Source organism: Sphingobium estronivorans, from assembly GCF_008692605.1.
In the GTDB taxonomy this organism is placed as follows: Bacteria; Pseudomonadota; Alphaproteobacteria; order Sphingomonadales; family Sphingomonadaceae; genus Sphingobium; species Sphingobium estronivorans.
Genome location: NZ_LFCT01000029.1, coordinates 1 through 57140 on the forward strand (window position 1 = coordinate 1; position 57140 = coordinate 57140).

Genomic DNA, 57140 nt, shown 5'->3' on the forward strand with positions numbered 1-57140 from the left:
TCTGCGGCCTCCAGCCCACGCTTACCGCATTTATGCCATCATGCTATGCATCGGCATTGCATGGTGGAGAGTCGGGTGAACGCTTTTGTTGGCGACAGATGGAAAGGCTTCGTGGAAGCCGTTGTTAAATCCGGCCGCTGTGGATCGGCAGGTGAAGTCGTGCATGAGGGCCTCCGTCTTGTCGAGGAACCGGAGGTTAATCTAATAGCGCTGCGCGAAACGCTGAATGCTTCGATCGCCGCAGGTGGCGAATATGATGCTGTCGATGTGCGGAGTTATCTGGCCGGTGTGTCGGAAGAATTGAGCCGCAGCGGACACTGAGTGCGTCGCCTCGTCTATCTGACGTCAGCCAGAAACGATCTGGCGGGTATTTCTGCGTCACATTGCTGCTGAAAGCGGGGATCTCGCAACCCCCAAAGCTTTGTCGAAAAGCAAATCGCCCGATGTGAGCATCTTGCCGATCTGCCCGGAACGCTCGCGACCTATCGACCCGAATTGCGGCCTGGTATCTGGTCTCTTCCTCATCAAGATTAGGTGATCTTCTTCCGGTGCGGTGAGGTCAGTTTGGAAAAATCGTGGATATTCTGAATGGCCGCCTGGACATCGAGCGTCACTTTGAGGGTCATTAGAGATCGCGGTGAATGCGTTCGTACGCGCCCGAACTTTTGATCATCGGACAATGGGGATGAGGGACCATGCCTCTAATTCCGGCCGTAGGACCAGGGATCGATGAGCGGGACGCCGGTTGCCTTGAAGTCGATCTCATTGCGCGTCACTACGGTCATCCCGTGGACGAGAGCTGTAGCGGCAATAAGCGCGTCGCGCTCCGATTTGCGATCAGGAACATGCAGACGGGCGCAGCGCCGGGCGACGGCGAGATCAACAGGCAATATGCGATCCTCGAAACGCACCAGGATGTCGTTGTTAAGCCAGTCCCGATAAAGCTCCGCCTGCATCTTGTCGTGCCGCTCCTTCATCAATATACCCTGTTCAATCTCGAGGATGGTGATGACGGACAGATAGAATTCCTCGGCGTCCACTGACGCAGCCCAATCAAGAATCTGTTGTGGCGCCTTGTCGATCCTGCGGAAGATCGAAACAACGTTCGTATCAAGCAGGTGCATCAGTCCAGTTCCACCGGCTTCGTGATCCCGCCGAGCTTGCGAAACTCGAAGCCATCGTCCAGCGGTGCAGGATTGCTGGGAGTGAGAGATTCAAGCAAACTCATCTTCTTCCCGCCGCGCAGCTTGCGATACTCGTCGATCGACATGAGCACATGGGCCGGTTTCCCCCGATCGGTAATGATGACGGGGCCGTTGATCGTCGCCTTTTTGGCGCGTCCAATATCCTGATTGAAATCGCGCGCAGAAATGGTGGTGATCGTCATTTGAGCAGTCTCCATTGTTCCTACTTTGCTACATTGGCAAACGCTTCGCAAGGAGAATGTTTCTACGTTGCTACAAATCAGGGGCGCCACATCCGAAACCTGATGCTTATGGACCTCTTCGGGGCCACCAAAAATAGCTGAAGAACGGTCGGTGTGATCCATCAATGCCGTTTGTCGAACGACCGAAATTTTTGTACCTCCACAACCAATTGACTGCTGATGCAAAAACAGCCCCGACGATGCGGGGCTGCCTTTAACATTGCAGGTCTTTATGGCGCCCGGCGATCAGCCTTTGGCTGGGGTCGCGTCCGCCTTGGGCTTGGCATCCCCGTTCACCGCCGGGGCCGCGGCCTTGGCGGGCTTCTTTGCGGCCGCCGCAGGCTTTGCAGCCTTCGGGGCAGCAGCCGGCTTGGCCTTGGGCGCGGCCTTCGCCTTGGGAGCAGCGGCCTTCACTTCCGGCTTGGCGGCAGCTTCCGCCTTTGCAGCAGGCTTTTCGTCCTTGGGGCCGGCGATCGACAGGCGCTTGCGTGCATCACTCTTTGCCGGAGCGGCCTTGGCCTCTGCGGAAGGCGCCACCTTCGCAGCGGCGGGCGCCTTGGGCGCGGTCGTAGCGGCGGCTGCAGGAGCAGCGGCCTTGGCCGGCTTCGCCTTGGCGTCACCATTTACCGCCTTCTTGGCGGGAGCGGGCTTGGGCGCTGCCTTGGCCGGGGCTTTCGCCTTTGCCGGAGCGGGCGCGCTCGGCGCGGCAGCGGCCGGCTTCACTTCGACAGCGGGGGCGGCCGGGGCAGCCGGAGCGACGGGCTTGCGGCCAAGGCCGATCTTCGAGGCAACCGCGCGGCGCGCGTCCGAATAGCTGGCCGCGACCAGCGGATAGCTCTTGGGCAGATTGTAGCGGGCGCGATATTCCTCGGGGCTGAGGCCATGTGCGGCGAGGTGCCGCTTCAAGGTCTTGTAGGGCTTGCCGTCGATCAGGCTCAGAATGTGATCGGGCGAAGACAGGCTCTTACGCACCGAGACGGCCGGCGTGTAAGTTGGGGCTTCGGGTTCGGCCGGCGCCGGATTGAGTTCATTGGTGAGCGCGGCGCGCGTCGACTGGATCAGGCCGGCCAGATCATCGCTCGCCACACTATTGTTGGAAACGAAGGCGCTCACCAACTGAACAGTGAGGGCGGTGATGTCGGTAGGATTGTTGTCGGCCATGATCGCGGACCCGTCTTGGAGGGATGTTCTGCGCCTCATGCGCGCAATCTTGGCAAATGTAAATCACCAATCGCGTCGTCCAAGACGAGACGAGTGAATGACTTCACCTCCCTCATGGTTCCATGGGTGCCTATCCTTTAAACTTTGATGAATCAGATCAAAGTCATGCGAGGATCATGTCCATCAACATTGAGCCTATTCGTCGGTTGTCCGCGTCGCGAGGGGTGACCGGCAAGACTGGCGCGATTTGCCGCATGCGGGGCAGGGTGACGGCCTTTGCCGCGCGGTACACATCGTCGTCAAAACCCATCGCCTCGACGATCAGTTGCCGTATTTCACCGGTTTCTCGCGAGCGCGCCTCGATCATGAAATCGGGCCTGCATGCTCCGAAGTCCGTCAGTCGATCGAAGACCGGCTTTTCGATGGCGAGGTCTATATTCATGCCGTGGAGACGATGCTGGGCTTCCAATATCTGCCGCAAGACCAGTCGTTCGAACTCGCTATCCACCGGAACAAAGCGCTGCCCCGAATAGATGGGCTGCGCATAAGCGCGCAGCGGCGCAAAGCCTCGGGACTCTGGATATTCGCCGACAACGACCAGGACGAGATAGGGACCCTTGATGACATTGGTCCGCACCGATGGCGACTGTACCCGGTTGGCGACCAGCACCGGATCGCAGCCTGGCACTTCGATGCTGCTGCCCTGGTACCCAGGCGCGAACAGGGTGAGGAAAGCCTGGGGTGCATGACCGCGCGGCCATTTCTCGGACAATCTTCGCAGCGAGGCATAGACCTGTTTGCTGTGAAGCGGCTGAGCGTGAGACCAGAGCGCTCTCGCCAATTCCATGCCGGGCGCGATCTCGATCTTGGCGGCGGCCTGTCCCAAGGCTTTGAACTCGTCCTTGATCGACAAGGGACCGCTTCTGTGACTGATGGGCGGGCAGTTGTTCAATCCAGCAGCGTCGATCAACCGCCAGAGCAGGCGCGCGAGACGGGGGATCGATGCGTTGCGGGTGCGGTCATCGGTCAGATCCTCGCCCGGCTTTTGCGCGAGATTTTCGGGGGCGGGGCGCAAGACCTCGAAAAAGCCCGCCGGCGGCTCTGTCGGATTGAGAGGGCTGCGCACCTCGGTGATGCGGTTGGTCGCCTGATCGCGGAAGAAGGGACAGTCGGTCCGATGATCGGGACGCTTTGCGGCGGTGAGACGGCGCAGATAATAGGTTTCCGCTTCGCTGAGGTAAGCCGGCGTCAATATTGGCGGCGCCTCTCCCTCCTCCAGGCAATCACAGGCAATCCACTTCTCGCCAATACGTGCCTGCTGGACGAGGAGAATGCCCGCTTCCTCATCATGAAGATCGCCCTCGCCTTCATACCAGCGGACCAACGCCTCACGCACTGGTGGTGGAAGGGGAATGCGCCGGGTCTGAAGGCCATCGCTATGGCGATCGATCAACCACATGAGGACCTCGCGCGTGGCATCGAGGGGAGGGGTGTTCTCCAATGCCCCGGATTGACAGCCGCCATGGCGCTGATCTCCACTGGGGCTTCAACAGTCAGGAGAATATCATGCGCAAGGCGTTTCTGCTCGCTGGGATGATGTGCGTGGGGACGGATGCAGCAGATGCCGCGCCTCCCAGGACCGCGCGGATCGTGCAGATGATCATAATGGGGGGCGGTCCATCCGCCGATCGGAGCAATAGACCGGCTCCGACAGTCGGCTCCGTAGTTCAACAGTTCGGGGACCAGCCCGTCGCTTTCGGCGATAGCCCCAACCGCCCTTCGGTCGAAAGCGAGATGGCGAACAGTTTCGCCGAGCAGGGGCCAACATCGGAGGATAGCTGGACCGACCTCGGTTCCGGTGATCCCGGCAGTGCCGCGCTGCCCACGGACGCTATCACCATTCCGTCCTGGATGACCGGCGTTCCTCTCGATCCATCGTCGGTTCCCCGCTGGGCACCGGCTTGCCTGCCCATCGCTTACCGCCCAACGGGCTTTTTGAAGGCGGACGCGGAAAGCCGGCGCCAGGGCTATTACGGCTTGATGAGCCAGATCGCCTGCGAGTTCGGCATCCCGGTCGGCCTGTTCGACGCCATGATCATCCAGGAGAGCCATTATCGCCATCATGTCTTCTCCTCCAAAAATGCCTATGGATTGACCCAGCTCATGCCCGACACTGCCGCGGAACTGGGGGTCGATCGCTTTGCGGTCGACCAGAATTTGCGCGGCGGTGCGCGCTATCTGCGCCAGCAGCTCGACCGTTTCGGCCAGGTCCATCTGGCGCTCGCCGCCTATAATGCGGGACCTGGTCGGATACAGAAGGCGACGATCCCGCGCATCCGCGAGACCCGCCTCTATGTCGACGACATATTGCGCAACTGGTCACGGCTGAGCGGTGTTGCGGTACCGAACCGGCGGCTGGGAACGGCGCCGATACCAGGCGATGGGTGGGACAAAAGCCCATACCGCATCGTGCGGCTCTCGACATTTCAGGAACGGGTCAGAACCGCAGATCGGTAAGCGCATTGCGCCGTTCAACGACCCGGTTGATCTCATGCGCCATGCGTTTGGCGACCGCGTTGGAGAAGGGCTCCGACCATCCACGGCGCAGCTCCGTGCCGTCGGCGCCTTCGATCTGCGTCATGGCGTCGAGCAGTTTGCGGGGGAGATCGAGGTAGAATTCCGCGAGCAGGGGCAAGAGCCGTTTCAGCCGGCTGTCGCCATATAATCCGATGTGGATCAAAGCCTCGCCCTTGAGCCAGGCCTGCAGGATATGGATGTCGAGGGCCTCGAGCAGCATCGCAAGCTCGGGCACGGTGATCGGCGGCCGCTTGGCCACATTGCGGTGCAAAACGGCGCCGAGGCGACTTTTGCCGATGCCGGTCGCGTCGGCGAGATCGCGGACGCTCAGGCGCTTGTGCGCCATATCTTCGAGAATGACGGCAAGAAAGCCCGCCTGCACATCCGCGCGCCTGTCGCTGGACCTGGAACCGGATTTGCTGGGGTCATCACCATCAGATTGCCACACCATTTCTATCTCCCTGTTGGTTGCTCGTTCCTTTCCCCCCGGATTTGCACATAGTTGGGCCGAGAAATGGGCTGCCCGACCCATTGCCTCTCGTCCCCAACGGAAAGCTGTTCGCCGCGAAATCAGCGAACCAACAGGCTTTCCGCAGTGCAAGATGCGATCTTGAGGATTCCATATTCAATCAATTTTCATCCGATTGCTGGAACCAGGTCGAAGGAGCGAACTGGAGTATCCTGTTCTGCCGATCGAGCGACACAGTTTCGGATCGGTTTACCTAAAGTGAGATGGCGTTCTGACATCCTGATGCCGCCAGATAGGTGCTATTTCGAAATCAGCGGATCAACGAAGACTGTCACGAATCGGTTTCAATCCAATATTCACCTGTCCGCAATCACGGACAGCAATCCGCCAGATCGGACAGTTGCCCGCGAGCGCGGACAGATTTGCGCAATTTTCTGTCGGCACTAACCGCATTTCTCCTTTAATTTATGGTTTGAGGACATTTTCGCCGCTTGCCGCTTGGTGAAGAGGCCTGAACCCACCCAGCCTTTCTCTGGAGCACGGATGATCCGCGCTCGGAATATAAGGAACCTCTCATGCAGTCTGTTCTGAAACAGGCAGGGCGCGTGGAACTGGTGGCGCTTGGGTTCGCCATCCTGGCCTTCGCTCTGCTGCTCATGGTTGGACCCGCTTTAGCTGGCGCCGACAACACCTTTAATACGGCCGAAAGCACCTTCACCGGATTCCTCGAAGGCTCGGGCGGCCGGATCATCACCATCCTCTCGCTGGTCGGCGGCGTGGTGGGCCTCGCCTCGGGCCGCTTCTCGCTGGGACAAATCGCCATCCCCGTGGGCGTTGGCGTGGGCGCGGGCACCGGCGTTCCCATCGTCACCTCCACCGTCACCGCGACGATCTGAAGCTTTCTGTGGCCCAAGGGCTTTGAGCCACCGGGCCGACAAGAGGGTGGTGTATGGCACAGGACAAATATGTGGTCCCGGCTCATCTGGATGATCCTGAATTGATAGGGCTCTGGACGCTGGACGAGTTCCTGGCGATGGTCATTCCCTTCGCCTGGGGTATCCTGTCTCAGCATATTCTCATTGGCATAGCGCTTGCGGGCGCGGGCTGGTGGGGAATGCGGAAAGCAAAGGCAGGACGCGCGGGCTCATGGCTTTTGCACCTGGCCTATTGGCATCTTCCGGCCGGCTTCACCGGCCTGAAAGCCACGCCACCTTCCTATCTCCGACTCATGGCAGGCTGATATGGACCTCTCCTACCAACATTCGCATCACCAGCGGGTCATAAAGCAGCGCAACCTGCTGTTCGCCGCGACCGGCGCGCTGGGCGCGCTCAGCGCCTTGCTGCTGCTCTTCACCCTCTCGCGCGACCGCGAAGTGGTGTTGCAGCCGGTGCTGCGCTCGCCGCTCACCGTGTCGAGTGCGGGCGTCAGCCGGGATTATCTCGAAATGATCACCCGCGATGTCGCGCTGCTGACCCTCGATCGCAACCCGCAAAATCTCGAATATTGGATGGAGAGCGTTCTCGCCATCAGTTCGCCGCGCGCGCAGGGACGGCTCAAGGCCGATCTCCTGAAGATCGTCGAGGAACAGCGCGGCTCGTCCATCGCCCAATTTTTCACCATCCAGTCGATGACCATCGATCCTGATCGGCTGACCTCGGAGGTGACGGGTGAACTCCACACCCTGGTCGGCAGCAAGCTCGTCTCCAAGCAGCTGCGCACCTTCCGCTACCGTTGGGAATATGCGGGCCTCACCCTGAGGCTGATCGGCTTTGGCATGGTCGAGGAAGAGAAGGGGAAGAAGCCATGATGTTCGTCCCTGTCGCCCCAGTCATCGCCCCAATCATCGCTCCAGCCACCGCTATAGCCATCTCCAGCGCTGTTGGCGGCACCGCATTTATCGCCCGTCCGCTCTGCCTCACCAGCCGCTTGATCGGCGTGGGTCTGCTCGGGGTCGCGCTGCTGCTGAGCGCACCGGCCTTTGCGGACCAGAATATCGTCGCGGCGGACAGCGCGCAGGTCGATTGCCAAGCGTCCGCCAAGGATCTGACCCGCATCAGTCTCGTCGAGGATGAATTTGCCAGCGTGTCCAAAATCGCGTCCGGCAATGCTGCCGAGGATTTCGCGGTCGTCAACGAGCCGGTGCGCGGCGACATCTATCTCTCGGTGCCTGACGGCTTTGCAAGACCAACGCTCTCCTTCTTCGGCACCAGCAAGCGCGGCTATGTCTATAAATTCGTCTGCCGCATCGGCGGCGACCAGGCGGCTCAAATCTTTGTCTCCAATCCCGCGATCGCAGCTGAGAACGGGGCGGGGCAAAAGGCAAGTCCCCAGGAAGCGGCCGTCGAACTTATGCAGGCCATGTACGCCAATGGTACGCCACCTGGCTATGAAATGCGCCAGCGCTCGCTGCGCGCCGTGCAGGTGGGCGATCTCAAGGTCCAGATGATCGCGGAATATCGCGGATCGGACCTGACGGGCAAGGTGCTGCGCATCGAGAATAAGGGCGCGAAACCCGTCGACCTCAACGAGGCGACCGTCGCGCCCGGCAACACGCTCGCCGTCTCGATCGCTCAGGCCAGGCTCGCGCCCGGCAAGGTCACGACGGCCTATCTCATCTCGCAAAATGGGAGGCCCTGATGGCTTTGGCGGATCTCTTCGCGCGCAGGCGCACGGTGCAGGACATCATAGAGGCGCAAGAGGGGGAGGTATCTCCCGTCAGCCCGGACCTCGCGGGCAATGAGGTGGTGCGCCGCAAGCAGCGGTTGCTCCTCGCCGGCGCCGCGGCCATTGGCCTTGTCGCCTCCTCCTTCTGGATCTTCAGCGGGGACAGGAAAAAGCCCGATGTCGAGACCGGCAGCGGCGAGGAAGTCGATGTGTCGACCAAGGATCTCGTCAATCGCAACCTCTCCCAGCAGGAGTGGATGGCGATGTCGGAAAACCAGTTCCAGGCCCAGGAAAATCAGCTGAAGGCCGTCGGCGGCCAGCAGCAGCGCATGGATCAGCTCGCCGCACAGGTCGAAGCATTGAAAGCCCAGAACCAGGAAATGCAGGCCGACGGCCAGCGGGTGCTCACCGCCTATCAGGCGGAGAATGACCAGTTGAAGCGCCAGATCGCCGAGCGGCGCCCGGTCCAGGCGCCCACCCCTGGCCCATCCGCGCTCTACGGACCCAATGGCCCGCAAAGCTATCAGCGCCCCGACGCGGCGAACGCGTCGGCGGCGCAGCGCGCGATGGAGGTGGCCGGGCGCGGCAATGAGGTCAAGATGGTGAGCTTCACCAGCGCCGACACCGGCACGGCGTCCAAGGTCGCCAGGGGCAGCACCGTCTATGCCGACAGCCCCAATTATCTACCCCCCAACAGCTTCGCGCGCGCGCGGGTGGTCGTGGGGGTCGATGCAAGCGCGGGTGTGAACAGCCAGACCGATCCGCTCCCGGTGGTGCTGCGCATCACCGGACCCGCCCGCTCGGTCTTCGCCAATGGCAAGCTCCTCACCACCCGGATCGAGGGCTGTCTCGTCAATGGCGCGGCGCGCGGTGATCTCTCCAGCGAAAAGGTCTATGTGAAACTCCAGAAGATGACCTGCCCGCAGCCGGGCGGCCGCTATGCGGTCTCGGAGGTAAAGGGGTTCATCGCCTTTGGCGGCAAGACCGGCGTGCGCGGGCGTGTGGTGTCGCGCGAAGGATCGCTGGTGACCCAGGCCTTCATGGCGGGGCTGGTCGGCGGCTTTGGCCGGGGCTTTTCGGCGAACGCCAACAGCATGTTCCAGGGCACCAATATCTCGACCAACGGCAAGCGCGACAAGCTTTCGACCGGGGATATCCTCGAAGGGGGGCTTGGCGAAGGCGTCGCCCAGACCGGCGACATGGTCTCCAAATATCTGATCGAGCGCGCCGAGCAATATCAGCCGGTAATCGAGATGCCGACCGGCATCGATGTGGAAATCGTCTTTTTGGAGGGTGTCTATGTCCGCAATTGAACCCCTGCGTCGCCTGGGAGCGGCCGTCCGCTCCTATCGTTTCATTCCTCTGGGGCTGGCCAGCCTTGGCCTTGCGAGCCTCAGCCTCGCGGCCGATGTGCCCGCGGTGGACCAGGCGGTGCGCGACGCGCTGAAAGCCAGGCTGCCCAAGACGGCCGTCAACGCGATCGATTGTACGAAGGTGCGGGGCCTGTGCGAAATCACCGCCGGCACCAATCTCTTCTATGTCGATCCCGGGGCGCGCTATCTCATCATCGGCCGTATCTACGACATGCAGACCCGCCAGGATCTGACCGCGGCGCGCCTGCTGGAAATGAACCCGGACATGTTGGTCGGTGCAGCGGCGTCCGCCAATGCGGCGGCCAATGTCACGGGACAGGACGCGCAGCGGGCGGTCGCGGCGGCTACGACCGGCAACGCCCAGGCCGACCAGCTGCCCGCCGCGCCAGGCCCACGCACACTCTCGCTGGATGGGCTCGGCAAGGAGGGCGCGATCGTCTGGGGCAACCCGCAGGGGCCGAGCGTCACCGTTTTCACGGATTTTCGCTGCGGCTATTGCCGCGCGCTGTCCAATGTCCTGCGCCAGATGAACGTCAGGGTGATCGAGCGGCCGATCTCGGTGCTCGGCAGCCGCGATCTTGCCGATCGCGTCTATTGCGCGAAGGATCGCGAGCAGGCGCTCCACGCCGCCTATGCCGGAGAGCCGATGCGCGGCGGCGCGACTTGCGACACGACGGGTCTCGACGCCAACGAGGCCTTTGCCCGGAGCCATGGCCTCAACGGCACGCCGGTCATTGTCCGCAGCGATGGCGCGGTGCTCGAAGGCTATCGCCCCCGCGACTTTCTCGAACGCTGGCTCAAGGAGGTTCGGTCGTGAGCCGGGCGGCCATGGCGTGGCGGAGTGGTCGCCCGATCACCGCACTCCTCAGCCTCGGCTTGCTCAGCGGATGCGCGGGCCTCGGTGGCAACATCAAGGGCAGTTTTGCCTGCGCGGCGCCCGATGGGATCTGCGCCCCCAGCGCGGTGATCGACGATCGGGCGCTGGCGATGATCACGGCTGATCCCTCGGCCGATGCGATGCCGGCCGGACCGTACCTTGAGCAGCGCGGCAAGCCATCGTCGGCCCATAGCGCCGCGGTCCAGTCCCCCGGCACGCTGGTCACCGCGGGCGCCACGCGGACGGGCGAGCGGGTGATGCGGGTCGTCTTCCCTGCCTACATCGATGAGCGTGGGCGGCTGCATGAGGCGAGCGCGGTGCATGCCGTCGTCGCGCAGGGGGAATGGCAGAGCGCGCGAGCGTCAAGCGAACCAGCACCGACCCGCAACGCGCTGGCCGCCGCGCCCAATATGCCGAACCTTTCCGAGGCGGTCGACCGTGCGGACACGCCGTTGGCCGTCGATCCCACGCTGCTCACGCCGGCTGCGGTTGAAGCCGCGCGCGCGCGCAAGGCCGATCCGGTCGGCGCCATCAAGTCGGATGTGGCGCGCCGCCTCGCCGCTTCGCGGCGCGACGGGACCATGCCGCCCTCCGTGCCGACCGCTGGCGCCGAGGTGCCCGGTTCGCCACCGCCCGTGCCACCGGCGGCGAGGGGCTCCGCGCCGCCAGCAAAGCCGGTTCAGCCCACGGTGCGCGCAGCCGCCTTTCCCGCTGCTGTCGCGGAGGAGGAATGATGGCAAAGCCCAATTTCATGAACCGGCTGATGGCGGGCCTGCTGGGGGACAGTAGGGGGCCTGACGCCGATCGGCCCGATCTTGGCGTCCCGATGCTCGCCCACTGGCTTCCCTATCGCAGCTATGACGCAAAAAGCGGCATCTTCTATAACAGCGCCTCGCGCGGCTTCGTGCTGGAGGTCGCGCCGATGGTGGGCGCCGACGAACGCAGCGGCGAGATTCTGGCCCAGTTCCTGTCCGAGGCAATCCCGACGCCGGGCTGTCTGCAATTTCACCAATGGATGAGCCCGCGCGTCGGCGAGCTCCTCTCCAAATGGTATGTGCCCCGCTATCAGGCGCACGGCATTTACGAGCGCATGGCGAGGCACCGGGTCGAGCATATGACCCAGGGTGTTTGGACGTCGCTTTCGGCCGACGCGCCCTTTTGCCTGCGCCATCACCGCGTCGCCATCTCCTATTCCACCCCGGAATCCTCCCGCGTCTCCAATGACGAGATTACAGGCGTCATGGACGGCCTCATCTCCGCGCTAGCCTCGATCAATGTGTCGGCCCGCAAGATGGACCCGCCCGCGCTCATCGCCTGGATCGACGATATCACCTCGCCCACGACCGCACCCGGGGACGATGCCGTCAGCTATAATGCCTTCGACAGCATTGCCGACCAGGCGATCCGGCGCGATATCGAGATGCGCGTCGAGGCCGATCGCATCTTGTTGCGGACCGAACGCTTCCGTCCGACCGGGCGGGAGATCGACGGCACGCCCGAGATTGGCGAGATTTACCCCGACGTCTTCGATATACGCTCCTTCTCGGTGCGCAACCTGCCGCAGCGCTGGGCGCCCTGGGATGTCGGGCGGCTGATCGGCGACATGTTCACCGACAAGCTGCGCATGCCCTGTCCGGTGGCCACCAATCTCTGCATCGATTTTCCCGATGTGGAGGCGGCGACCAGCAAGGCGGGCTTTAAATATATGCGCACCACCAGCCTTGCCGACAGCAAGTCGGCCCGCTTCCTGCCGCAATTGAAGGAGCAGAGCCAGGAATGGGCGCATGTCAATGAGGCGATGAAGCAGGGGAGGAAGCTTGTCCGCCTCTTCTACTCGGTGACCACCTTCTCGCCCAAGGGCAAGGGCGACAGCAATGAGCGAGTGCTGAAATCCGTCTACCGCGCGGCGGGCTGGGATCTGCTCGACGACCGCTACCTCCAGGTCATGGGGCTGCTCTGCGCCATGCCCATGACGATGGCGAACGGCCTTTCGAGGGACCTGGAGCGCATGAAGCGGATGCGCACCATGCTCACCACGACTGCCGCCAACCTCGCGCCGATCCAGGGCGAATATCTGGGCGGACCGATCCCGCACATGCTGCTGGTCGGCCGGCGGGGACAGCCTTTCTTCTGGAGCCCGTTCGAAAATGGCGCGGGCAATCATAATGTCGCGGTGTTCGGCAAATCGGGATCGGGCAAGTCGGTCGCGCTCCAGGAATTGTGCGCCTCGCTCTGCGGCGCCGGCGCGCGGGTGGTGGTGATCGATGACGGGCGCTCGTTCGAACATTCGGCCAAGCTCCAGGGCGGCGCCTTTGTCGAATTCACCATGGCGTCAGGCTTCTGCCTCAACCCTTTCAGCATGATCGATGCGGAGTTGGCGGCGCATGATCAGGACTACCGGCTCGATTGCCTGGCGATGCTCAAGGCCATCGTCAATCAGATGGCGCGGCATATCGATGTGCTGAACGACACTGAGCGCGGCCTCATCGACGGCGCCGTCAATGACGTGTGGGAAGAGAAAGGGCGCGGCGGTGCAATCGATGATGTGATCGCCGCGCTCGACCGGACCGGCAACGACATGGCGATCGCGCTTGGCATTGCGATGCGCCCTTTCTCGTCGCGCGGCACGTTCGGGAGCTTTTTCGTGGGCGAGGTGTCGTTCGAACTTTCGGCCAACCTCACGGTTTTCGAGCTCTCCGACCTTTCCTCGCGCGAAGAGCTGCGCAGCGTGGTGCTGACCGCGATCATGTTCATGGCGCAGCAGATGATGCGCAAGCTTGACCGGTCCATTCCCAAGGCGCTGTTGCTCGATGAAGCCTGGCAGATTCTGCGGGGCGGGGCGATGGCCGACTTTATCGAGACCTATGCGCGCACTTGCCGCAAATATGGTGCGTCGCTGGTGACCGCGACCCAGTCTCTCAACGACTATTATAAGTCGGCAGGCTCGATCGCGGCACTGGAGAATAGTGACTGGTTCGTGATCCTCCAGCACAAGCCGGAAACCATTGCCGACTTCAAGAAGCATGATCGCTTCGAGATGGACGACTATACCGACGCGCTTCTTCGATCTCTGAAACGCAATGGATTTGAATATTCCGACATCATGATCAAGGGCCCCGAGACATTGGCGGTCGGGCGTCTGGTCCTCGATCCCTATTCGGCGACCCTCTTCTCATCGAGCCCCAAAACCTTCGCGGCGATCGAACAGATGGTCGCGCAGGGGATGCCGATGAGCCAGGCGATCGAGCGGATCGCCTTTCCCGACCAGCCCGACAAATGGTCGACCGATCCCCAAAATGTTCCGATGGCAGCGGAGTAGGCCCGATGCAGATACGGCCCATTGTGTTTGACAGCGCCACCGTGAGGCAGCGGCGACGTCGGCGTCGCGACTGGGCGACGATCGCCTATGCGACCCTTCATCTGACCGGCTTTGCCGCAGGCATCCTGCTGATGAGCTGGGGAGTCTTCATCCTCTTCTTTCTCACGATCGGCGGCTTCTCGATCGACGGGCTGATGCACCAGCTCGGCAATCTGACCGCCCGCTATCTGGTCGCGGACCCGCTCCGGGCGGCCCGGTTCCAGCATCAACTCCTCGCGGTCCACGCTCTCATCACCCTCACCATCCTCTTCCTCCGGCGGCACCGCCTTCTCCGCGTCACGCCAGGACTAAGGAGCGCGCGCCATGGCTGAGCAGCAGGAACTCGATCTCCCCACGCCCCATTCCGCGTCCATTCCCACTATGCCCGGTCGCACCAGCTTCTTTGGCGGCTTCACCCGCGGCCAATTGGTTGCCGGCGCCGCCATTGTCGCGGGCCTGATCTGGGGCATGTGGGTCACAAAGACGCTCGTGGCTCCTGTCCGGGACCGCATGGTCTCGGCCCGGCTGTCGGCGATCGTCGGCGACTATGTGCAGGCGCAGGCCCATTCCGCGTCACCGCCCCCGCAGGTCGAAGCCGAGATGCGCCGCTTCATGGCCTCGCTTGACCGGGAATTGCAGCGTCGCGCGCAAAAGGGCGAAATCGTCCTGGTCGGTGAGGCGGTGCTCTCGAAAAACGTGCCCGACATCACCGAGAGCATCAGACAAGCGGTCTATGCCTCGGGGATTGTCCGGCCCAAACAGGCTAGTGCCCAGGACATGCTCGCGCTCCAGCGGCAGGCGATGCCGCCATCGCCTGCGGCACCTATGGCGACGCCTGATGCGGCGATCGATCCGATGGCCATGGCCGCGCCCCAGGCTGCGGAGGCGGCGCGGCCCTTTGCCGGTGCGCCGACGCCTGGCGTGCCGGGCGGCTATCCGGGCGCGTCCGTTTCGACCTTTGGAGGATCCGATGGCGCAGGCGGTCGGTAATGCCCTGGCGCCGCGATGGCGCCCGCGCAAGCGGCTCTGGCTGTTGCTGGGCATGGGGCTTGCGGGGTGGGCGGTCTATGGCGCGCTGCGGGAATGGCGCAATGCCCATGCCTTCCTCATCAACCGGACGGACTCGCTGCCCAACTGGGCCTTCCTGATCCACCGCACCAAGAAACCGGCGAGGGGGGATTATATCTTCTTTACCGCGCCCACCAATGCGCTCGTGACGCGGCACTTTGGCGCTTCGCCGCCGATGTTCGGCAAGCTGGTCTATGGTATGCCCGGCGATGTCGTCAGCCATCAGGGTGCGGTCGTGCGCGTCAATGGACGCCCGGTTGCGCGGATGAAGGCGCGGACGCGGTGGGGCGAGGTCCTGACGCCCGGTCCAACGGGTGTGATCCCCCAGGACTGCTATTATGTCGGCACGCCGCACAAGGACGGGTTCGACAGCCGCTACGCGGAGATTGGCCTTGTCTGCGTCCGTCAGATCATCGGTACCGGGGAGCCGGTGCTATGAGGCGGCTGGTGATGGGCACCATCGGGATGGTTGCGCTGGGCGGAATGCTGCTGGTCGGCGGCTCCATGCGTGGCGAGGCGAAGGATTATGGCCAGGCCGGGCAAAGCTTCCCGGTGATCGAACCTGATCTGCTCGCGACCATCGAAGCGCGGCTGAAAGGCCGGCAAGCGAGTGGGGAGATGGCGCGCATGAACGCGGCCTTCGCCCAAAGGGTGGAAGCCAAGGTCCGCCGGCCCGATCCCGTCGTGGGTATCACACCGGCTCGGGAGGCGCGCAGCTGGCAGTTCGATCCGACCGTCACGCTCGAGCAGGATATTCGCGATTCCCAAGGCAGGCTTATCGCGGCCGCCGGGCAGCGCATCAATCCGCTCGATTTCGTGCGCCTCAGCCAGGATCTGGTGTTCATCGATGGCGATGATCCCGCGCAGATGGCCTGGGCGACCGGGCGCTACAGCGATGCCAGGGCCAAGATCATCCTCGTCAGCGGTTCGCCGATCGAGGAGATGACCAACCGCAAGCGCCGCTTCTATTTCGACCAGGAAGGGCGGCTCACCGGAAAATTCGGCATCCAGCATGTCCCGGCCGTGGTGAGCCCAGCGGGCAAGGTGATGCAGGTGAGCGAGCTGGTCCTCAAGCCGGGGAGGGCGGGCTGATGCCGCTCTGGCTCGATCTTCTGCGAACGCCCATGGCGGCGCCGGAAACGCGCTTCCTTAAAATCATGCGCCGCGCCTGGATGGCGCTGTGCCTCGTCCTTGCCGCTACGATCGCGCTGTTTGGCCCGATCCGGTCGCTGATCGGCCCCAGCGCGCCGCGACTGGTCGCCGGCCTCCTGCTGCTGACTGCCGTCCAGACCCTCGTCTATTTCCGCGTCAAAGGCCGTGCCGACAATGCCTATCTGATGACAGCAGGAGAGCGCGAATGATGCGCGCGGTCCCATCCCTGACATTGGGCCTTGTCTGCGCAGCCCTCGCTTTCGCGCTCGCTGCGTCGCCCGCGAAAGCGGGTTCCGCCTGCCATGGCAAGTTCGTCAACCCAATCACGGACGTCTGCTGGTCCTGCCTCTTCCCTCTGTCGGTCGGCGGCCTCAAGATCTGGCCCGGCAACCGACCCGACCCCAGCAATCCGGCCTCGCCCATCTGCGCCTGCACCGATCCGCTCCCGCGCATCGGCATCTCGGTCGGCTTCTGGGAACCCGCGCGCCTTGCCGACGTCACGATGAAGCCCTGGTGCTTTCCCAATCTTGGCGGCATCCGGGTCGCACCCGGCTTCGATATCGGCCAGGGCTATATGGCCGGCCCCTCGATGGTCGGCGGCCGCTCGCAAAGCACCGCGAAATGGCATGTCCACTGGTATGTCTATCCGCTCCTCTACTGGATGGAGCTGCTGACCGATTTCGTCTGCTTCGAGCAGGCGAGCTTCGACATTGCCTATATGACCGAGGTCGATCCCCTCTGGCAGGATGATGCGCTCTCCGGCCTCATCAACCCGGAAGCCATCGTTTTTGCCAATCCGATCGCCCAGGCCGCCTGCGCGGCTGATTGCGTCGCCGGCACGGCCGGCCTGCCGCTCGACCCGCTCTTCTGGTGCGCGGGGTGTCAGGGCTCCATGTATCCGATGAACGGGAACATCCCCTCGTCCATCGGCCATGTGCAGTCCTCGCGGCTCGCGCTCTCGCGCTTTGCGTATAAGATGCACCGGCAGGGCCTGGCCTGGGGCACCATGGGGTCCAAGGGCCTGTGCAGCAAATATCTGATGCCGATCATGAGGAAGCAGCAATATCGCTTCCAGATGGTGAACCCGATCCCGACCGTGTCGGGGCGCTTTGCCTGTTCCGCCATCGGCGCCTCGACCTTCCCGCCGGACGCCGGCCGTGCCTATCCCGCAGCCGGAGAGGATATGGGCTATCTGGTATGGCGCAAACGCAATTGTTGCGTTTTTTAAAGGGAGGGGACTCATGCGTATCTCCACCTTTGGGCTTGCCCTCTTCTCCGCCACCGCCGGACTCTCCGCGCTGCTCGCCCAGAGCGTTGAAGGGATCGACGTCCAGGCCGTCAAAAGGCGCGCGGCCGACATGCAGGCCGAAGCGGAGGCCTTTGTCGATGAGGTGAAGGGCAGGGGCGACGCTTTTCGCGCGGATGCGCTTGCCGCGCACCAGGCCGGCACCGAGAATATGAAACGGGTCGCGGCCAGCGATCTGCCGACGGGACCTGGTGGCCCGATCGATTTCGATGCGATTGTCGACGGGGCGGCGCAGAATCTGACTGCAAAGAGCGGCGAGGCGCCGCAGTTCATCGCCTTTGCCAGCCTTTCCATGCCGCCCGCTGCCCTCAAACAGATGATCCGCGATACGGCCGAGGCGGGCGGCATCGTCGTGTTCCGGGGTTTCCCCGGCAACAGCATGAAGGCGTTTGCGACCCGGCTCGGGCAACTGGTCGATGAGCGGGACTTTGCCCATATCGGCATTGATCCTCGTCTCTTCCGCGCCTTTGATGTGCAGGCGGTACCGACCTATGTGGCGGTCTCGTCGGACTTTGACCTCTGCGCGGGCTTTGACTGCCAAACCCGCGTGCCGCCCCATGACCGCATGACCGGCAATGTGACGGTCCGCTATGCGCTCGACAGCTTTGCCGACGGCGGGGGGCCGGGTGCGCGCGTCGCGGCGGTCGCCCGTTCCAATATTGATCGGCGGCGTCCCTGATGCGGCGGCTCGCGATCCTTGTGGCGATGGTCCTGGCAGGCGCGGCGATTCCGACGCCGGCGCAGATGACCAGTGAACAAGCGCGCGAGGAAGGGAAGGCGCTGGGGTCCGCCATGCGCAGCGACGGCAATTGGGTGCCCAAGAACGACGCGCAGGCCGCGATCGTACCCGGCTATCAGGGGACCGATATCCCGCAAGCCCAATATTATGACGATCCTGACCGACTGGCGAGCGACGGCAATGCGATGAAAGGCGCGAACGAGGCCTACAGGATCGCCACCGACGCCAACAAGACGCGCCCGACTTTCTCGAACGACGAGATCAAGGCGGTCACCGCCACAGCGGCCGGAATCGAGAATGATCCCACCGCGCATCTGGGTGGCGTGTCGATCAGCGGCGGGAGCGGCGAGTGCCAGCCACTCCCTTCCGATCCCTCGCAGATTTTCTATGACGCGACCTGCGACACGGGCGTGGTCGTGCATTCGGTGCCGTCCGAAACCGTCTATAGCTGCCCGCCTGGATGGACGCTGGGCGGCACCAGCTGCTCGATGACCGAGCTGATCCCGGCGACTGTCAGCTATAGCTGCGATGCAGGCTATACACTCAATGGCTCGCAATGTGCGCAGACGGTGGGAGCCAATGTCAGCGCCTATAACTGTCCTGCCGGATGGACGCTGAACGGGAGCCGGTGCAGCCGAACGCTCACGCAGGGTGCCGAACAGACCGGCCTCTCTTGTCCCAATGGCTATAGTCTCGCCGGCGCCGTCTGCCAGATGACCGTGACCACGGGTGCCACGCCGGTCTATTCATGCCCCGGCGATTATACGCTGGCGGGCACAAGCTGCGTGCGCAATTTCAGCTACGCGGCAACGGCGACCAGCTCGTGTGAGCCGGGCTGGACGCTCAGCGGCTCGACCTGCACGCGCGAACTGTCGCAGCCCGCGACGCAAAGTTATGCCTGCCCGCCCGGCTACAGTCTGGAGAATGGCACATGCTCCCAGGGCGCCAATTACCAGGCGACGGCAACCTATAGCTGCCCCAGCGGCGGCACGGTCCAGGGCGACAAATGCGTCACCACCAACACGACATCGGCCATGCCCGCTTATGCCTGCCCCTATTATTATTACAATGACGGGAGCATGTTTGGTGGTGGCGGTCCCTATTGCGTCATGCGCAAGGCCGAGTTCGCGGGCGGAAAATGCGCGCCCACCGGCACCAAACCCGACAGCATTCTATTCCTGCGCGAACAAAAATCTTCCGGGAGCACCTTCTGCCTCTACAAGCCCCTGACGACCTATACCTGCCCCAGCGCCGAATGGAATTTCGATCCCACCTATAATCAGTGCGTGTCGAACGTCGTCCAGAATGGCGTCGTGACCTATACCTGTCCGCAGGGCGGCGACCTTCAGGGCACGACCTGCTATCGGACCAATGTGACCGGCGCGACCGTCACCTATGTCTGCCCTGCGGACTACAGCCTGTCCGGGCAAACATGCGTCAAATCCGAGTATAAGCCCGCCAATGTCCAATATAGCTGTCCCAGCGGTGGGTCGCTCTCGGGGACAAGCTGCCAGGTGAACGAGGAGATCGCGGCGTCCGTCAGCTACAGCTGCCCGGCAGGTTATGATCTCGTTGGCGGCATTTGCTCGCGAACCGACACGGCCCCAGCGACACCGGTCTATGCCTGTCCTGCAGGCTATTCGCTCGGTGGCACGACCTGCACGAAAGAGGAGGAGGCAGCGGCCACGCCGATCTACGCATGCCCGATGGGCTTTGTCCTGTCCGGTTCCCAATGTACCGCGACCGTCGCGGCGCAGCCCGTCTACTCTTGCCCTGCCGATTTCACGCTGTCGGGCCAGACATGCTCGCAGACCCATAGCCAGCCCGCCACCGCGCATCAGCAATGTCCGGAAGGGGCGAACAGCAATCCTGACGGCAGTTGCACCACCGAGGATCCGCAGAGCGATTGCGGCACGCTGGAGGCCAATCCGCAATGCAGCTGGAAATATGACAACTGCCTCGACGAAAATCCCTCGGGCGAGGGCTGCAAGATGATGGAGAAGGTCTATCGCTGCCCGGTGCCGGGCGGGACGGTGCAGCCGCCGCCGAAATATGTCTGTGGCGACGATGTCTATTGCATCAATGGCGATTGCGAGGCCATCCACCGGGAGGCTTCGAGCGAGTTCAAGGATGCCCTGACCGCGCTGCATGCGATCGATACGGCGGGCAAGGATTTTGATCCCGACGACATGCATGTGTTCCCGGGCACGCGGGACACGTGTCACAAGCCAATTTTCGGCGTGGTCAATTGCTGCGCCGGCAAGGTGTCAGGCATGCTGCCGCTCGGCATTGGTGGAGCCGCGCTCTCCGGCGCGATCAGCGGCAATGTCGCAGCGCTTGCCGGCGCCGCCACCCAGTTCCTCACCACATTCCTATGCTCGACCGAGGAGAAGATGCTCGACGTGAAGGACCGCATGGGCTTTTGCACCTTTGTCGGCAGCTATTGCTCTGGGAGCCTGCTCGGCGTCTGCACGACCAAGCGCAAGACCTATTGCTGCTTTGAGAGCAAGCTCTCGCGCATTCTCCAGGAGCAGGGAAGGCCCCAGATCAACAAGCCCTTCGGCAAGCCCAAGACCGAGCAATGCGAAGGCTTCACCGTCGATGAATTTGCGCACCTCGATCTTTCGGTGATGGATTTCACCGACGTCTATTCCGACTTCATGGATGCCGCGAAACTGCCCGACGAGGTGCAGACGGTCGCGGACATCCAGCAGAAAATACAGGGATATTATGAACTCCATGCCCAATGAGATGCTGGGACCGGCCGGTCCCTTTGGCTGGGATATGACGGCGTTTGAGCTCGCGGTCTTCATCTGCGTGTTCCGCAGCCCCTCGTCGATGCTGATCGACGAAATCCGGGCCGGGGTCAGCCGCTGGTTTGAAGGCCTGATCCCGCGCGAGATGATGGCCGAGACCGTCGGCCACATGATCGGGCGCGGATGGCTCATCAAGTCGGGCCACCGCTTCCGGGCCAGCATCGAGGGGCGTGACGCCGCACGGCCGCTCATGAACGGCATCATCCGCATGCTCGATCAGGGAACGCGTCTGCTCGACGTGGCGCTCATGATGTCGCTGCTTCAGCTCACCAAGGGAGAATTGGACAGCGCGCCCGGCGGCCATTGAGGCGCGGGCGGTCCCAAGCGAAAGGACAGGTTCTCATGCGGAAAGGTTGGACAATCTTGCATGCCCTGCTGGCTATGACGGTGCTGGCCGCGCCCGCGCGCGGTCAGGGCAGCGATGCGCGGGCTGCCGGCGTCGAGCAGCAGGAACAGGGCGATGATTTCTATTGCGGGGAGCGTAAGCTTGGGCAGTGGTTCTATTGCACCCGGCCCAAAGCTGCGGAGCGGCAGAAAGCGCAAACGCCGCCAATGAGCGCCAGCGAGCGCATGGCTGCTATCACCAGCCAGCTCAATGAACTCAAGTCGAGGGCGATCCTGGACCCCAGCGAAGAGAATGTGATCGCCTATGTCCGTTTCCAGCGCGAGCAGCTCGACCGGGCCTCAACCTTTTCCGACACCTGGCAGCGCGCGCTCTGGCAGAATCCGGATCTTGATTATACGCTCCAGCGCCCGGTCAGCACCGTGGGCAAGCGGGCGTGGCTCGACAATCGCAAGGCCGATCGCGACGCCGTGCTCGAAAGCCTCGGCCAGCGCTATGGGCTTTTCTATTTCTACGCGCAGAGCTGCGGCGCCTGCGAGATATTCGGGCCGATCCTGCGGTCGGTTGCCGACAGCCACGGCATGGCGGTGTTGGCCGTCTCCATGGATGGCGGTCCCAATCGCGACTTCCCCGATTATGTCGTCGATGCCGGGCAGCGCGCGCGCATGGGCGTGCCCGGCAGGGAGACGCCGGCGCTGGTCCTGTTCGACACGGCGACGAAACGGACGATCCCGGTCGGTTTCGGGATGCTGAGCGCCGACGAGATCATGGATCGCATTTTCATGCTCACCAACACCAGGGTCGGGAGTGACTATTGATGGCTGATCGTTCCCAACCTTCCCGGATGCGCCGCCTTCGCCATGGCGCGGCCTCGGCCGTCACGATGCTGGCGGCTGCGCATTTCGCGCTCGTCGGCGTCGCCGATGCCAATGTCGCCTCGGAAATGAACAGCTTTTTCAGCGAGGCGGGCGGCGCGGCCAATGTGACGGGTCCTTCCGCCTTCCAGGGCCAGTCCGCCGGCTATTATTCGCTTGGCAATGTCTGGACGCGCTTTCCGCAGAAGAGTGTTGCGCCCTTCAACCTGCAATTGCCGAGCGCCCGGGCGGGCTGCGGCGGGATAGACCTCTTTTCCGGTTCCTTCTCTTTCATTAATGCCTCCGAAATCGTCGCGATGCTCAAAGCCACGGCGAATAATGCGCTGGGCTTTGCCTTCAAGCTCGCGATCGATTCCATCTCGCCCGAGATCGGCAAGGTGATGGACGAGTTCAGCCAGAAAGCGCAGCTTTTGAACCAGATGAACATCTCCAGTTGCGAGACGGCGCAGGCGCTGGTCGGCGGCATCTGGCCGACCATGGACACGACGCGTGCCACCATCTGCGAAGCGGTCGGCAATAGCCAGGGGATCTTCTCCGACTGGGCCGCCTCGCGCCAGGGCTGCAACAATGGCGGCAGCCGCGACAGCACGATCGCCGGCAATAGCGACGCCGCCATGAAGGACCAGCTCGTCGGCCAGGACCATAATTACACCTGGGAGGCACTCCAGAAATCCGCTAAATTTGGCGCGTTCGACCAGGATTTTTCCGAATATATCATGACGCTGGTGGGAACGATCGTCACCCGCGCGCCCACGAGTTCCAACAGCGGCGGGAGCGTCATCCTTTATGGCCCGGCCGAGGAAGCCGTCGTGACCGCGATGCTCGATGGCACTGCGGACGCGCCGCCGGTCAAGGTCCTCAAATGCAATGACAGCAATTGCTATGATATCGGTCAGGTGACGCTCAGCATCGCGGCTTCAGCCGCCTTGCGGCCGCGCATCCGGGACATGATCAGCGACATGAGCGCGAAGGCCCGGACCAACGCCGCGCTGACGGCGGCGGAAAAGCAGCTTCTCAATCTTGCGACCATCCCGCTCTACAAGATCCTGACCGTCCAGGCCTTCGCCCATTATTCGTTGACGCAAGGGGAGATCGAGGCGCTCTCCGAGATCGTGGCGGTGGATATATTGAACGCGATGCTCGACAATATCCTCGACCGGGTCGAGCAGGCGAAGGTTCATTACCAGACCGCCGACCAGGCCACCGCCGAGCAATGGAAGGCGCAGATATCCGCCACGCGTCAGAAATTTGGCCAGCGGGAGGTCAAGCTCAGCAACAAGCTCCAGCTCACCTATCAGGTCATCAACCGCAGTGTGTTCCTGGAATCGACCCTGCAAAACAGCATGTCGCCGGGCATGGCGGCGGCCCTCAATTTCTCGCGCGGCCTTGGCGCGCAGGGCCTGAACTAGGGAAGGGCGCCGACCATGCTGGAGGTCTTCACAGTTGGCGGCGGCGAATATCTCGTCAATTGCTTCAACGCCGTGGCGGCCTGGTCGGGGGGCGGGGGTTACCGCTCGATGATCCGGGTGGTCATGGTGATGGGCCTTATCTACTCCCTGTTCGTCGTCGCCTTCACCCTCAATTACAAGGCGTTGCTGAACTGGTTCCTCCAGTCGACCCTCATCTATATGTGCCTGATGGTGCCGACGGTCGACATCAAGGTGACGGACCGGATCAATCCCAGCCTTGCGCCCGCGACGGTCGCCCATGTTCCGATGGGGCTTGGCATTCTTGCCAGCTTCACGACGCAGATCGGGGACTATCTGACGCGCACGGCCGAAACCGTGTTCGTATCCCCAAGCGAACTCAATTACAGCAGCAACGGCCTGGTCTATGGCGCCCGCCTGTTCGACGCCACCCGGAATTTTACCATCCGCGATGCGGAATTCTCCGCCAATCTCGACCAATATTTGAAGCAATGCGTGTTCGGAGACATTCTTCTCTACCAGAAATCACTGACGGACCTGGCGGACGCGAAAAACCTTTGGGCGGCGATGGCGTCGGACGCGGAATCCCGGTCGCAGGAATATCTGGAGCGATCCGGCGGGACGGTCACGCCCTATATCGTCACCTGCAAGCAGGCCTATGCGCTGCTCGATAGCCAATGGTCTTCGATGATCAACGCCAACGCCAAAATCTGGGGGCTGGAGCTTTACCCCAGGCTCAGCGATATGCTGGCTGAAGCGAAACTCCGCAATGACGTGCCGATCGTCAATCATGCCTTCACCGGGGCGAGCGACGGCTTTGTCGAGACGATGCGGCAGAACACGGCGATTAACGCCTTCATGCAGGCGCGCAGCAATATGAGCGGGAGCGCGATCGATGCGTTCGCGCAGGCCCGCGCCGACATCCAGGCGCGCAACACCTATAACAGCATCGCCCAGCAGGCGATGACCTGGGTGCCGATCCTCAATGTCGTGCTGACGGTCGTGTTCTTCGCGATGTTCCCGGTCATTTTTCCGCTCTTCCTGATGCCGCAGACCGGGGTCTCCGCGTTCAAGGGCTATGCGACGGGGTTCTTCTATCTCGCGGCCTGGGGACCGCTTTATGTGATCCTCCACATGATCTGCATGACGCGGGCAGAGGTGGCCGCGAGCGGTGTTGCCAAGGGCGGCATGTCGCTGGGAACCTATGCCGGAATCGGCGCCGTGAATGCCGAGACCGCGACGATTGCCGGGTTCATGCTGATGAGCGTGCCGTTCCTCGCGGCGGGGCTCGCGAAAGGCGCGATGTCGATCGCCGGGCAGTCCATGTCGATGCTGGCACCCGCGCAGAACGCGGCCGAGGCCGCGGCGCTGGAGCAGACCACCGGCAATTATGCCTTTGGCAATGTCAGCTGGGCGAACCAGACTTCGAACATGCGCCAAAGCGGGCAGTGGAGCATGGCGCCCAGCTACCAGGATGGCAGTCCCTCCTTTGGTTGGCGGCACGATAATGGGGCGTCGGTCTCCAGCTTCGGCAATGGCGGCGAGGTGATCGACATGCATCAGGCCATTTCCCGGCTTGATGTCGAGCCTCGCGCGAACACGGGATTTGTGTCTGAGCTGCGTGAGCAAGCGAGTGTTGCTGAACGGCAGGCAAAGGCATTTGAGGCGGCCGCGTCGGACATTCTTACCAGCACGCACACCAATCGTAGCGCATTCGGCACGTCCGCCGAGCGAAGTTCCGGTTGGGATAGCAGCCGGGGTCAGACGGCTGGAACGTCGATCGAGCGTTATGATCGCACGTCGGCATCGAGTTCGCAGGGTTTTGATGAGAAATCGTCGACTGGTCAGTCGCAAAGCGTGTCGAAGGGGCAGGAACGCTCTGCGAATATAATTGATAGCGTGGCGGGCAATGCCGGGTTGGCAGCGAGTGGACGAGGTGACGTCGGAAATGGAGGCCGCGGGTTCGGTACAGGCAACGTTGGAATTGGCGTTTCACGCACGGGCCAGCAGGAAGATCGGCTGCGATATGGCACTACGGATCAGCGTTCGTCCGATAGCAGCAATTCCTCATCCACTGGCTTCCGCGATGAGCATTCCAGCGGTGCGAATGCAAATGAGACCGATGGAACCTACGATAAGAGCGGTGTCTTTGAGCGGGCCACGGCGACCACTTCGTCGTCGCAGAGTACCGAAGATGCTCTTTCACGGGCCCAGTCCTATCAAGAGACGGCGCGAAAGCTTCATGAACTGTCGGAGCAACTGAGCCGCGACGCGAGTTATGCAGAAACTCACGGCATGCAGCTGAGCGCAAATCTCTCACAAGACCTGGCGGATTGGTATCGCGCGGAAACGGCCCGCAATCCTGGCATGGGTGCGCCGGAGCTGTGGGCGACGACCATGACAGACCAGCAACGGGATGCCAGAAGCGCGATGATCAATGCTTGGATGCAGCATAAGCGGGCCGAAATTGGTAGTGAAGTGCGGGGCCTGATCGACCGTCCGGATCTCGTTGATGTGCCGCACCGTTCAATTGGCGGCTATGATGAAGTTCGCTCGACTTATCATCCGCATGGCGTGGCGCCTCTGGCCAATTCGCCGGCTTTGGGCGATTCCGATGCCGCTGGGCGGATAATCGACGCGGGTAAACGCGTAATTGAGGAGGAGCGCAAAAGTGCTCTGACAAACCGCAATTCTGCCGTCCAGGGCTCCGTGGATGTTCAATCCGCAGTCAATGCGGGCAACGACAAAGGATTTTTTCGCGATCCCGATTTGCGAAAATAACCGTGCTTCAGATGGCGAGCATCAGATAAGCGATCATCCCTGCGATTGCGATTAGCGTGATGGAGTAGCTGATGGCACCCGCAAGCGTGATATTCCCGTTCTCGTCGATAGGGGGTGACATTGGCTCGATGCCATCATCGACATACTGGATGATGGGGCCCCCGGGCCGATCCCTTGTCAGGGCATACATGTCCATGTCTATCTTGAGCATTGGTGCCTCCGGGTGCAGACACAATACCGTGCACAAAGATATTTAGCAATATCAGTGTATTAGTATATCGTAGAATTCGATCAGCTTGATCGACGGAAATCGACTTACCTGGTGATGCGTAATCAGTCTAAGGGGCACCGGTGATCGACCTTCAGCCCTTTGCCACCCTTCAGGATTGGGCTGACGTGCGGATTGACATGCGCATCGAATGCGCATGTGGCCGGACCGTGAATATCCCGTCCAATCAGATTCTTGGTCGCTTTCGCTTTGACGGTTCCGTGTCCGAAGCGGCGGACCGGCTCCAATGCAAGCGATGCGGCGAGCGCGGAAAGGCAATCATGGCACCTGTCTATTGGACGAGGCGTTAGCCGTCGCTAGGGGACGGCGAAACGGCCGTATCGGCGTGAATCCCCTTGCGGAGCCTGGTCAGCGCTTTCGAACTGTCCGCTTCTCGTCGGTCTAGCGCCGCGCCGGCCGCATCGGCCAATGCACTCATAACCCCGCGCACCTGGCGGGCGTCGATTGCTTCGGTATGGAAAAGGCCGCGAATGACGGCGCGGATGGCGAGTTCGGTTCCAAGGTCCATGATCTTGTCTCCAGCGAGTCTCGTGAGCGAGAGCATAGCAGCATTGAAGGGGCGCGTTTACAACGCCAGCGATGGCGGTGTACGCAGTAGAGCGCCGATCGTCCATCAGTTGCTTGGACGAATAACAGGGCCGACTTTGCAGTCGGCCCCAGTGCAGAAACTCGGTTAAGCCAAGCTCCTTGGGTCGCAGGGGCACATTCCGAGATTCCAACCGATTCGGCTTGGATAAACTCGACATTAACGACGTTACAACGCTGCATTTCCGGCAGGCTTACCTTGATTTTTACTTGGCAAAGATGGAGCGGGGTCTGTCGTCCAGGAACCGGTCAATGGCAGTGGGGGAAGCGACCGGTTATGCGTCGGCACTCCTCCTGATCTGGTCTCCGTTTCAGATTGATCCGCTGTTCTTGAGGCTGTGACGGAACTTCCCGCGCTGAAATTCCAGACGCAGATTAGGGCCGCAAGTTTCCATTGAACGGGGTCAACCGCTCGATTGCCCCCGTTTGATGGAATGTGACAGTGGCTTTGATCGGCTATGCCCGCGTATCGACCGAAGATCAGGACACGGCCGGCCAACGCCTTGCGCTGGAGCAGCAGGGTTGCGCCCTCATCTTCGAAGACAAGGCCAGCGGGGGAAGCCGGGACCGCCCAAACCTCAGCAGGGCATTGGCAAGGGTAGGGGAGGGCGACACCCTCATTGTCGTGCGGATCGATCGATTGGCGCGCTCGCTCGTCCATCTGTTGGAGATCGTCGAGCAGCTGCGGGCGAAGGGCGCCTATTTTCGCTCGATCAACGACCCGATCGACACTTCGAGCGCCCAAGGTATGCTGATGACCCAGATGCTAGGCGCCTTTGCCGAATTCGAACGCGCCGTTATCCGAGAACGCACGCGGGCAGGGCTTGCCGCGGCGATGGCGAGGGGCGCCAAGCCCGGCAATCCCAAGATGCGCGCGCGCGATCCGGCGGCAATCGCTGATATTGGCTACGCGCACAAAGAGCGCTATCTGCACGCCTTAATCGATGATCGCCACCGTTGGCTGCCGACCGTAGAGCGCCTGCGACCACATCTTCCCTGGTCGATAGTCTTGCGCCAGATCCGCGCGATAAAGCCCCCCGTGCGCTCATTTAGTGAGCGTACGCTGGTGAAAGCCTGCAGGGCCCTGGTCAAAATCGGTTATGCCGACGATGTAATCCTCCAGTCCGCGCCGCGGCTGCCACCGGATACCCGCGTCGCGCGCCTGGTGGCGGACAGGTTGAAGACCTATCCGGAATCGTCTCTGCGCGACCTTGCGGGCTGGCTGAGCAAAGACTTGCGCGAACCTACGCCACGCGGCGGCATACACTGGTCGGCCGAGGGCGTGCGGCGTGTTCTGGAACGGGCGAGGGGGCTTGGGCTTCTCGTAGATCGCGAGGCGTCTTCGGACCCGTGTCTGATCACCTAATGGAGCGCGATAATGTGCCGCGTCTTGTGGGGCGCGGCACAAGGCGCGGCACTTAGAAGCTGAAGTGGTGCGCCGTGCGCTCTGCGGCGACCGGATTGTTCAGTCGGAGTGGAATTTCAAGCCCGTTAGGCCAAAAACGAAGCTCGGGCCTGGCTGTTGCCTGACAGCTTTGGGCGGACCCTATCAAGCAGCCGAGCGGCCTTCAGGCCGCTGCTGGCTTGTGCCGACGAGCAGCTAGGCCAGCAGTCCAACCGGCCCACACTGTGAGCCCACCGACGATCGTCGCGACAGCCAGCACTGGCAGCGAAGGCAGTTTTCCAAGCCCGACAAATACCGTCTGTCAAACGCTGCTCTCCCCAGGGTCTCGACCAGGACGGCCTGGGCGACCATCGCCATGCCGACGATGAAGAACGGCCGCCCGTAACGTGGTGCCGTCGCGTAGAGGCACGCCGCGGCAACAAGCCCCCCAAGCACTGCAGCACGCACAGTCCACGCGAAGTGAGCGGGGTCGAACGACGTGAAAGGCGGGGCCAGATGCCCGAGCAGCCGTTCGATCATGGGCTCGACGAGGGGCAGGGCAGTCGCGAGCATATAGCGGGCGTGCAGCTGCACTTTGCGCCTTTCTTTCAGCGCGAAATAGAAGAAGACCATCAGAAGGATGGGTGTCGCGGCATCCAATATACCCAGGCGCCCGCCGTTGATCTGGTAGAAAGGGTCTGACGGCGTGATGCGCGCCATGCTCAAAAGGACAGCGACGCTCCCCGCGAGAAAAGCGGAAACAGAAACAAACTCACGATCCCGAAAATCCGGTGCGCGCCGCGTCGCTGATGATGAATGGTCCAGCTCTGGAGCGCCAGCAGCAACATCCAGGCGGTGGCCGTTACTCCATGAAGATGAAGTTCTGTCCGCGCGGTCCGCAAAACAGCGAAGTAGGTCGGCCAGAATGCCACGACTGTGGCGAGCACCATTGCCAGGACGAGATAATGGGCGCGGCGAAGCGGCATCCGATGATCCTGACAGACAGTAATTTCGCGGCGCCCCTTCCGTAGGGACCGCGTGGGTCCTTAGCAATTGCGCAATCCGCCGAGCGGCATTTCGTTGGCTGGAACCGGCAACGACTTCCTCGACGACCGAGCGCCCGGATTGGCTGCGAGCGCTGCCGATCACAGGTCAGGCATTGACGACGAAGTTCTGTAAGAAAGTGTGTCCCCCAATCGAAACCGTGACGGGCCCATTGATAAACTCGATCTGAGGCCTAGCTTTGGGATGCGTACCGGGCCCCTCTGGCGAGAATGTCTCGTGATGTCGGACGTATCGAACTCAGGGGCCGTCTCAATCATACTCCCTGAGCTCGATCCATTGTTTGGAAAGAGGAGTATGTTGTGATCTTGTCTTTGCTTGCCTTGGCAACCGCTTCCGCTGCCCCCTTCGCTGATCAGGTTCATCGGACCAGCGTGGATCATCAAGGAAGATTCCTGGATGTGACCTATCGGGCCGATGCCAAGGTATCTACCCGCCAGATCGGCATGTCCGCGGGAACACGACCCACCACGGAACGCTGCCTCTGGGCCGCCCGGGTGGCCGTCGTTCGCGATGTGGCAGGTACCAAGGGCGCATCTTTGAGTCATCGCCTGGATGCCGATCAAATGATCCGGGGCAGCCATTTTGGCAAATGCTCGGAGAATAGGGCGCAGGTTGCGTCATTAATTGCGCGTCGCAGTGATGAGGTGAAAGCTCATCTTTCGGAAGTTGCGCGAGAGGATGCACCTCAGTTGGCGAACGTTATCACCTCAGCCAAGCATTTCGCAGCCAACTAGACGCGGATTATAATAGGTAGCAGGGAGCCCGGCGCGTGGGTCGCGTCGGGGCCCATCTGATGAATATCTGAGTTGTACGCCGTCCGCTGAGCAGCATGACAGCGAAGGCGGCACCGCAGTTTGCATTGCGAAGCGAGCGGGTCGACCTTAGCCCTTCAGGTGCTGCTCGACAGCGTCCGCGCCGTTTCCGACAGCCTTCACGGCCGCTTCCAGCGTTTCCTTGCTGACACCAAACTTGCCGGTCCAGTAATCGACCTCATAATCCTCTCCGAGCGCGATACGCGCCCGGTCCTGGGGCCCGCGAGCGTCCTTGTCGTCTTCCATTGCTCATCTCCTTCGTCGGTGGCCTAGGTCCGCAACGCCGGGGGGACGATGCGGTTGCCGCGATCGGTGAGACGCGGGGCGTCGCTCCGCGAGCCGAGTCCGCGGCGCGCTGGAACGAGTCCGCCGCTCACGCACTTTGGTCTCCATGAAAAACAATGGCCCTCCATCATGGCGCGCGTGAGCTCAGCGCCAGGGAAAGCGGCTTCAACCGGCCGCGCGCCGCCTTTCCGCCCTGTGCAACTCGCAACGCTGGTCGACACCGTTCCCACCGGCAACCGCTGGCTGCACGAGATGAAGTATGACGGCTACCGTGTGCTGCTGAGCGTCGGCGGGGGCGAGGCCGTTGCCTATACCCGCTCGGGACTCGACTGGTCGGAGAAGTTTAGCGGACTGGTTGTCGACGCCCTGAAGCTGAAGGTCTCCTCCGCGCTCATCGACGGCGAGGCGGTCGTGCTCGATGCCGGCGGCCGCTCGAGTTTCCAGGCTTTGCAAAACGCGCTCAAAGGGGCGCCGGCTTCGATCGATTATTTCGCGTTCGACCTGCTGGAGCTCGACGGCGAGGATCTAACCCAGCTGCCGCTCACCGAGCGCAAGGCGAAGCTCGCGAAGATCCTGCCCAAGGGCAAGTCGCGGTTGCGCTATTCGGATCACATTGCCGGCAATGGCGAGAAGTTGCTCAACCAGTTCTGCGCGGCGGGCCTCGAAGGGGTCATCTCGAAGCGGGCCGACGGCCGCTATGTCGGCTCGCGATCGGGCGGCTGGCTGAAGACCAAATGCATCAAGCGGCAGGAGTTCGTCGTGGTCGGCTGGACCCCTTCAGACAAGTCGCGGTTATTCCGATCGCTGATCCTGGGTGTCCACGAGGACGGCGTCCTGCGCTATGCCGGCAAGGTCGGCACCGGCTTCGATACCCAGGAGATTATCGACCTGATGGCGGTGATGGCGCCGCTCGAGCAGGAAGCGCCGGCCGTCAAGGCGCCGCGCGCAGAGGTGCGCGGCGCGCACTGGCTGCGGCCCAAGCTGGTCGCAGAAATCGCGTTTACCGAAATGACAAACGAAGGGACCCTCCGGCATCCGTCCTTTCTGGGCCTACGCGAAGACAAGAAGTCCGAGGCTGTGGTCGTCGAGACCGAGGCGCCGGTTGGGGCGGTGGCGGCCGAGACGTCGTCGATCAAGATCACCAACCGCGACCGTGTCATTTTTCCCGAGGGGAAGCTTACCAAGGGTCAACTGGCCGACTATTATTCGCAGGCCGCCCCGATCATGCTGCCCTGGATCGGGTCTCGGCCGATCAGCCTCGTGCGCTGCCCGCAAGGCCGGGCCAAGAAATGCTTCTTCCAGAAGCATGACGCGGGCAGTTTTGGCGACGCTGTCCGGCATGTCGCCATTCGCGAGAAGGACGGGCATAAAGAGCCCTATCTCTATGTCGATACCGCGGACGGCCTGCTCACCTGCGTACAGATGGGCACGATCGAGTTCCATGGCTGGGGCGCCAGGATCGAGGATGTCGAGAAGGCCGACAGGCTGGTCTTCGATCTTGATCCCGACGAGGGTCTGGATTTCGAGAATGTGCGCAGCGCCGCCTTCCACTTTCGCGAGATCCTGCAGTCGATCGGGCTTGAGACCTTCCCGATGGTGACCGGCGGCAAGGGCGTCCATGTGATCGCGCCACTGGTCCCGCAAGCGGAGTGGCCGGAGGTGAAAGATTTTGCGCATCGGCTGGCCCAGGCGGTTGCCCAGAGCGACCCTGAGCATTTCACGGCCGCCCTGCCGAAAGCGCAGCGCAAGGGCCGCATCTTTGTCGACTATCTTCGCAACCAGCGCGGTGCGACGGCGGTCATGCCCTATGGGGTCCGCGCGCGCGAAAGCGCGCCGGTCGCCGTACCCATCACATGGAAGGAAATGGAGACGATCGACAAGCCCTCGCACTGGACCATTCGGGATGGCACCGAACTGGTGAAGCGGGCCGGCTCCAAGGCGCTCAGCGGTTGGGGCCGCGCCGACCAGACCCTGCCTGACCTGTGAAGATCGCCACCTATAATGTGAACGGCGTCAATGGCCGGCTGCCGGTGCTGCTGCGCTGGCTTGAGGAAGCGCAGCCTGATGTGGTCGTGCTCCAGGAATTGAAGGCGCCGCAGGAGAAGTTTCCGGAAAGTGCGATCCGCGATCTTGGCTTTGATGTCATCTGGCACGGCCAGAAGTCGTGGAACGGCGTTGCGCTGCTCAGCCGCGTCGGCGAAATCCACGAGACGCGGCGGGGGCTTCCGGGCGACCCCGACCCGAGCCAGAGCCGCTATATCGAGGCGGCGGTCAACGGCATCCTGATCGGCGGGCTTTATTTGCCCAACGGCAATCCGCGGCCCGGCCCCAAATTCGACTACAAGCTGCGCTGGTTCGACCGGCTGGTCGAGCACGCGGCTGGGTTGCTGGAGAGCGGACTGCCGGTGATGCTGGCGGGCGACTTCAATGTCATGCCGACCGATCTCGACGTCTACAAGCCGGAGCGCTGGCTCGACGACGCGCTGTTCGCACCCGAAGTAAGGGCGGCCTATTTCCGGCTGCTGGATCAGGGCTGGACCGACGCGCTGCGCACGCTGCACCCGGGCGAGGTCATCTACACCTTCTGGGACTATTTCCGGAACGCCTATGGCCGCAATGCGGGCCTGCGCATCGATCACCTGCTGCTCAGCCCCGCGCTTGCCGACCGGCTGCTCGATGCTCAGGTCGATCGCCATGTGCGGGGCTGGGAAAAGACCAGCGACCATGCCCCGGTCTGGATCGAACTGGTCGACAAGCCAAAGCGCAAGCGAGTCCCCAAGGCGAAAATATGATGGAGATCGAAAGCTTCCTGCTCGGCGAGAATGACTGGGTGCCGAACAATGCGCGGTTGCCGGTTGTCATCTATCGCGCCGCGCTGGACGGCGAGGGCGAAGACCTGGCCGGCCGGTTCGAGGCCTTGTTCGAGGACCATGGTTGGCCGCCGGATTGGCGCGACGGCATATTCGACTATCACCACTATCATTCGACCGCGCACGAGGTTTTGGGTGTGTTCGCAGGGAAGGCGAGCCACGAGCTTGGCGGGCCAGACGGGCACAAGGTGTCCGTCGCAGCCGGCGATGCGCTCATGCTGCCGGTACCGGCCACCGCGCGATTCATGCGAGCCAGGATTTCGAGGTTGTCGGCGCCTATCCACGGGGACAGGGCTGGGACATCTGCCGCGAAGCGCCCGACGATGCGGCACGCGCGCGGATGGAGGCGCTTCCCGATCCGAAGTATGACCCCGTTACCGGCGAGACGGGGGCAAGGATTGGCGCCTGATCATGACAGGCGCATAGGAGGATCGAGTCTTGCTCTTGGACAGTGCGAACCAGAGTCCGGCCTGGGTGGGGAACGCGAACCCGTGCTGGACGCTTCAGCGGTTATGAAAACACAAGAGGATGGGCCGGCTGACACCGGCGAGGCAGGAACGATCGTCGATGCGCAGGAAGCCGCGGAAAATGCGGGTCTCGTCTACGTAACCGACGACAGCCCGGGAATCGTCCGCCAGCCCTACCGCGGCAAGTTTCGATATCGCGATGCCCGGGGCAACGTCGTGACGGACGAAAAAACTCTGAAGCGAATTGCTTCGCTCGCCATCCCCCCGGCCTATACCGATGTCTGGATCTGCCCCAAGGCAAACGGGCACATCCAGGCGACCGGCCGTGACGCAAAGGGCCGCAAGCAGTATCGTTACCATCCGCGTTTCCGCGAGGTACGCGACAGCACCAAGTACGAGCACATGTTGGACTTCGCAAAGGCCCTTCCTGGCGTGCGCGAGCGCATCGATGCCGATCTCAAGAAGCGCGGGCTACCGCGTGAGAAGGTCCTGGCCGCCGTCGTGCATCTGCTCGAGACCACGATGATCCGCATCGGCAACGCGGATTATGCCAAGCAGAACAAGAGTTATGGCCTCACGACCCTCCAAGACCGCCATGTCGCGATTGAGGGCGCTGAGCTCCGATTCAATTTCAAGGGCAAGAGCGGAAAGCAGTGGCGGCTGAAGCTGAAGGATCGGCGCATCGCGAAGATCGTCAAGGCCAGCCAGGATCTGCCCGGACAGCATCTGTTCCAATATGTGGGCGAAGACGGCGCGCAGTACGAAGTCACCTCGAACGATATCAACGCTTATCTTCGGGAGATCTCCGGGACGTACATCACCGCCAAGGATTTCCGCACCTGGAATGGCACGGTGCTCGCCGCCCTGGCGCTTTCCGAATATGAAAAAGTCGACAGCCAGGCTGCGGCGAAACGGAATGTCCGGACCGCAATCGAAGCCGTCGCTTCGCGGCTGGGCAATACGCCCACCGTGTGCCGCAAGTGCTACATTCATCCCGAAGTCTTCGAAAGCTACCTGAGTGACGAATTGGTCCTGGAGGCGCGGGACGCCGTCGAGAAGGAGCTTCGGGAAGACTTGTCCCGGCTCCGTCCGGAAGAAGCTGTCGTGCTGGCGTTCCTCCAGCGTCGGCTCGCCGAAAAGGCAAAGGTTCCGGCCCTGTAGCCATATGATGAATGGCGGGGCGATGGCCCGTCTCGATCTTTCCGTGAGTCCTGAAGGTCCCTCGCACAGATGCTCAGCGTCGGTTGCTTCAGCCGTTCACGATCGTGCCGCCATCGGGATGGAGGACTTGGCCCGACATGTAGCTGGAGTCCTCGCAGGCTAGGAACAGGAAGGCCGGAGCGACCTCATTGGGCTGTCCGGGCCGACCCATCGGGGTGTTTTCGCCAAAATGCTCGAGCTTCTCCGGGCTGGCGCCGCCGCAAGGGTTGAGCGGGGTCCAGATCGGTCCCGGCGCCACTGCGTTGACGCGAATGCCGTCGCTGACGAGGTTCTCGGACAGCGAGCGGGTGAAGGCGGTGATGGCGCCCTTGGTTGAACTGTAGTCGAGCAGCTCCTTTGAACCCTGGTACATGGTGACCGAGGTGCAGTTGATGATGGCCGCGCCCTCCTTGAGATGCGGCCGCGCCGCCTGTACGAGGAAAAACATCCCGAAGATGTTGGTCTGGAACGTGCGCCGTAGCTGTTCCTCGGTAATGTCGGTAATGTCGGTGATGTCCTTGTCGGGATGCTGCTCGCCGGCATTGTTGACCAGGATGTCGATTTTGCCGAACGCGCCGAGCGTCTCGGCGACGATCCGCTCCGAAGTTTCCTTTTCTCCGATATCACCCTGAATGGTGATCGCCTGGCGGCCTTCAGCCTCGACGATGCGCTTCGTCTCGGCGGCGTCGTCATCTTCGCACAGATAAGCGATCGCGATGTCGGCGCCTTCCCGGGCATAGAGAGCCGCCACCGCCCGGCCGATCCCGCTGTCAGCACCGGTTATGATCGCGACCTTGCCCGCGAGGCGATCGGAACCCTTGTAGCGCGGTTGCCACTCTGGCCGCGGATCGAGACCGCTCTCGTGACCCGGAAGCGCATCTTCGTGAATCATCCCCTGGGTATCGCTCATGGACATCTCCTTCTCACAAGAGAACTCGCCCACCGCGGATCGGTTCTTCGCCTTGGCGACGGAGCGAAACATTAGGGAGCGTCACAAAACTGGGGGCGGAGCGGGCGAGATTGACGCGCTTGGACTTAATCTGAGCATTTCGTTGATGTGAGCGACCCTCAAGGAGATAACGGCCTGCGCGCCGGCCTTGGACCATCGCATCTGTTGCGACTTGTTCATGCGCTTGTTGATCAGGCTGTTGGCCAAACTCTCGGTCTGCGATGTTCCGATCGGCAAACCCGCGCGGTGGCGGGCGGCATAATCGACAATATAGGCGGATTGGCCGTTGATATAATCGCGCAGACGCCCGACGCCGTTGAGCAAACTGGCGACCTTCGGACTCAGCCTCACGCGCGATTTGACGGATCGCAGGCGCCAGGCGAGACGTTCAATTTGTGACAGTGCCTTGAGCCCTGGCTGCAATTGGCCATGCCAAAGACGCCAATTCACCTGATCCAACGTGGCGGCGATTTTGGTTTTGAGGGTCAGTTCGGATCGTCGACCGGGCCGGATGCCTCTGGCAATGATCCTCAAATTCTGAAGTTTACGCGCTATGTGCTCCCAGTCGAGCATAGGCCGCTCTCCGATCCCGCACGCCTTCAGCAGTCCGCGCAACAGCTTGTCGCCATCAGTGAAACAGGTCATCTGCGTGCCGTCGGTCCGGCCGATGCTTTTCAGGCATGCCGTCAGATATTTGGGCGGGTCGGTCTGGCTGCCAAACACGTGTCCAATGATCTGCTGCCCGTTATTGTCAGAGCGGAGATTGCCGATCAGCACCGCATGATGTCGTCCGAAGGCCCGATCGTGACTGCGCAGAAAGGCGGTGTCGAGGCAAAGATTGATGTGATCGCAGGACCGACCATCGCTATCCCTTTGCGGCATGGCCGCGGCGGCTCCCTCTGACAGGGTAGCACGCCTGACCCGTTCAGGATTGCATCCACAGGCGAGCGGGAACAACTCAGCCAAGAAACGGGCAGCATAACGATAGCTCATCCATGCACCTAGCCGGGCCAGGATTCTCTCCGGGCTTCCTTCGGACGCTTCAGCATCGTCGGCTAAAAGGTGGACATAGTCGCGATTATGACGGGCCAGCAGGCGCGGGATTCTGACCCTCACATCCCCAAACAGTGTCTGAAGGCGCCGTGAGCGATAATCCTTCAGGCGGATCTCCTCATTCGCGCGACATAGTACCAGCGCCTTTTCACGCAGCTTTGCTTCGTCAAGCTCCGCAAGTCCAGCCTGAACCGCCGCGACGATGGCGTGCGCCTCGTTCAGCGGAAGGGCAAATTCCTGCAGCGCTTGGGGCACACGTCGATCAGACCAGGCATAAACGGGTATCCGCTGACGACCGACGACCAGTTCGAGACCGACTTCCATTTTCCTGCTCCCGCCGTTGCGACGACGAAAATCAGTATACCAGATGCTTGTCCCTCGCGTCGCTCACCCCCAGTTTTGTGACGCTCCCGGCACTTTTTGCTTCTTGGTTCCGTGGACCTCATTTCGATTGCAGAGATTCTTGCCTCCAGATGACCTCGGCCTTGTAGAGGCCGTGCGGAGCAGCGCCTGCGGGTGTGGATGGCTGCTCCAGGGCATGCAGGACGAAGCCTGCCGCCGTTGAAGAGCAGACTTTCGATTCCACGATCGGGCGAGGATGAGCGTCTATCGAGGCAACATAGACGAAGCTCGCCCAGGTATGAACGCACGTAAAGTCGACAATCTATAACGCAATAGGTCCGCTGGCGTGAAACTCGCGGTTGACCTTGTCGAGTGGGCGTGGCGCCTGGGGGGTCATCGCGCCACTGCAGACGACTTAAAACTTTAATAGGTCTGCGATCAGATGTCATCAGTATGTGAAAATGTAGTCAATTGAGCAAGGCGAGACTGCAGTCGAATGGCGAGCGAATTCCTGACTGGCTTACCTACTTTAATCTTACGCCACGTGTTGTAGCTAATCCCAAATCTGTCACTCAACGCTTCGTCTGTTTGACCAGTAAGAAGTCGCTCCATATCACGAACAACAGATTCACGAATTACAACTTGACCTTTCATAGTATATTTCACTCATTATTTAGTGACGAGACATATAAGAATGATCTTGCGAGAACATCCACGAACTAAGATTTCGATCCACCGAGCTTCGAGGAGCAGCTATGGATCAAGATGGTATGTGAAGTGAGCGTTCGGTGTGGTGACCTTCGACTGCCTTCGTGCGCGGGGGTAGGCCCGGTGATTGTCATTTTAGAAAACCGCCCTCCGGATCATCGAAAATTGAACCCCGGAGCTGCTTGCGTACCTTTCGCTTCATGAGTGACCAAGTCGCCTGCTTTCCCAGGTAATCAAGGGGCCAAGCGGGCCACCGCTGCGGCTTGCGATTGACGATCCAAAAATCGGTCAGGTCACTATGGCGACCGGCGAGCATGTCTGCGACGGTCTGCCCATGTAAATGGCTGATGGCGAGCCCATGGCCCCAACAACCACCGATGTAGATCACGCGCTCGTCACCGACATTCGTGAGGTGAGGCACCAGGTCGCGCGTCCCGGACATGTGCCCCCCCCAATTATGTGCCAGTCTGACATCTTTCAGCGCAGGAAAGATAGCCTTCAAGTGAGCAAGCGACACCTGACCCCCCTTGGCGCTGACGGTTGGCTCCATTTCGATTCGCGTCGGATAGCCGCCATAATAGATAAAGTAGAACTGGATCCGCTTGTCCGCAGTGGGTGCCATATAGTGGAACAGATCGAGTGAGCTTTCGATCGCATTGCCCTGTTTCCATCCGATCGACGCCCATTGTTCGTCGGACAAGCGCTCAGTCACTGCGCCGCGCGCGAAAACCGGAGCTTGATACCGGTCGAGCTCCCTGCCGAGTGGTCCTTGTAGCTGGTGGGTGAATGCATTGGTCGCCAGTACGACCTTGCTCGCCAAGATCGTTCCCCCCGGCGTCGTTACCCGTACCCCGCCGGGCGTCCGCTCCAGATGAGTCGCTGGCGTGTTTTCATACACTGCAACCCCCGCTGCCTCCGCAATCCGCTTTAGTTCACGCACTTGTTTGCAGGGATTCAGCAGACCTAGATCGGTGTCGGCGATTGCGGCCTTAAAATGGGTATTTCCGTTGTAACTGGCCTGCACTTGACGGGCATCAAGCCAGGTTATCGTATCAACGCCGACCTTTTGGTAAGCGGAGTACAGATCGTGAAGATCATCGACCCATCTATCATCAAAAGCAACACGCATCAGTCCCGGAGAACGATAGTCACTGTCCAGACCATTTTGTTCGATAACCTGGCGAGTGTAAGCAGTCGCGCGACGACAATATGCGAAGGCCGCCGCAGACCGTTCCATACCGTATTTCTTGTGGATGGCCAACTGACTCATTCCAAATTGCGGCATGATCCAGCCCGCCGCTCGACCGCTGGCGCCGAAGCCTATAATTTCGCTTTCTATCAGGACCACCGAGCCCAGACCGCCCTTGGCGCAGTGCCAGGCCGATGAAAGTCCCGCGATGCCGCCGCCTATCACGAGAATGTCGCATCGCACGTCGGCATCCAGGTCCGGATTCGCGGCGTAACTTCCATAATCGCGTATCCAGAAGGACTTGCCGGCGTGCGGGGGCGACGAGGGCTTCAATTGCTCATCTGTGCCCGACGCCGGGTGCGGCAGATCGTGGCCAGAACCGGGAGTTTGATTGTGCATCCTTACCTACTCCAACTATCAAGCCGGGCCGACATCATATTTGCGCAAGCCATGGTTCAGGAGGCAACAGGCACCCGTGCCGCATCGCTCGGCCGTCGCGCCGCGAATATCGCAATCATCGCAAACGCAGCTGCGGCCGGGAAGGGCGCGACGAGGAGGACGATGTTCAGCGAGCCTTTCGCGACCAACATCGCACCGATGGCGGGGCCTATAGCCTGCGCAGCGACGTTCATGATATAGATCATGCGGGTGAACTTTTCATCCGGATCGTTGTCCGCAACGAGTGACATATAATAGGTCAAGCCCAGGCCCCAGGCGGACAGGTAGGCTGCGAATGCTATCGTATAAGAGAAGACTGTCGTGGAGTCGTGCAGTGCCCAAATGGCGCCGGAGAACAATAGGGTAGTCAAGGCGATCCACTTAAGGCGGCCTCCTGCCACGCCGACAATTGTCGGGATCAAGACGGCTACTATCGACAAGATGTAGCTGAACGCGGCGGCATTCGCCACCTCGGCCGAAGTAAGGCCATTGGTGAGGCCGACCCTTTCCGTAAAGCCGGAAACTATGTTTGCCCCAACGGCAAAGAGTAGCAAGCCCACCAGCGCGATCTTTCCGAACGCTATGGTGTCAAGCCGGGTGCCTTCCCTATCAGAGATCCCTGGATCACCGGTGCCGCCGCGCAGGTCGGCGGGAAGCAGAAGCGACAGAAGCACAGCGGCGCCAATCCAGAGCGCGCCCGATGAAAGGGCTGCCCCATGGCCAATATCCGCACGTAAGGCATCAAGCAGCCAGATTGCGGCGGCCGACAGCAACAGCGAGATGGCCATCCCGGCGCCGAACGCGCGATCCGGAACGGTCGCTCGAGCCATGATGCATGCACATATGGTCGTCAAAAGCACCACGCTCAATCCCGACGCAAACCGGATCAGGCAGAGCATCAAGTAACTGTCCGCCAAACCAGTCACCGCATTAGCGATCGTGGCCACGATTGAAGCGCCCAATATGAGCGACCGCCACGGCGCGCGTGGCATCAGGATGAAGCCTAGCATGGCGCCCACGACGCCGCCGGCCTGGTCAATCGTTTGAACGAAGCCCGCTTGGCTCAGGCTGATGCGCAACGAATCGACGTACATGCCCACGAAGAATGGCGCCACATCGATCAGAATGAGTGATAGAGCATAGAGGGTACACGCGATCGCCAACGTAGTTCGAGGATGTTCACCAAGTCCGCTCTTCACGCTCTATTCTCCTGATGGCAGCCTGTTCGCAGAGTGAGATCGTCCTATGATGCCCTCGACGCAGAAAGATCGCAGGCTGGGAAGCTTATCACACGCTACGAGGCTCACAAGAATAATTCGTCAATCGAATATTTATCAGTTCATCGGGTCAAGCGCAGCCCGGGAAAAGGACCCCAAGCTTAGCGCTGAGGTGCGTAGGTTACGAACAAGCGTCGCCGAGGTTGATGGAGATACCCAGCCAGCGTCGATTGGTCATGCTGCCCACCGACGGCAGCATAACGCATCAGCCGTCTCTGCGCGGGCGACGATTTCGAACGCCCTGTGCGTCAGCGCTGGATCGCCAGGATGCCGTTACAATTAGCATCTTTCTACACCAAAACGCATGAGAAGGTGCAGCGATTGCGGTCGCCGCACCTTGGAGGTTGTCAGGGATGGTCTTTAAGAATGGCAGCGAAACGCGACGGACGGTAGCGACGAAGCCAAAGCGCGAAGCCGATGCCGACGACCATCGCAACTGGAATACCAATAGGGATCCGATTGACGACAGGATTACTATTACCGCTGAGATACTCGAAGTTTTCAAAGGCAAAGTATAGCGCGCCCAGCAGGCCGATAAACGCCAGTGCGGGTGCGATCACGTGCTGCCAGAGCTTACGTTGCGGATGGTCCCGGAAGTAGGAGATGACCGCAAGGCTGGTCAGCGCCTGCATGAACATGACGCCAGCCGCGGCGAAGCCGAGCGCCACCAGTCCAAGTCCCAGCATCGGGTGCAGGCCAAGATATGCGGCTCCAACGATGACTATGAGCGAGATGCCCGATACGGTCAGACTGGCCATGGTCGGTGAACCATGAACGGGATGCGCACGGCCGAGCACGAGCGGAAGGCAACCTTGGCGGCCAAGCACAAACATGTAGCGGGCAGCCACGTTGTGCATCGACAATACGGTAGCGAACATGCTGGTGATGACCGCGACCTGCATGATCGTGGTGAATCCGCCGCTGATGAATTTGTCGCTGAGCTTGAAGTAGATGAGGCCGACGTCGGACTCCGGTATGCCCTTGATGTTATCAGGTCCCACCCCGCCAACGGTGATCCACGACGTCACGAAATAGAAGACACCAATGGCGCCGATTGCGAGATAGGTCGCCCGCGCAACAGACTTTTGTGGAGACTTGGCCTCCTCCGAAAAAAGTGCCGCGGATTCGATTCCGAAGTAGCATGTAAAGGCGAGCAGGATCGCGACGCCCGGCGCACCACTGGCGAGGCCACCGATATCCAATGACTGTATTGGAAATGCGCTTGTGCCGAGCTTGTCGACAAGGGCGGCATCGAAGAACAGCAGGAGAATGAATTCGATTAGGATTACGATCAGCACGGCGCGAGCGCTGAAATCAATCTTGCGCAGACCGAATAAGCCGACGATGACCCAAGCTGTCAAGGAATAGGTTACCCAGTGCAAGTCATAGCCCAGCAAAGTCTGCACCGTGGTATGCATGATAAAACCCAGGTAACTGAAGCCGCCAGGCACAAACATCGTGTAGGAAACCACGGCCACGCACGCCGCGCCCATACCCACCACTGATCCCAGACCGCGCGCGATATAGGCATAGAAGGCGCCACCCACCAAAACCTCGCGGCTGATCGCCGAATAGCCTACCGCGAATAGCGCTGTAACCACCGTGGCGATGACGAAGGCCAGCGGCAGGGCAGTCCCGCTGCCGAACACAAGCGCAACCGGCAGAACACCGATCACGCAGGCTAGAGGCGCGACCGCAGCAATGACAAATACGGCTAGCCTGAATGTGCTGAGCGTGCGCGGCAACGCAACGGGCTCGGCTCCACGGGGAGGAGGGACGGCTATTGATGCAGTGTCAACTATGGTTTGTGTCATCCCAATCTCCCGAAATTCTTTTCGTCTCGCATGGCACCGGATGGTTGACGGTGACCGTTGGCAATAGAGCGCAAGTGCCGCGACCATAATTATTCATCTGCATAAATGCAATCGCCAAACTTGAACCTGTAACATGCGTGGAAAAGGAAGCGCGAATGGACGTTCCTGGCTAACTTTGTTCGCCGATGCGGTCTGCCAGGAACTGGCCTGATTTAATAAGAATAGCCCCGGTCTTGCGCCTTCACGAAGGTGCAAGCCGGGGCAAAGTTATGCGATACCAGGAACACTGGTGGGGAACATAAAGCTATTTTCCGAAGTCACCAGCCTGCCACATTTCGCGCACTACGCGCCAACCGAGCGGCGAACGCTTCAGCACGAAGAGCTGACGGATCGTCTCTTCCTTTTTGGTCTTGGGGGTCGGCTTGCATTTCAGCACGGCGAATACCGAAGCAAGGTCGCCCGATGCCACAAGCGAGTCTTGCACACTAAATTCGCAGCCCTTGTTTCCATTCGGACCCAGATAAGCGAACCAATCGTCAAGCGCGGTGACGGCATCTTTGATACCGCGCCTGGGAACGGCATCCCCTTCACCCGTGATGATCACGTCTTCAGCATAGAAGCGCTTGACCAACTCGGTGGTCGACAGACCATCCCGATTTGCTTTGTCCTGACTAGCGAAGAACGCGCGGAGTCCTTCCGTGATTTCCGCGTCCGAATTAGTAGTGCCCATGTCATGCGCCATGGCGCCGACTGGTGTGAGGCAAAGGGCGGATAATAGGGTCAAGCCCGCTTTGAAGTTGAGAGCCATAAGATCTCCCCGATGATGATTGGTGGATACAGTAGTTATTAGGCGATCGGATAATAATGCCGGTTGTGCCTTTGTCAACGTGTCACCATCCTGCACAGGGGCCAAAAATCTCTTCTAACCCGCAGGGCGCTTCATGGTGAAGGCGGCTGTCGAGCCGATCTCAAAATAGTCGGCGGCATAGCCGGCCCTCAACACGATCCCGGCAGAAGCGGTGTCGAACAGCCCGTCGCGCAGAAGCGTGCGATCGATGTGTACGCCGACGATCTCGCCAAGGGTCAACCAGGCCGAGGTAGGGCTACCCGCGGCATCGGTCAGCCCCCTGATGTCGATCAGGCGGCACTCCAAAGCCACCGGGGTTTCCGCAACGCGCGGGCAGTCGATGATCGTGCAATCGGCCGACTTAAGGCCCGCCTCTTCAAATTCATCGATGCCCGGTGGCGCGGGTCGCGAGCTGATGTTCATCGCCTCGGCATGGCGCCGCGTGACGAGGTTGCAGGCGAAAACCCCCGTTTCGCGGATGTTGGCCAATGAGTCCTTCTCGCCGATGCTCGAGAAGCCAATGATCGGCGGCTTGTCACAGAGCATCGAGAAGAAGCTGTACGGCGCAAGATTGGCTACTCCCGCAGCCGATCGGCTCGATATCCAGCCGATCGGCCGGGGGCCAAGGATGGCGCGCAACGGATCCCGGGTCAGGCCATGTCCGGCACGAGGTTCGTAGAAATGCGTGTCGTGCATGTGCTGGTCCGTTTCGTCGGATTAGATGGGTCGCCGGTGTTGCGCGCAGTCCGACGCGCAAATCCGCTCCGGTCGGGACTTGGCCCAACGGGAGCGGAATGGCTCGCCCTATTTCGAGCCGGTGCTCGCCAGATAAGCGACCACGGCCTTTCGATCGGAACCCTTGGCCAGGCCTCCGAACGCCATGGCGGTGCCCGGATAAGCCTCCATCGGGTTCTTCAGGAAAGTGTCAAGCTTCTCGGGCGTCCAATCCCCCTCAGCCTTTGCCAAAGCCTGGGAGTATGGATAGCCCGCCGCGCCACCGATCTTGCGGCCAAGCACCCCGGCGAGGGTGGGACCGGCCGGAGACGGCGCCCCCGCCTCTGCGGAGTGGCAAACGGCGCAATTGCTGAAAACCTTTTTCCCGGCCTCGACCTCCGCAGGATTGCTCGCCAGGGCGGAATAGTCCGCCGAGGCGGCCGGTGCGGAGGCGGTGTTTCCATCCTGCTTGTTTCCGTCGGCCGTCGGGTTCGAGCATGCAGCGAGCGCGCCGAGGCACAACGTCGCGCATGCCGTCAAACGGCGGTACCTCAACAACCGGTTGATCATTGTTCGTTTCCCTTCTCGAGCAACTGCGTCACCTCACGGCACGCACGAATACCACTTTCGACAGCGCCGTCGATATAGGCGTGCCAGCCGTCCGCCGTCCCGGAACCTGCGAAGAACATGCGGCCTTCCGGCTTCGCCATGTCCTTATACTTCTTGAACCATCCCGCCCGGTAGGCAGGCCACGCCTGCTTGGAAAACGGGTCCTTGACCCAGTTATAGGGTGCGATGTCGGTGATCTCCGCGGTCGGATGGATCTTGCGCAGTTCGGCGTTGACGGCGTCCTGGTCGTTGATGTCGAGGAGGGATTGGCGGCCAAGGGTCGCCTTCAGGATCGTACCCACCTTGTCGTCAGACTCCTCGGTCTGGATGGCGTTCAGGGGATTGGGATCGTCGCAGAAGGCGAAGGTGTTGCCGATATTCTGCTTGATGCGCATATACATCGTCGCGCCGTCGCAGATGTCCCCGTTCTTGATGAATGCGCGCTTCTCTGCGGAGAGGCCCGGCTTGAATTCTATGTCCGGATAGACCTGGGTCGGCAACGTGAAAAGCACCGCTTTCGCCTCGACCGTCTGTCCATCGGCAGTACGCAGCGTGACGCCTGTCGCGGTGGTCTCCACCTGCTTGACTACGGTGCCGAGCCTGACGTCGGCCTTGCTGTCGTCGAGGATCGCTTTCGCGAGTGCGGCAGTGCCGCCATTGGCGATGTGCCAGTGCTTTTCGGAGTCGGTGAACGTGTACGGATCCCAGGCCGCGAGGGCGGCCAGCTTCACGAAGCTCATGGCGCTGAACGTGTTCGTGGGGGATCCCGCGTAGAGCACCAGCTCCGCGTTCAGCGACGCGCGCTGGATAGGGTCAAGGTCGAGCTTTGCCATCCTCGCGGCGGCCGAAATCTCGTCCAGCTTGGCAACCTCCGGGTTGGCGAAGGGCGAGAAGGGTTGCGGGAAAAGGGTCCTGGCGCCTTCGCAGAACTTCTTGAACGCGTCGTCGTAGCCAGCGTCAAAACGTGCCGGTGGCACATCGTGCACCTTGCCATCGGCAGTCATCACATAGGCCTTGTCCAGGTTGCGCAGCGGCACTTCCTGGAAGCCGAAGCCGTAACGCTGCATCTCGGCGAAGACATGCGGCTGTAACCAGTGCACCGACGAGCCGCCCAATTCGATCTGGCGACCAAGGAATTTACTTGTGAAGGTACGGCCACCAATGCGCGGACGCGCTTCGAGGACCACTACTCGCCAACCCTGGGCAGCCAGTTCGCGGGCGGCGGTGACACCGGCGTAACCAGCACCAACGACCACGACGTCGTAGGGACCTTCGTCCTTGCCGTCACGCGCTTCCCGGTTCGGGTTTTCCTTGGCGCAGCTGATCAGCGCGATTGAGCCCGCAGCCGCGGCGCCGAATTTCATCAGCGATCGCCGATCCAAGTGTCGATCGTCCATTGGCTCGTCATTGTCCTGATGCGTAGTCATGCTGCTCCTCTTTGGCTTCCGGTGCCGCTATCGCGAATGCTATCCTGCGGCATTGATCACTTGCAATCGGGTGTATTCGTACACCCCCTCAATCCCGCCTTCCGAACCAAGACCGGACTGCTTTACGCCCCCAAACGGGATATCGGGATGGATGGCGATGTGCTGGTTGATCCAAACGCTGCCCGCCGTGATGCCGCGAGCAAGCTGCCGCGCGCGATCAATGTCCCGTGTCCAGATGGAGGCGCCCAATCCAAAAGCGCCCTCGTTGGCACGCGCGATCGCGTCCGCCTCATCCGTAAAGCGCAGTAGCGGCACGACGGGGCCGAATTGTTCGTCGGTAACCAGCGGAGCCTGATCGTCGAGATCGGCAATGATGGTCGGTTCGATGAAAAAGCCTGGTCGATTGGCGACGTGGCCGCCGGTCAGTACCGTGCCGGATGCTGCCGCCTCTTCGATCATGCCCCGCACCTTGTCGAACTGCATGCGGTTCTGAACAGGCCCGAGCGTTACGCCGTCCTCGTCGCCAGCCCCCATCCTGATTTCGCGTGTGGCGGTCACGAACCGCTCCCTGAAATCATCATATATCTGGTCGGCGACATAGAGGCGCTTGGGCGCTGCGCATACCTGGCCGGCATTGAGGAAGGCGGTGGCAGCGAGGCCCCGGGCCGCCGCCTCGACATTAGCATCCGCCAGCACGATGGCGGGATCGTTGCCGCCTAGTTCGAGAGTAACGCGCTTCATATCGTCCGCAGCGCTTCTCAGAACGGCCTTGCCGGTGTTCGTGGAGCCGGTGAACGAAACCTTGGCGATGTCCGGATGCCCGGCCAGGCGCGCACCAAGGTCGTTGTTGTCAGCAACGATATTGAACACGCCACGGGGGAAAATCTCGGCGCCCAGACGGCCCAGTTCCAGGGTTGTCAGAGGCGTGGTCGCCGCAGGTTTGAGGACGATCGTGTTTCCGGTAATGAGAGCGGGCGCATATTTGTTGCTCGCCAGGATCATCGGGAAATTCCACGGCGTAATGCCGGCCACGACGCCAAGCGGGCGGCGCTCGACCTCATAATCGCCCGTGGGGTGGGTTCGCGTCTCGGCCTTCAGCTCGACATTCGCATAGAAACGGATGCCGCGGATCGTTGCCTCGACCTCGAAACGGGCTTCGCCATAGGGTTTGCCCTGCTCCCTGATAAGGAGGTGCGTAAAGCTATCCGTCTCGTTTTCGAGGCGCTGCGCGAACTCCAGCAGGCACGCACGGCGCGTTTCCCAAGGTGCCGCCGCCCATGCCGGGAACGCACGCGCCGCAGATGCGACCGCTTCGTCGATCTGCGCCTCATCGGCGGCGTGGGCCTGGGCGAACGGTTCGCCCGTCGAAGGATCTATGACCGGGATGATGCGCGCACCATCCACCAGCTGACCATCTATGAGCATTTTGTAGGCGTTCATTGCGGCTCCTGTCCTCTCGATAGTAAGTCCAACAAGTGGTCTTTATGATCTTCGGCCTGATTTTGCGGAAGCCGACCCGCTTTCTCCATGCTAATCGTGTCGGGTGGATCGATTGCTAAGATGCCGCGAACCGCCCGAACCTATAAGGTGACGGATCTATTATGGGGTCGGCGCCCGTTATCAGGTCGGCCGCCAGTTCACCCGCTGCGGGCGAGGTTCCGAAGCCATGACCTGAAAAGCCCGTGCAGACGGTCAGCCCGGGGATGCTGCTCACGTGATCGATGACTGGCGTTGAGTCCGGGGTGACATCCACGGTTCCTGCCCACGTCTGGACGATTTCGGCCTGCTCGAATACGGGCCAGGCTGCGCTCAGAGCAGCGAAAGCTTCACCGATTGCGCGTTGATCGATCGCCGGATCTTTTGTTCGGACTCGCTCAAAGGGTGAACGGGCATCAGGTTTCCAGCGGCGAGGAAGGGCCAGATCCTGAAAGAATTCGCGCCCGATCGACACTCGAAGATACCGCCCTTGGGTCTTCAGAGAGGAAATATATCGTTGCCCGATCAAGAGATGATCAAGCGTGATCGGCGCCTTTACGGCACTGCGCTGGGTTACGATAAAGCCGTCATCCGCATGCTTCCGAAAGGAAAAGTCCGGCCCCCCCACGGCAATCTCGGTAGGCCCCTCCATCGGAGCGGTGCGGGCGACGGACACCGTGAGCGGCAAAGTCGGAAGATCGACGCCCAGATTACCCAGGAAGCGCCGCGACCACAGGCCGCCCGCCAGCAAAACGGCATCGCTGCGGATCTCGCCATGCTCTGTCATTGCACCCGTGACACGACCGCCAGAAAGGACGAGCGAGCGCACCGCACAGTTTTCGAGTATGATCGCCCCCTTGGCGCGTGCGGCGCGCGCGATCGCGTAGGCGGCTAGCGAGGGCTCGGCACGCCCGTCCGACGGCGTATAGATGCCCCCAGCCCAGTCGCCGCGTCCGCCAGGAACGAGGTGATCGATATCCCGCGGGGTGAGCAGACGAGAATCCAGATCGCACTGCTCGACGGATTGTAGCCATTTTTCGTGGACATGCATTTCCGCCTCGCTTTTAGCGAGAAAGAGAATGCCGGCCTGCCGATAGCCTACATCGGAACCGACCCGCTCTGCCAATCCAGCCCAAAGCCGGTCTGAAGCGGCAGCCAGCGGCACGTCGGCCGGAGCGCGACTGGTCTTGCGAATCCAGCCCTGGTTACGGGACGACTGCTCCCCCGCTACCGACCCCTTTTCCAGGACAACCACCTGAACACCGCGCTCGCTGAGCGTGAGCGCCGCTGTCAGCCCAACGATCCCACCCCCGATAATGACCACGGAAGCGGATCGCGGAAGCCTGTCGCTAGTTGTTATGGATGCGGTTGGCGATTCCACCTGGCTATCCTTCATACATATATATACCCGCCGCCGATGGAGCGACGACGACGTGGGTCAGATCGACAGTCGTCGGGTTTCCACCTTACCCTTCGAAGCGCCCCGGAATGCGGTCACTTCGATCTCGACCTTGTACACGTTCGAACTAAGTGGAGGACACGTCAATGTCATCGCCGGATCGACGCCGCGGAAACGTTCCCCTACCTTGGCCATGACCGCTGGTACGTCGGCCGGGTCCTGGATGAAAATGCGGGACGCAACCACGTCGCCAAGGCTTGCTCCGACCTCGCCAAGCGCGCGCTCGATGTTGGCTATCACCTGTTCGGTCTGTTGGGTGACATCGTCCGGTATCTCCTGCGTTTGAGGATTGCGGCCCGCGGTGTTGGAAACGAATATCAAGTTATCGACCGCTACCAGTCGCGAATAGCTCGCCAGATCCTCATATCTTGAGCCGGTCTTGAGTTTTACGACGTTAACCATTTGTCCTCCGACTAAGTAGCGCGGCCGATCTGGCCGAATACGGATTATGCATCAGCGCAGAACGGGCGTTTCCCAAAGGTTCAGGGATTGCCCGATGTTGCGTTCGATGGCGTTTCGATAGACGATCGTGCCCCAGGCGACGTCCTCAACCGGCATTCCGCCCACCGACATGATGATGATCTCCTCATCATTCGTCCGGCCCGGGGCCTCTCCAGCGACGATGCGACCCAAATCCTCGAGGTCCTCTTTGGCCATCCGGCCTTCGGCGATCATGTCCATGAACTTTACGCCAATGACGGGCACCACATTGTGCGCAGGCTTTGGCAACTCTTCAAACCAGGCTTCATAGAGACCAGTATTGTCCACGACCTTACGGACTTCCGGAGCTTCCATGTCACTGTCGATCTCACAGCTGGATGGCATAGCCAGGAAAGCGCCGGGCTTGACCCATTCACGTTTGACAAGAGGATAGGTCGATGGGTCGCCGGACAGGCCGGTGTTGCAGTAGGTGACGATGTCGGATTCGCGAACCGCCGCCTCGATCGTATCGACCACCTCGATGTTCGCGATCTGGGGCATGTCGGATTTGAGCCAGGCGAGGAAGCTATCGATACTGGATTTGCCGCGCCCTTTGATCTTGATCGTGTCGATGTCGGGACAAACGGCGCACAGAGCCATGAGCGTGGTCTTGCCCATGACGCCGGGGCCGACAAGGCCGACCACTTTGGAGTCCCGACGCGCCAGATGGCGAGCCCCGACGCCCGGAATGGCGCCGGTCCTGTACGCTGACAGGAGATTGGCGGACATGAAGGCAAGAGGCGCACCCGTGTCTGCGTCATTGAGCACGAACATCAGGATAGACCGCGGCAGGCCTTTCTCACGATTTTCAACGTTCGATCCATACCATTTGACGCCGGCTGTACGGAAGCGACCGCCAAGATAGGCGGGCATGGCCATGAAGCGGCGGTCGGCAGTCGCCTTCGGCATGTCGGGGAAAGGAGACTCCTTTGGAAACAACACCATTGCGCCATGGGAGTCATTATTGGCACCCGCCATGCGATAGTCGCCGTGCCACAAGAGCCCGAACATCTCCTCCATCGTATCGACGCAGGTCGGCATGTCGGTCACACCCGCTGCGATCATGTCGCTCTCGGATAAATAAACAAAATCTATCTTTGCCGGGCTGGCCATTGAATCTTCTCTCCAGAATATTCTTCAAGTCAATAATAAAAAAGATCGGGTCGTCGTCGGTTTGAACAGTGTCCCTGCGTCGGTTCTGCGAGCCGGTATCTACCCGGCCAGACTGCTTCTCCACGCTCGATCGCCGGATAATGCGAACATGCCTTTAGTCCTATATTAAGAGAGCCTGGCCTTCCGTGCCGATCAAATCTGCTCAGCTGACTTTCGACCAGACGGGCTCCACATATGCGCTGAGCTTTCCCGGGTTAGTTCATCCGAACGATGTTATTTCAGGCAGGGATATTTCGCGCTAGACCCTCTCAGATTTCCGGATTAATTCTACAGATGCAAAATTATTGGTCAAGTCAAGAAAGGCGGTTCTGCTCGGTCGAAAGGGCAGGGCGCATAGGCGTCGCCACAAGGTTTGTGCGCCAGACAACGATTTGGTGGACATAAAGAGAACAATGGCTATGCCACACGTTTGAGGCGCGCCATGGGATCATTGAGGGGGCGGAATTCGCCGGAGGCGAGCGGTTTTGCCCGGTGCCAGAGATAGTCTCCGGTCAAGCTGATATGCGCCCAGCCCATTGGGGAAAGGTGGGCGAGGAGCGCATCATCGAAAGGGACGCCGGATGCCGTGAGGTGCTGGGCGGCCCTGTCCAGATAGATGGTATTCCAATAGGCAATCGCCGCGATCAGCAGATTGAGGCCCGATGCCCGATATTCCTGGTTCTCGATCGACCGGTCCGTGAACCGACCCTGCCGGTTGGTGTAGATGGCGGCGGCGAGGGTATGGCGTGCTTCTCCCTTGTTGAGGCCGGCCTGGCAGGCCCGGCGCAAGTCGGGCTGCTCAAGCCAGTCGAGCGTGAACAGCGTCCGCTCGATGCGGCCGAGTTCGGCCAGCGCGAAATCCAGCCTGTTCTGGCGTTTGTAGGCGGCCAGCTTGCGCAGGATCGCGGAGGGCGCGACGGCTCCCTCCTTGATAGAGGCGACGATCCTGACGATGTCATCCCAATCGGCTTCGATCGCCGCGGTCTTGATCGTGCGCCCCATGAGGCTTTCGATGCCCTTGTAGGTCGAGGGCGCGGCGATCGAGCCGAGTTTCCGGTCCGCGAGGTCGCGCAGACGGGGGACGAAGCGGAAGCCGAGAAGATGGCAGAGGGCAAAGACGTGATCGGTTGCCCCGCCCGTGTCGGTGTAATGTTCATGCAGGGGCAGCGCGGCAGCACCGAGCATCAGGCCGTCGAGCACATAAGGGGCCTCGCCAGCGGTGGCCGACATGATCCGCGATCCGAACGAGGCAAAATGATCGGACAGGTGGGAGTAGATTTTCAGGCCCGGCTCGCTGCCATATTTCGCATTGATGTCGGCCGCTGCCGATCGGCTGCGACCCGAGCGGAAGAATTGCCCATCGGAGGATGAACTGGTGCCGGCGCCCCAATGGCGCGTGAACGGAAGATCATGGTGCGCGGCAACGATCATGGCCAACGCGGCCTGGTAATTTTCGGGCGACAGATACCAGTTGTGTGTCCAGGCAAGCTGGGCGTAACTCACCCCGTCGCTGGCGTTGGCCATCCGCTCCAGGCCCAGATTCGATCCATCTGCCAAGATGGCCGCAAGGACCGCATGCGGGTTGTCATGCTCTTTGCCGGAGCGAAGGTCGCGGAACGCGCCCAGGAACCCGGTGCGCTCGGCCACTTCGACCAGGAGTTCGGTGATCCGCACGCGCGGAAGCAAGGCGTCAAGCTTGCGATCGAGGGCTTCCGCCTCGGGCGGCGTAATCGCCTGCATCGGTTGCAGCTTAAGCCGGTCGCGCTCGAGCGCCACGCCTTCGAGCCTGTTCGCCTTGAGTTGCTTGACGAAACGGCGCAACCGCCAATCAAGCGTCCTCGCCCGCTCCTCCAGATAGGCGGCTGCATCAGTCTGGAATGGCAGGCTGTCGGCCATCTTACCGGCCTCGCGCCGGCTCAACAGATAGGCGTCGAAGCGGCGATAATTGCGGGTTCCTTCGACCCAAATGTCGCCCGCGCGCAACCGGTCGCGCAGCGTGGCCATGACCGCCGTCTCATAGCGCCGGCGGTCGACCTGGCCGCCTTCAGTGATGAGGTGTTTCCACTGCCGGCTGGCAAATGGCAGGGGAACATCATCGGGCAGACTGCGCGTTTTGCGCGCATTTGCATCGCGGATGACATCGATGGCTTTGACCAGTTGCGACCCGCTTCCCGATGCCTTGAACGTGAATGCATCGAGAAAAGCCGGGCTGAAGCGCCGTAATGTCGCATAACGCCCGGTTGCAGCGACAAGGGCATCCTCCCCCGCCAGGTCGGCCAGGGCATCGACCTGTGCCTTGGCCGCGACCAGCCTGTGCCAGCCCACCGCCTCGTCGATCAGTTCCAGCGGATTGCCGCCATGCTCGACCGCCTCTCCCAGCGCCGCGATCGTGGCGCCGAACAACCGCATGAGTTCGCCGACCGAGCGAATGCTGTCCTGATAGCGCCGTTCACGGCCACGCCGCGCGCGCGTAAACAGGCTCCCGACAAGTCTGTCGAACATCTGGATCGCCGCATCGGCTAGCCGGGCCTCGAGATCAATCACAGCAGCGACCAAAGTCGCGCGCCGCCTGTCGAGGCTATAATCGGAGAGCAGAAACGCCGGCGCCGCGCCACCTTCTCGCATGAATTGCGCTAACCGGAAATCGGGGATTCTGGCACCGATCGCGGGGTCTATGCCGATTTCGCGCACATAGCGCAGCCGTTCCAGCAGGCCGTTGATATTGGCCGTCGTTGGCGCCTCCTCGAAATTGCGCAGCCAAGCCAGCGGCGTCATGCCGAAGTCGCTGCTGTTGACGATCAAATCGTCGATGCGGATCAGTTCGGCGTGGCCCAGGCCTGCAACGATGGTTACTGCCGCGGCTTTGCGTGCGCGTGCCCTACCTGCGAGACCGGCACGTTCAAGTGTGTCAGCCGATGGGAGAATGAACCGTTCCTTCTTCAATCCCTCCATCAAAGCGCGAACAATCGGTTCGCCTCGATCAGTTCGGTCGGCCGCTTTCGCCGCCAGATCAAGCGCGAGCGGAATATCCCCTCGTCGGAAGGGGCGTAACCCGAGGTGCCTTGCCGCGATGTCGGCATGATCGTTACGCGTTTGGGGACGCTGACCATAATCGGTGAAAACCTCCGCCTCCATGAAAATCTGGGCAGCGAGGTAATGAAGGATGGCATCCGGGACGCCGATATTGGGCTGAAAGCCGAAGCCGGGATGCCGCATCAATGCGATCTGCACTGCCAGGCCGAGACGATTGGCAGAGCGATGACGGCGGCCGATCAGGTCCAGATCCTCGACGGCAAGCGTATAGTGGCTGATGATCGCACTTTCGTCATGAGGAGCATCGAACAGGCGCCGCCGTTCTTCCCCGGTCAATAATCGCCGCCGCGCCATACTGCCTCCCGCCGACTCCTGGGCAGCAGGTTAGCGTCAATCTGGAGTATAGCCTAACCGGACGTCAGGAGAGTGTCATGATTTCTGTCAGGATAGGGTCAAGACAAGCATTTGTTGACGGCTGTCGCAGCGTGTCATAGATTCCAACCTGACATTTTGACCGGAGGCGGCGATGAAAGGCCAGAGGATCGGTTACGTCCGGGTGAGCACATTCGATCAGAATGTCGATCGCCAGTTGGAAGGGCAGTCGCTCGACCGGATTTTCACCGACAAGGCATCGGGCAAGGACGTCAACCGCCCCGAGCTCGATGCCATGCTTGCCTTCGCCCGCGAGGGCGACACCGTTGTGGTGCACAGCATGGATCGACTGGCGCGCAATCTCGACGATCTGCGCAAGCTGGTCCAGTCCCTCACCAAAAGGGGTATCCAGATCGAGTTCTTGAAGGAGAGCCTTGCCTTCTCCGGCGAGGATTCCCCGATGGCCAATCTGATGCTTTCGGTCATGGGTGCTTTCGCCGAGTTCGAGCGCGCCCTGATCCGGGAGCGGCAGCGCGAAGGCATTTCGATCGCCAGGCAACGCGGCGCTTATCGGGGACGAAAACGCTCCCTCTCCGACGAAATGGTCGGCGAGCTGCATCGCCGCGTCGCTGCCGGCGAGCGTAAGGCCACCATCGCCCGCGACCTGGGTATCAGCCGCGAAACCCTATACCAGTATCTGCGCGCGGCCGTCTGACGACCATGTTCTCATTATGTCTGCCAAATCCTTGTCTGGCGCACAAACCTTGAGGTGACGCCCATATACCTCGTTTCGAGCGGCTTGTTTTGTTGTCGTAGGGTTTTCCTGGGCGGATGGTCGATGCGTCGTTTCGGCGATCATCTGGAGCCGTGCGCGAGGGGCGAAGGAGATCGACGGATGCTGAGCGAAGGCCAGTTGATCGATCGCAAGTGCAGATTTCTACCGTTATTTACGCCACTCGATGCCTCCGACTGCTTCGCAATGGGGCCATGGCGGCCACCTTGCTCCGTGCATCACGCCCTGCTTACTGCCCAGGTCGCCTCAAGGTCGAGCAATAGCACGACATGATATCCTGCCGGTTGCGCAACAAAATCGAGAATATAACGTTGGCGGCTCGGGCTAAACGGCGAGATAGCAAAGAGTTTCATCTTGTAATATTGCAGGTGTAGAATTAACGCGCGTCTGAGCAGCATAGGAGGTGGCGGTTGAAGGCCCATCGCATCGGAAAGACCGTAGCGAGTTGGAACGTGACGACGAGGGCGGGAACAGCTGCTGCACGCCGCAGCCGCGAAACGATACCGACCGGGCGTCGTGCGTTAGCTTCGGCGCGAGTGCGCTCGCCGCTGCCCACCTTCCTCGTCGGTCGTTACAACATCAATGCTATGGTTCTGGCGGCGTATGCGCAGATGCTACCCCACCCGTCCATTCCAACAATGGACAGGCAAATTGACCATCGGCGAAATCGCGGAGATATTATTCAGTGACTGGACGTGACGTTATCCAAGGACGTGGACGAGCTCGGCTTCTCGCAAGCCTGGTACTTGCCCATGCGATTCAGAAATCTTGATGTTGGAAGCGGTGAGAATGGAAGCTGAAGCGCAGGCCGCGGCCGCTCCGGAAAAAAAGACGGAAGCTACAGAAAGGCGGCGTAAGCCTGGTCGGCCAAGGAAGGACGGCAACCATCGCGAGACGATCCTCAACAAGGCGGAGATCGCCTTCGCAGAAGGGGGCTATGCGGGCATCAGCATCCGCGACATCGCCGAGCGGGCGGGCGTTAACCAGGGGTTGATCCGCTATTATTTCGAGAGCAAGCAGCAGCTGTTCGATGAGGTTTATCGTCGTCGCGGCGGATTGTTGTCCGGACGCCGTCACGTTCTGCTGGATCAGCTTCTTGAAGGAGGCAAACCGTTAACGGTCAAGGCGATCGTCCGCGCTTATCTTCAACCACAATGGGATCTGAAGTACAGCGGAGAAGCGGGGTCCGCCTTCGTGCGCCTTCAGGCCCGTCTGCACGCCGAGCCGGAGGAGCATGCGCTGAGACTGCGGCGGGAGGTCTACGACGCCTCAGTCAAGCGGTATGTCGATGCGCTGGCGAAGGTTCTCCCCGACATTCCCAAGAGAACCATCGGCCTGCGCATGGCGTTTCTCGTGGGGACATATCTCTTCATGCTGAACGATCTCGGCCGCATTGAGGACCTGACCGAAGGTAAGATCAGGCATATTTCCAAGGACGAGATGCTCGACCATATGGTCGAGTTTCTCGCTGCGGGCATCCAGACGGCTGTACCATAAGCGAATGCTGGCCGGGCTATTCCCCCGGCCAGCATTCCGAGCTCATCCGGTTGGGGTCAACTCGCCGAACCGGATTCCCGCCTTCCTGCCATCGTAAGTAGCCTGCGCGATTTGGCCAGCGCCGAGGCAGTCTCCGATCCG

General features: G+C 61.3%; 54 protein-coding genes and 2 pseudogenes (1 of these 56 running past the window's edge). 30 read left to right on the forward strand and 26 right to left on the reverse strand.

Translation table 11 applies throughout. From position 1 onward, the window contains the following. Positions 1-321 (forward strand): type II toxin-antitoxin system ParD family antitoxin (locus F7P65_RS18395; protein WP_240334384.1); only part of this gene is annotated, 321 nt, incomplete at its 5' end. Between the two features lie 380 nt (positions 322-701). Here the strand turns inward: F7P65_RS18395 and F7P65_RS18400 are convergent. From F7P65_RS18400 to F7P65_RS18415, 4 genes are all read right to left on the reverse strand, one after another. Then, complete coding sequence (locus F7P65_RS18400) at positions 702-1124, reverse strand: type II toxin-antitoxin system VapC family toxin (RefSeq protein WP_150294354.1); 423 nt, start codon at positions 1122-1124, stop codon at positions 702-704. Then, positions 1124-1387: a type II toxin-antitoxin system Phd/YefM family antitoxin gene (locus F7P65_RS18405; protein ID WP_150294358.1), complete on the reverse strand. Its 264-nt coding sequence runs from the start codon at positions 1385-1387 to the stop codon at positions 1124-1126. The genes F7P65_RS18400 and F7P65_RS18405 overlap by 1 nt, the downstream gene beginning before the upstream one ends. A 285-nt stretch (positions 1388-1672) precedes the next feature. Further along, positions 1673-2587, reverse strand: coding sequence for a Ros/MucR family transcriptional regulator (locus F7P65_RS18410; protein ID WP_150294360.1), 915 nt, complete (start codon positions 2585-2587; stop codon positions 1673-1675). Positions 2588-2750: 163 nt separating this feature from the next. After that, complete coding sequence (locus F7P65_RS18415) at positions 2751-4046, reverse strand: hypothetical protein (RefSeq protein ID WP_150294363.1); 1296 nt, start codon at positions 4044-4046, stop codon at positions 2751-2753. A 41-nt stretch (positions 4047-4087) separates the two neighbouring features. On the opposite strand from F7P65_RS18415, the gene F7P65_RS22430 reads away from it, so the two are divergent. Beyond that, on the forward strand, positions 4088-5104 hold the full coding sequence (locus tag F7P65_RS22430; RefSeq protein WP_240334385.1) for a lytic transglycosylase domain-containing protein: 1017 nt from the start codon (positions 4088-4090) through the stop codon (positions 5102-5104). On the opposite strand, the gene F7P65_RS18425 is transcribed toward F7P65_RS22430, so the two are convergent. After that, on the reverse strand, positions 5085-5696 hold the full coding sequence (locus tag F7P65_RS18425; protein WP_150294364.1) for an XRE family transcriptional regulator: 612 nt from the start codon (positions 5694-5696) through the stop codon (positions 5085-5087). The two genes, F7P65_RS22430 and F7P65_RS18425, sit on opposite strands and share 20 nt — an antisense overlap. A gap of 512 nt (positions 5697-6208) precedes the next feature. Between F7P65_RS18425 and F7P65_RS18430 the strand changes: the two genes are divergently transcribed. The 20 genes and pseudogenes from F7P65_RS18430 (at position 6209) to F7P65_RS18525 (ending at position 26413) form a co-directional block, all read left to right on the forward strand. After that, positions 6209-6529: a hypothetical protein gene (locus F7P65_RS18430; protein ID WP_150294366.1), complete on the forward strand. Its 321-nt coding sequence runs from the start codon at positions 6209-6211 to the stop codon at positions 6527-6529. A 53-nt stretch (positions 6530-6582) separates the two neighbouring features. Next, positions 6583-6873 (forward strand): type IV conjugative transfer system protein TraL, encoded by a 291-nt coding sequence (traL, locus tag F7P65_RS18435; protein ID WP_150294368.1) that lies wholly within the window; start codon positions 6583-6585, stop codon positions 6871-6873. A 1-nt stretch (position 6874) separates the two neighbouring features. Continuing rightward, complete coding sequence (locus tag F7P65_RS18440) at positions 6875-7441, forward strand: type IV conjugative transfer system protein TraE (protein WP_150294370.1); 567 nt, start codon at positions 6875-6877, stop codon at positions 7439-7441. Beyond that, on the forward strand, positions 7441-8271 hold the full coding sequence (locus F7P65_RS18445; RefSeq protein WP_150294425.1) for a type-F conjugative transfer system secretin TraK: 831 nt from the start codon (positions 7441-7443) through the stop codon (positions 8269-8271). The genes F7P65_RS18440 and F7P65_RS18445 overlap by 1 nt, the downstream gene beginning before the upstream one ends. Further along, positions 8271-9611 carry a TraB/VirB10 family protein gene (locus F7P65_RS18450; RefSeq protein ID WP_150294372.1) on the forward strand — a complete coding sequence of 447 codons (1341 nt, stop codon included), beginning with the start codon at positions 8271-8273 and terminating at the stop codon, positions 9609-9611. The genes F7P65_RS18445 and F7P65_RS18450 overlap by 1 nt, the downstream gene beginning before the upstream one ends. Then, the gene (locus F7P65_RS18455; protein ID WP_150294374.1) at positions 9598-10488 is read left to right on the forward strand and encodes a DsbC family protein; all 891 of its coding nucleotides are present in this window, start codon (positions 9598-9600) and stop codon (positions 10486-10488) included. Before F7P65_RS18450 ends, F7P65_RS18455 begins: the two co-directional genes overlap by 14 nt. Then, positions 10485-11282, forward strand: a complete 798-nt coding sequence (locus F7P65_RS18460) for a TraV family lipoprotein (protein ID WP_240334386.1) — start codon at positions 10485-10487, stop codon at positions 11280-11282. The genes F7P65_RS18455 and F7P65_RS18460 overlap by 4 nt, the downstream gene beginning before the upstream one ends. Beyond that, positions 11279-13867, forward strand: a complete 2589-nt coding sequence (traC, locus tag F7P65_RS18465; RefSeq protein ID WP_150294376.1) for a type IV secretion system protein TraC — start codon at positions 11279-11281, stop codon at positions 13865-13867. The genes F7P65_RS18460 and traC overlap by 4 nt, the downstream gene beginning before the upstream one ends. A gap of 5 nt (positions 13868-13872) precedes the next feature. After that, the gene (locus F7P65_RS18470) at positions 13873-14238 is read left to right on the forward strand and encodes a hypothetical protein (RefSeq protein ID WP_150294379.1); all 366 of its coding nucleotides are present in this window, start codon (positions 13873-13875) and stop codon (positions 14236-14238) included. Further along, a complete protein-coding gene (locus tag F7P65_RS18475) occupies positions 14231-14896 on the forward strand; it encodes a type-F conjugative transfer system protein TrbI (RefSeq protein ID WP_150294381.1) in 666 nt (221 codons plus the stop codon). The genes F7P65_RS18470 and F7P65_RS18475 overlap by 8 nt, the downstream gene beginning before the upstream one ends. Then, positions 14877-15413, forward strand: coding sequence for a S26 family signal peptidase (locus F7P65_RS18480; protein WP_150294383.1), 537 nt, complete (start codon positions 14877-14879; stop codon positions 15411-15413). The genes F7P65_RS18475 and F7P65_RS18480 overlap by 20 nt, the downstream gene beginning before the upstream one ends. Further along, entirely contained in the window at positions 15410-16066 is a 657-nt protein-coding gene (traW, locus tag F7P65_RS18485) for a type-F conjugative transfer system protein TraW (RefSeq protein ID WP_150294385.1), read from the forward strand. The genes F7P65_RS18480 and traW overlap by 4 nt, the downstream gene beginning before the upstream one ends. Next, on the forward strand, positions 16066-16335 hold the full coding sequence (locus tag F7P65_RS18490; RefSeq protein WP_150294388.1) for a hypothetical protein: 270 nt from the start codon (positions 16066-16068) through the stop codon (positions 16333-16335). Before traW ends, F7P65_RS18490 begins: the two co-directional genes overlap by 1 nt. Continuing rightward, on the forward strand, positions 16332-17354 hold the full coding sequence (gene traU / locus F7P65_RS18495) for a conjugal transfer pilus assembly protein TraU (RefSeq protein WP_150294390.1): 1023 nt from the start codon (positions 16332-16334) through the stop codon (positions 17352-17354). The genes F7P65_RS18490 and traU overlap by 4 nt, the downstream gene beginning before the upstream one ends. A gap of 13 nt (positions 17355-17367) precedes the next feature. Next, positions 17368-18111, forward strand: coding sequence for a type-F conjugative transfer system pilin assembly protein TrbC (gene trbC, locus F7P65_RS18500; protein WP_150294392.1), 744 nt, complete (start codon positions 17368-17370; stop codon positions 18109-18111). Positions 18112-20051: 1940 nt separating this feature from the next. Next, positions 20052-20921 (forward strand): annotated as a pseudogene (locus tag F7P65_RS22435) (conjugal transfer protein TraN); the annotation flags it as partial. Further along, positions 20911-21294: a hypothetical protein gene (locus tag F7P65_RS18510; RefSeq protein ID WP_240334387.1), complete on the forward strand. Its 384-nt coding sequence runs from the start codon at positions 20911-20913 to the stop codon at positions 21292-21294. The pseudogene F7P65_RS22435 and the gene F7P65_RS18510, both read left to right, overlap by 11 nt. Before the next feature lie 35 nt (positions 21295-21329). Beyond that, positions 21330-22148 carry a conjugal transfer protein TraF gene (locus tag F7P65_RS18515; RefSeq protein ID WP_420853324.1) on the forward strand — a complete coding sequence of 273 codons (819 nt, stop codon included), beginning with the start codon at positions 21330-21332 and terminating at the stop codon, positions 22146-22148. A gap of 65 nt (positions 22149-22213) precedes the next feature. Further along, positions 22214-23614, forward strand: a complete 1401-nt coding sequence (locus tag F7P65_RS18520; RefSeq protein ID WP_150294442.1) for a conjugal transfer protein TraH — start codon at positions 22214-22216, stop codon at positions 23612-23614. Between the two features lie 15 nt (positions 23615-23629). Continuing rightward, entirely contained in the window at positions 23630-26413 is a 2784-nt protein-coding gene (locus F7P65_RS18525; RefSeq protein WP_150294394.1) for a conjugal transfer protein TraG N-terminal domain-containing protein, read from the forward strand. 7 nt (positions 26414-26420) lie between these two features. Here F7P65_RS18525 and F7P65_RS18530 read toward each other — a convergent pair whose 3' ends face one another. Together F7P65_RS18530 and F7P65_RS18535 are read right to left on the reverse strand one after the other, a co-directional pair. Further along, positions 26421-26624, reverse strand: coding sequence for a hypothetical protein (locus tag F7P65_RS18530; protein ID WP_150294396.1), 204 nt, complete (start codon positions 26622-26624; stop codon positions 26421-26423). Positions 26625-26988: 364 nt separating this feature from the next. Further along, the gene (locus tag F7P65_RS18535; protein WP_150294398.1) at positions 26989-27210 is read right to left on the reverse strand and encodes a hypothetical protein; all 222 of its coding nucleotides are present in this window, start codon (positions 27208-27210) and stop codon (positions 26989-26991) included. A gap of 519 nt (positions 27211-27729) precedes the next feature. Here F7P65_RS18535 and F7P65_RS18540 point away from each other — a divergent pair. After that, complete coding sequence (locus F7P65_RS18540) at positions 27730-28653, forward strand: recombinase family protein (protein ID WP_150294400.1); 924 nt, start codon at positions 27730-27732, stop codon at positions 28651-28653. A 234-nt stretch (positions 28654-28887) separates the two neighbouring features. Here the strand turns inward: F7P65_RS18540 and F7P65_RS18545 are convergent, their stop codons facing one another. Both F7P65_RS18545 and F7P65_RS18550 read right to left on the reverse strand, forming a co-directional pair. Next, entirely contained in the window at positions 28888-29391 is a 504-nt protein-coding gene (locus F7P65_RS18545) for a hypothetical protein (protein ID WP_150294402.1), read from the reverse strand. Positions 29392-29393: 2 nt separating this feature from the next. Then, positions 29394-29657 carry a hypothetical protein gene (locus tag F7P65_RS18550; RefSeq protein WP_150294404.1) on the reverse strand — a complete coding sequence of 88 codons (264 nt, stop codon included), beginning with the start codon at positions 29655-29657 and terminating at the stop codon, positions 29394-29396. Positions 29658-30041: 384 nt separating this feature from the next. Between F7P65_RS18550 and F7P65_RS18555 the strand changes: the two genes are divergently transcribed. After that, positions 30042-30470 (forward strand): hypothetical protein, encoded by a 429-nt coding sequence (locus F7P65_RS18555; RefSeq protein WP_240334388.1) that lies wholly within the window; start codon positions 30042-30044, stop codon positions 30468-30470. A 147-nt stretch (positions 30471-30617) separates the two neighbouring features. On the opposite strand, the gene F7P65_RS18560 is transcribed toward F7P65_RS18555, so the two are convergent. Further along, positions 30618-30794: a DUF3606 domain-containing protein gene (locus F7P65_RS18560; protein WP_150294406.1), complete on the reverse strand. Its 177-nt coding sequence runs from the start codon at positions 30792-30794 to the stop codon at positions 30618-30620. 48 nt (positions 30795-30842) lie between these two features. Between F7P65_RS18560 and ligD the strand changes: the two genes are divergently transcribed. From ligD to F7P65_RS18580, 3 genes are read left to right on the forward strand one after another with little or no spacing between them, the layout of a single operon-like run. Further along, positions 30843-32819 carry a DNA ligase D gene (ligD, locus tag F7P65_RS18565; protein WP_150294408.1) on the forward strand — a complete coding sequence of 659 codons (1977 nt, stop codon included), beginning with the start codon at positions 30843-30845 and terminating at the stop codon, positions 32817-32819. Then, positions 32816-33625, forward strand: coding sequence for an exodeoxyribonuclease III (gene xth, locus F7P65_RS18570; RefSeq protein ID WP_025547084.1), 810 nt, complete (start codon positions 32816-32818; stop codon positions 33623-33625). The genes ligD and xth overlap by 4 nt, the downstream gene beginning before the upstream one ends. After that, the gene (locus F7P65_RS18580; RefSeq protein WP_240334389.1) at positions 33622-35331 is read left to right on the forward strand and encodes a hypothetical protein; all 1710 of its coding nucleotides are present in this window, start codon (positions 33622-33624) and stop codon (positions 35329-35331) included. The genes xth and F7P65_RS18580 overlap by 4 nt, the downstream gene beginning before the upstream one ends. Before the next feature lie 88 nt (positions 35332-35419). Here the strand turns inward: F7P65_RS18580 and F7P65_RS18585 are convergent, their stop codons facing one another. The 15 genes and pseudogenes from F7P65_RS18585 to F7P65_RS18655 form a co-directional block, all read right to left on the reverse strand. Beyond that, complete coding sequence (locus F7P65_RS18585) at positions 35420-36280, reverse strand: SDR family oxidoreductase (protein WP_025547086.1); 861 nt, start codon at positions 36278-36280, stop codon at positions 35420-35422. A gap of 81 nt (positions 36281-36361) precedes the next feature. Then, a complete protein-coding gene (locus F7P65_RS18590; RefSeq protein WP_025547088.1) occupies positions 36362-37696 on the reverse strand; it encodes a hypothetical protein in 1335 nt (444 codons plus the stop codon). Between the two features lie 133 nt (positions 37697-37829). Continuing rightward, positions 37830-38105: pseudogene (locus F7P65_RS22440) on the reverse strand (IS3 family transposase); the annotation flags it as partial. Positions 38106-38552: 447 nt separating this feature from the next. Further along, positions 38553-40010, reverse strand: a complete 1458-nt coding sequence (locus F7P65_RS18600) for an NAD(P)/FAD-dependent oxidoreductase (protein WP_128830666.1) — start codon at positions 40008-40010, stop codon at positions 38553-38555. Positions 40011-40066: 56 nt separating this feature from the next. Beyond that, positions 40067-41248, reverse strand: coding sequence for a YbfB/YjiJ family MFS transporter (locus tag F7P65_RS18605; protein ID WP_150294410.1), 1182 nt, complete (start codon positions 41246-41248; stop codon positions 40067-40069). Positions 41249-41673: 425 nt separating this feature from the next. Then, a complete protein-coding gene (locus tag F7P65_RS18610) occupies positions 41674-43140 on the reverse strand; it encodes an APC family permease (protein ID WP_162854704.1) in 1467 nt (488 codons plus the stop codon). A 304-nt stretch (positions 43141-43444) separates the two neighbouring features. Further along, complete coding sequence (locus F7P65_RS18615; protein WP_128830669.1) at positions 43445-43948, reverse strand: hypothetical protein; 504 nt, start codon at positions 43946-43948, stop codon at positions 43445-43447. Positions 43949-44062: 114 nt separating this feature from the next. Further along, positions 44063-44683, reverse strand: coding sequence for a flavin reductase family protein (locus tag F7P65_RS18620; RefSeq protein ID WP_150294412.1), 621 nt, complete (start codon positions 44681-44683; stop codon positions 44063-44065). A 108-nt stretch (positions 44684-44791) separates the two neighbouring features. Continuing rightward, positions 44792-45271 carry a c-type cytochrome gene (locus F7P65_RS18625; protein ID WP_025547097.1) on the reverse strand — a complete coding sequence of 160 codons (480 nt, stop codon included), beginning with the start codon at positions 45269-45271 and terminating at the stop codon, positions 44792-44794. Continuing rightward, complete coding sequence (gene ndpB / locus F7P65_RS18630) at positions 45268-46737, reverse strand: (S)-6-hydroxynicotine oxidase NdpB (protein WP_128830670.1); 1470 nt, start codon at positions 46735-46737, stop codon at positions 45268-45270. The genes F7P65_RS18625 and ndpB overlap by 4 nt, the downstream gene beginning before the upstream one ends. A 39-nt stretch (positions 46738-46776) precedes the next feature. Then, complete coding sequence (locus F7P65_RS18635; protein ID WP_150294414.1) at positions 46777-48177, reverse strand: aldehyde dehydrogenase family protein; 1401 nt, start codon at positions 48175-48177, stop codon at positions 46777-46779. 115 nt (positions 48178-48292) lie between these two features. Continuing rightward, the gene (locus F7P65_RS18640; RefSeq protein WP_025547102.1) at positions 48293-49609 is read right to left on the reverse strand and encodes an NAD(P)/FAD-dependent oxidoreductase; all 1317 of its coding nucleotides are present in this window, start codon (positions 49607-49609) and stop codon (positions 48293-48295) included. A gap of 42 nt (positions 49610-49651) precedes the next feature. Next, positions 49652-50074: a RidA family protein gene (locus F7P65_RS18645; protein ID WP_017181810.1), complete on the reverse strand. Its 423-nt coding sequence runs from the start codon at positions 50072-50074 to the stop codon at positions 49652-49654. A gap of 51 nt (positions 50075-50125) precedes the next feature. Continuing rightward, positions 50126-51265, reverse strand: coding sequence for an ornithine cyclodeaminase family protein (locus tag F7P65_RS18650; RefSeq protein ID WP_025547105.1), 1140 nt, complete (start codon positions 51263-51265; stop codon positions 50126-50128). Positions 51266-51721: 456 nt separating this feature from the next. Continuing rightward, positions 51722-54691 (reverse strand): Tn3 family transposase, encoded by a 2970-nt coding sequence (locus F7P65_RS18655; RefSeq protein ID WP_025547107.1) that lies wholly within the window; start codon positions 54689-54691, stop codon positions 51722-51724. A 172-nt stretch (positions 54692-54863) separates the two neighbouring features. Here F7P65_RS18655 and F7P65_RS18660 point away from each other — a divergent pair, with 172 nt between their 5' ends. The 3 genes from F7P65_RS18660 (at position 54864) to F7P65_RS18670 (ending at position 56999) form a co-directional block, all read left to right on the forward strand. After that, complete coding sequence (locus F7P65_RS18660) at positions 54864-55424, forward strand: recombinase family protein (protein ID WP_025547109.1); 561 nt, start codon at positions 54864-54866, stop codon at positions 55422-55424. A gap of 488 nt (positions 55425-55912) precedes the next feature. Further along, complete coding sequence (locus F7P65_RS18665) at positions 55913-56191, forward strand: hypothetical protein (protein WP_128830671.1); 279 nt, start codon at positions 55913-55915, stop codon at positions 56189-56191. A gap of 82 nt (positions 56192-56273) precedes the next feature. Continuing rightward, entirely contained in the window at positions 56274-56999 is a 726-nt protein-coding gene (locus F7P65_RS18670; protein ID WP_240334390.1) for a TetR/AcrR family transcriptional regulator, read from the forward strand. A 42-nt stretch (positions 57000-57041) separates the two neighbouring features. Here the strand turns inward: F7P65_RS18670 and ndpC are convergent, their stop codons facing one another. Further along, positions 57042-57140 carry the end of a 6-hydroxypseudooxynicotine oxidase gene (ndpC, locus tag F7P65_RS18675; protein WP_240334391.1) on the reverse strand. It continues 1926 nt past the right edge of the window, so the window shows 99 of its 2025 coding nt (coding positions 1927-2025); its start codon lies beyond the right edge, outside the window; the stop codon is at positions 57042-57044.

Coding starts and splice junctions, on each gene's coding strand:
- F7P65_RS18660 (WP_025547109.1), top strand. CDS start 54,864: ATGAAAGGCCAGAGGATCGGTTACGTCCGGGTGAGCACATTCGATCAG.
- F7P65_RS18410 (WP_150294360.1), bottom strand. CDS start 2,587: ATGGCCGACAACAATCCTACCGACATCACCGCCCTCACTGTTCAGTTG.
- F7P65_RS18585 (WP_025547086.1), bottom strand. CDS start 36,280: ATGAGCGATACCCAGGGGATGATTCACGAAGATGCGCTTCCGGGTCAC.
- traL (WP_150294368.1), top strand. CDS start 6,583: ATGGCACAGGACAAATATGTGGTCCCGGCTCATCTGGATGATCCTGAA.
- traC (WP_150294376.1), top strand. CDS start 11,279: ATGATGGCAAAGCCCAATTTCATGAACCGGCTGATGGCGGGCCTGCTG.
- trbC (WP_150294392.1), top strand. CDS start 17,368: ATGCGTATCTCCACCTTTGGGCTTGCCCTCTTCTCCGCCACCGCCGGA.
- F7P65_RS18470 (WP_150294379.1), top strand. CDS start 13,873: ATGCAGATACGGCCCATTGTGTTTGACAGCGCCACCGTGAGGCAGCGG.
- F7P65_RS18560 (WP_150294406.1), bottom strand. CDS start 30,794: ATGGAAGACGACAAGGACGCTCGCGGGCCCCAGGACCGGGCGCGTATC.
- F7P65_RS18480 (WP_150294383.1), top strand. CDS start 14,877: ATGGCGCAGGCGGTCGGTAATGCCCTGGCGCCGCGATGGCGCCCGCGC.
- F7P65_RS18515 (WP_420853324.1), top strand. CDS start 21,330: ATGCGGAAAGGTTGGACAATCTTGCATGCCCTGCTGGCTATGACGGTG.
- F7P65_RS18510 (WP_240334387.1), top strand. CDS start 20,911: ATGCCCAATGAGATGCTGGGACCGGCCGGTCCCTTTGGCTGGGATATG.
- F7P65_RS18475 (WP_150294381.1), top strand. CDS start 14,231: ATGGCTGAGCAGCAGGAACTCGATCTCCCCACGCCCCATTCCGCGTCC.
- F7P65_RS18550 (WP_150294404.1), bottom strand. CDS start 29,657: ATGCCGCTTCGCCGCGCCCATTATCTCGTCCTGGCAATGGTGCTCGCC.
- F7P65_RS18445 (WP_150294425.1), top strand. CDS start 7,441: ATGTTCGTCCCTGTCGCCCCAGTCATCGCCCCAATCATCGCTCCAGCC.
- F7P65_RS18440 (WP_150294370.1), top strand. CDS start 6,875: ATGGACCTCTCCTACCAACATTCGCATCACCAGCGGGTCATAAAGCAG.
- F7P65_RS18635 (WP_150294414.1), bottom strand. CDS start 48,177: ATGAACGCCTACAAAATGCTCATAGATGGTCAGCTGGTGGATGGTGCG.
- F7P65_RS18490 (WP_150294388.1), top strand. CDS start 16,066: ATGCCGCTCTGGCTCGATCTTCTGCGAACGCCCATGGCGGCGCCGGAA.
- F7P65_RS22430 (WP_240334385.1), top strand. CDS start 4,088: ATGCCCCGGATTGACAGCCGCCATGGCGCTGATCTCCACTGGGGCTTC.
- F7P65_RS18610 (WP_162854704.1), bottom strand. CDS start 43,140: ATGACACAAACCATAGTTGACACTGCATCAATAGCCGTCCCTCCTCCC.
- F7P65_RS18520 (WP_150294442.1), top strand. CDS start 22,214: ATGCTGGCGGCTGCGCATTTCGCGCTCGTCGGCGTCGCCGATGCCAAT.
- F7P65_RS18620 (WP_150294412.1), bottom strand. CDS start 44,683: ATGCACGACACGCATTTCTACGAACCTCGTGCCGGACATGGCCTGACC.
- F7P65_RS18650 (WP_025547105.1), bottom strand. CDS start 51,265: ATGGCCAGCCCGGCAAAGATAGATTTTGTTTATTTATCCGAGAGCGAC.
- F7P65_RS18590 (WP_025547088.1), bottom strand. CDS start 37,696: ATGGAAGTCGGTCTCGAACTGGTCGTCGGTCGTCAGCGGATACCCGTT.
- F7P65_RS18455 (WP_150294374.1), top strand. CDS start 9,598: ATGTCCGCAATTGAACCCCTGCGTCGCCTGGGAGCGGCCGTCCGCTCC.
- F7P65_RS18535 (WP_150294398.1), bottom strand. CDS start 27,210: ATGGACCTTGGAACCGAACTCGCCATCCGCGCCGTCATTCGCGGCCTT.
- F7P65_RS18655 (WP_025547107.1), bottom strand. CDS start 54,691: ATGGCGCGGCGGCGATTATTGACCGGGGAAGAACGGCGGCGCCTGTTC.
- traW (WP_150294385.1), top strand. CDS start 15,410: ATGAGGCGGCTGGTGATGGGCACCATCGGGATGGTTGCGCTGGGCGGA.
- F7P65_RS18615 (WP_128830669.1), bottom strand. CDS start 43,948: ATGGCTCTCAACTTCAAAGCGGGCTTGACCCTATTATCCGCCCTTTGC.
- F7P65_RS18625 (WP_025547097.1), bottom strand. CDS start 45,271: ATGATCAACCGGTTGTTGAGGTACCGCCGTTTGACGGCATGCGCGACG.
- F7P65_RS18525 (WP_150294394.1), top strand. CDS start 23,630: ATGCTGGAGGTCTTCACAGTTGGCGGCGGCGAATATCTCGTCAATTGC.
- F7P65_RS18430 (WP_150294366.1), top strand. CDS start 6,209: ATGCAGTCTGTTCTGAAACAGGCAGGGCGCGTGGAACTGGTGGCGCTT.
- F7P65_RS18640 (WP_025547102.1), bottom strand. CDS start 49,609: ATGAAGGATAGCCAGGTGGAATCGCCAACCGCATCCATAACAACTAGC.
- ligD (WP_150294408.1), top strand. CDS start 30,843: ATGCGGTTGCCGCGATCGGTGAGACGCGGGGCGTCGCTCCGCGAGCCG.
- traU (WP_150294390.1), top strand. CDS start 16,332: ATGATGCGCGCGGTCCCATCCCTGACATTGGGCCTTGTCTGCGCAGCC.
- F7P65_RS18645 (WP_017181810.1), bottom strand. CDS start 50,074: ATGGTTAACGTCGTAAAACTCAAGACCGGCTCAAGATATGAGGATCTG.
- F7P65_RS18425 (WP_150294364.1), bottom strand. CDS start 5,696: ATGGGTCGGGCAGCCCATTTCTCGGCCCAACTATGTGCAAATCCGGGG.
- F7P65_RS18670 (WP_240334390.1), top strand. CDS start 56,274: ATGTTGGAAGCGGTGAGAATGGAAGCTGAAGCGCAGGCCGCGGCCGCT.
- F7P65_RS18405 (WP_150294358.1), bottom strand. CDS start 1,387: ATGACGATCACCACCATTTCTGCGCGCGATTTCAATCAGGATATTGGA.
- F7P65_RS18415 (WP_150294363.1), bottom strand. CDS start 4,046: ATGTGGTTGATCGATCGCCATAGCGATGGCCTTCAGACCCGGCGCATT.
- ndpB (WP_128830670.1), bottom strand. CDS start 46,737: ATGACTACGCATCAGGACAATGACGAGCCAATGGACGATCGACACTTG.
- F7P65_RS18600 (WP_128830666.1), bottom strand. CDS start 40,010: ATGCACAATCAAACTCCCGGTTCTGGCCACGATCTGCCGCACCCGGCG.
- F7P65_RS18450 (WP_150294372.1), top strand. CDS start 8,271: ATGGCTTTGGCGGATCTCTTCGCGCGCAGGCGCACGGTGCAGGACATC.
- F7P65_RS18400 (WP_150294354.1), bottom strand. CDS start 1,124: ATGCACCTGCTTGATACGAACGTTGTTTCGATCTTCCGCAGGATCGAC.
- F7P65_RS18545 (WP_150294402.1), bottom strand. CDS start 29,391: ATGGCGCGCATCACGCCGTCAGACCCTTTCTACCAGATCAACGGCGGG.
- F7P65_RS18580 (WP_240334389.1), top strand. CDS start 33,622: ATGATGGAGATCGAAAGCTTCCTGCTCGGCGAGAATGACTGGGTGCCG.
- F7P65_RS18530 (WP_150294396.1), bottom strand. CDS start 26,624: ATGCTCAAGATAGACATGGACATGTATGCCCTGACAAGGGATCGGCCC.